This is a genomic window from Cupriavidus sp. UME77 (assembly GCF_014170355.1).
GTDB lineage: Bacteria > Pseudomonadota > Gammaproteobacteria > Burkholderiales > Burkholderiaceae > Cupriavidus > Cupriavidus basilensis.
On record NZ_LZZU01000030.1, the window covers coordinates 1 to 54,291 of the forward strand.

Here is a 54,291-nt window from a genome sequence, read left to right on the forward strand (position 1 = left end):
GCCCCACCCCCCCAAAAACCTTACTGCAAATTAGCAATATAACTAGCAAGATTCTGAATATCCGCATCCGACAGCCCGCGCGCCACGCTAGTCATGCTCCCCGCATCATTAGTCCGCTTGCGCGAGCGAAAGTCTTCAAGCTGCTTGACGATATACGCATACTGCTGCCCTGCCACGCGGGGAATTTCATTCTGCCCGGTAAAGCCGCCGAGATGGCACATGGTGCAGAGCACTTCCTCTGCCTTTTTCCTGCCGGCTTCCACTTTTTGCCCGTCGGCCTTGAACTGCGAGGCGATGGGTTTCTGCGCGGCAAAATATTCGCCCAGGTCAAGCATGTCCTCGCGCGATAGCGGCGCCGCCATCGGCGTCATCATCGGGTCGCTGCGACGGCCCTCCTTGAAGTCCTTCAGTTCCAGGTAGATGTAGCGTGCAGTCTGGCCCGCCAGCACCGGATAGAGTGGATTGCTGGCGTTGCCCATCGGGCCATGGCAGGCGACGCACGATTCGGCCTTGCGCTTGCCGGCGTCGGGATCGGCGTGCGCGCTGCCGGCGACGGCTGCCAGCAGCAGGGCCGCCAGAAGCGCCGGCCTCGGCGGCGCTAACCGCCGGGGCCGGGCCGGATTGGACGGGATTCGCATGCCTACTGCCCTATTGCACCGCGAACACCAGCACGCTGTTGCCGCGCTTGAAGTCTAGTTGCGTGTTGCCGCCGGCCGCCACCGCGATGTACTGCTTGCCGCCGACCATGTAGGACACCGCCGGCGCATTCACGCCCGCGCCACACTGGTACTCCCACAGTTTCTTGCCGGTGGCGGCGTCGAAGGCGCGGAACAGGCCGTTGCCTTCACCATTGAAGACCAGCCCGCCGGCTGTCGCGAGCACGCCGCCGATCAGCGGCTGGTCGGTCTTGTAGTCCCACACTACTTTGCCGGTGTCGATGTTCACCGCGGAGAGCTTGCCCCACTGCGCCTCCGCCGGGATGGTCTTGAAGGCGCCGCCTAGCCAGAGCTTGCCGCCCGGGTAGGGGGAAGCTTCCACCTGGTACGTCATGGGCTGGTGCAGGTTGGCGGCGTAGGCCATCCGTGTCTTCGGGTTGAAGGCCATCGGCGACCACTCCACGCCGCCGTTGGCGCCTGGCAGCATGCGCGCGCCATTGGCCGTGGGCAGGGTCCACATGTCTTCCTGCGGAATCATGGCCTGCGAGAAGCGGATAAGCCGGCCGTCGCGGCGGTCATGCACATAGACGTGGCCGGTCTTGCCGCCGTGGATCACGCCGGGAATCATCTGGCCGTTCTTGTCGCGTACGTCGACCAGGATCGGCGGGCTGACGGCGTCGAGGTCCCAGACGTCATGGGCGATGTACTGCGAGTGCCATTTGTAGGCGCCGGTATCCAGGTCCACCGCGACCATCGAATCCGTATAGAGGTTGTCTCCGGGGCGGATGGCGCCATACAGGTCAGGCGAGGGATTGCCCACCACGAAGATCGCCATCTTGTTCTTGCGGTCGATCGCCGGCGGCATCCACACGCCGCCGCCGAGCGCCTTGTAGAAATCGCCGCCCTTGTCCGCGAGCTGCTTTTTCTCAGCCGCGATATCGCGCTTCATGTCGCGCCCGGTGGCGTCCTTGGTGGCCCACACGCCTTCATGGCCCTTTTCGGGGATGGTGTAGAAGGTCCACAGCAGCTTGCCGTCGGTGGCGCTATACGCCTTGAGGAAGCCACGGATGCCGTACTCGCCGCCATTGGTGCCGATCAGGATCTTGTCATCCACCACCACCGGCGCCATGGTTTCCGAGTAGCCCAGCTCGGGATCGGCGATCTGCGTTTCCCACAGCAGCTTGCCGGTCTTGGCGTCCAGCGCGACCAGCTTGGCGTCGAGCGTGCCCATGAAGAGACGGTCGCCGGAGACGGCCACGCCGCGGTTGTTCGGGCCGCAGCAGAAGGTCGTGATCGGCCCCATCTTGTGCTTGTAGTGCCAGAACTCCTTGCCGGTCACCGCATCGATGGCATAGACGTGGTTATAGGACGTGGTCAGGAACATCACGCCGTTGACCACGATCGGCGCGGTCTCCATGGACTCGAGCACGGCGGTCTGGAACAGGAACGCGGGTTTGAGCTTTGCCACATTCTTGGTGTTGATCTGGCTGCCCGGGTAGTAGCGCGTCTGCACGTAGGAGCCGTTCGAATGCACCCAGTCGTTAGCGTTGTTGCCGGCCGCGTCGAGCTGTGCCTGTGTCACCGGCGGGAGGGGCCGGGTCATGGCCGCGCCCGGAGTGGTGGCGCCGCCCTGGATTTCATCCGCGCCGAAGGCAGCGGGAATCAGCACGGCGGCCGCGGCGGCCAATGCAAGCAACAGCAAGGGGAGGGTAGCCCGGACATGGCTGCGGGATGAGAGCATGGGAAGCTCCTTTCTTGAATTTTTTCGTGCCCCGGCTTTCCCAGGGCGAAAGGGTGTGCTTGTCGCACACTGTGGCGGCCCGGGTCACAAGCAGTATAGGCAAGAGTGCCGGCAAAACAACCCGCATCGCGGCGCGTGCCGGATCGGTGTTCGCCGCGCCGCAGCATGCCCGCCGACGCTCCTTGAAATTGCGCGTCTTACCCTCCACACTTAGCACCAGATTTAGCCAGCGAAATTGTCGCGGCGAGACTGGCAACGTAGTTAACGGCAGCGGCGGGGGACGGACATGAACGGACGCACTGGATGGCGCGCGGGGCTTGCCGCTGTGTTGCTATGTGGCATGGGAACGCTGTGCCTGCCGGCCAGGGCCGACGACGACATCAGCCTCAATGCCCGCCTGCTTGCGGCCGCCCGGGCCGGCGACGCGGCGGCGGTGAGCGCATCGCTGCAGCAGGGCGCGGCGGTGAATGCGCGCAACCGCATCGGCGATACGGCGCTGCTCACCGCAGCCAAGCGTGGGCTGACCGAGATGGCGCGCACGCTGGTCGAGCATGGCGCCGACGTCAGCCAGGCCAACGTGCAGGGCGTGACGCCGCTGATGGCCGCGGCCTTCGGCGGCTTTGACGAGATCGTGGCCATGCTGCTGGCGCGCCATGCGGAGCTGGCCGCCACGGATCGCGTCGACAAGACTGCCATGATCTACGCGGCCGGCGAGGGCCATGCCGGCGTGGTGCGGCAACTGCTGGACGCCGGCGTGGACGTCAACACCCTCTACGCCAACGGGCTCACCGCGCTGATGTGGGCGGCGGGCTACGACAAGGTCGATACGGTGCGCCTGCTGCTGTCCAGAGGCGCCCGGCCCGAGCTGCGCGACAACCGCGGTCTGACCGCGCGGGAGATCGCCGATCAGGCCGGCGCGAAGACGGTGGCCGGCTTGCTGAGCGCGCAGCAATAAACACCGCGGACCGCGGATTGCGGCTGCAACGGCACACGCTGTTGCGGCGTCTCCCCCTCTCCCCCCGCTTGTTAGACCAAAGTCCCATATCTGCAGTCAGGCAACTGTCATACGCTCAACCTAGCGTCGAATCAGGCTGGGTGCTGCGCTGCCTGTGTGGGGAATTTCGCCATGAGCAAAGTCAAGCCGTTCGTCGCAGTGGTGGATGACGACGAATCGGTGCGCCGTGCCATCAAACGGCTCCTGCGCTCCGTCGGCTTGTCAGCGGACACGTTCAAGAGCGGGGACGAGTTTCTGGACATGTTCGACTCCATACCGGCATATCGTCCGGACTGCATCGTGCTGGATATCCAGATGCCGGGCCTGAACGGGCTTGAGGTGCAACGCCGGCTCGCGGGCAGCGGCATTCCCGTGATCTTCATCACGGCACACGACGAGATCGGCATTCGCGAGCAGGCCTTGGCCGCTGGCGCGGCGGCGTATCTGCGCAAGCCGTTCGACGACGAGATTCTCATCCGGGTCGTGCGTGCGGCCATCCATCCGCCTCCGTAGCGTGGCAGCCACCGCGTCGGCCTAGCGGCTATGGGACCAAGGTCCCATTGTTTTAGCCGGTCCCGGATATCAATATGAATCAGACCCCGGAAGAATGCTCGGCGGGCCTGCGCTTTACACAATGTCGTTAATTCTCATGCTTGGAGCACGCATCATGATCAAGACCCTTCGGCTCATCCTCGCGATCCCCCTGTTGCTGGCCGCGGTGGCCTGCTCGACCCAGCAGACTTCAACCGTAGGGAACAATCCACAGCTCGAAGCGAGTGCGCGCAGTGCACTGCAAAAGCTCAATGATACGACTCCAAAGACCAAGGATCTCCTGGCCCGGTCCAAGGGCGTTCTCGTGTTCCCCGATATCATGAAAGCGGGCTTTATCGTGGGCGCGCAAGGCGGCAACGGGGTGATGTTTGGCCCGGATGGCACGGTGCTGGGCTACTACAATGCGTCGGCGGTTTCGTATGGCTTGCAGGCAGGCGCCCAGACCTTTTCGGAGGCCATGTTCTTCATGACCGACTCGGCGCTCACCGATCTCAACGATCGTAACGGGTTGTCGGTCGGTGTCGGGCCGAGTGTGGTTGTCGTCGATGAGGGCGTTGGAAAATCCCTGACCACCACCACGCTGAGTTCGGACGTCTACGCCTTCATCTACGGGCAGCAGGGATTGATGGCCGGCCTGGGCGTGCAAGGCCAGAAGATCACCAAGCTCAGCCGCTGACCTGGCAGATGACCATGCAACGCGCGCAGCGAACCGCAATCGGCCTGATGGTGTGCGCGCTGGCGTCAGCCGCCGGCGCGCAGCAACCCATCATCTATCCCGCCAAGGGGCAGAGCCCGCAGAAGCAGAGCTCGGACACCGCCGCGTGCCAGCAGTGGGCCAAGCAGAGCACGGGGGTGGATCCGGTCGCCATCGCGCAGCAATCCGGCCAGCCTGCCGCGCCGCCACAGCAAGGCGGACGCGTGAGGGGCGCGGCCGGTGGCGCAGCGGCCGGCGCGGCGATTGGCGCGATAGCTGGCGATGCAGGCAAGGGCGCCGCGATCGGGGCGGTCACGGGCACGGCGGCCGGCGGGGTGCGCCAGCGCCGCAAGAACGAGGCCGCGGCCGAGCAGCAGCAGGCGGGGCAGCAACAGGTCTCCCAGGAAATGGCGACATTCAATCGGGCGGTGGGGGCGTGCATGACCGGACGGGGATACACCGTTCAGTAGAGAACGCAGAGAACGTAGAAAACGTAGCAGATGTAGAAGAAAGGCGCGGTCGGCTGGGGATCCAGACATGGCAACGAAACTGATTTCACCTCTGCGGATTGCAGCCGTCGGGCGCGTGCGCAGCCGCGCCTGGTTGCGGTTCGCGTTTGCCAGTGCAACATTGCTGCTGCTTGCCGCTTGCCACAAACCGGCGAACGAGTTGCCGCGCTCGACCACCGAGGTGACGGTCATGACCGTGTCGCAGCGCGACACCCCGGTCGACTTCGAATTCACCGCCCAGACGCAAAGCTCGCGCGAGGTCGAGATTCGCGCTCGCGTCGACGGCTTCCTGGACAAGCGCGTCTATACCGAGGGGCAACTGGTGCACGCCGGGCAGGTGCTCTTCGTGATGGACACCGCGCCGTTCGAAGCGGCGCTGCAGTCGGCCAAGGGCCAGCTTGCACAGCAGGAGGCCAGGCTCACCGTGACCAAGGCCAATCTTGCCCGCGTGATTCCGCTCGCCGCCCAGAACGCACTCAGCCAGAAGGATCTCGACAACGCAACGGGCAACGAGAAAGAGGCGGAGGCCGCCGTGATCGCGGCCAAGGGCCAGGTCCGGACCGCCGAGCTCAACCTGAGCTACACCACGATCAAGTCCCCGCTCACCGGCTTGTCGAGCTTTGCGCGGCAGCAGGACGGCAGTTACGTGACGGCGGCGGCAACGGGCTTGCTGACCTACATCTACCAGCTTGACCCCATGTGGGTGAACTTCAGCATCTCCGAGAATGAGTTGCTGACATACCGGGACCAGGTGGAGAAAGGCCAGTTGCGGTTTCCGGCGAATAACGATTTCGAGGTGGCTGTCGTGCTTGCCGACGGCAACGTGTTCCCGGGCCGCGGGCATATCAACTTCACCAACCCTGCGTTCAACACGCAGACCGGCACCTTCCTCGTGCGGGCCTCGTTCGCCAACCCGCAAGGCACCCTGCGCCCCGGACAGTTCGTGCGCGCGCGGGTCTCGGGCGCGGTGCGCCCGAATGCGGTCCTGGTGCCGCGCCGCGCGGTATTGCAGGGCTCGAAGAGCCACTTCGTCTGGACCGTCGACAAGGATGCGAAAGGCCATCAGCGGGTGGTCGAAGTCGGAGAGTGGCACGGCGATGACTGGTTTATCACCGAGGGCCTGAAGCCAGGAGAGCGGATCGTCGTCGACGGCGCCATTCGCGTGGTTGCCGATACGCCGCTGAAGATCACCCAGGCGCCGGCCAAGAGTGCCGCCGCCGCGCCGCCGCGCAGCGAAGCGCAGAGCCTTTCGCAGCGGCAGTCTGCCCCTGGCGCGACGAACTGACCGGGCAGGCCACATGAATATCTCCCACTTCTGCATCGACCGGCCGATCTTCGCGTCGGTCATCTCGATCGTGATCACGCTTGGCGGCGCGCTGGCCATGCTAAGCCTGCCCATCGCGCAGTATCCGGACATCACGCCACCGCAGATCACGATCTCGGCGACATACCCCGGCGCCACCGGCGACGTGGTTGCCAACAATGTCGCCGCGCCGATCGAGCAGCAGGTCAATGGCGCGGACAACATGATCTATATGAACTCATCGAGTTCATCGACCGGCAACTTCACGCTCAATGTCTTCTTCCAGATCGGCACCAACCCGGAGCTGGCGCAGGTCGACGTGCAGAACCGCGTGAACCTGGCGCTGCCGCAGCTGCCGTCGTCGGTGCAGGCGCAGGGCATCCAGGTGCAGAAGAAGTCATCGGCGTTCATGATGGTCATCGCCATCTATTCGCCGACAGATCGGTACGATTCGACCTACATCGCCAACTACGCCAATATCTACGTGCTCGATGCGCTTAAGCGCGTGCCCGGCGCGAACCAGTCCAGCATCTTCGGCAACCCCGACTACGCCATGCGCATCTGGCTCAAGCCTGACCGCATGGCGCAGCTCGGCATCACGGCCTCCGACGTGCAGAAGGCCGTTGCCAACCAGAACCAGCAGTTCGCGGTCGGCAGCATCGGCCAGTCGCCAACCGGCGCGGCGGTCGAGCAATCCTTTGCCGTTACCACCACCGGCCGCCTGAGCGATCCGGCCGAGTTCGAGAACATCATCCTGCGCGCGGCAAACGGCGAGGCGGCGATCGTGCGCCTCAAGGATATCGGCCGTGCCGAACTCGGCCGCAAGGACTACTCGATCCGCAGCAAGTTCCAGGGCAAACCGGCAACGGTCATCGCCGTCTACCAGCAGCCGGGCGCCAATGCGCTCGACGTGTCCAACCAGGTGCGCAAGACGCTGGCGGAGATGAAGAAATCGTTTCCCGAAGGCCTTGAATACAGCATCGCGATGGACACGACCGAGTTCACTCGCGCGTCGATCTCGGACGTCATCCATACGTTCTTCGAAGCCCTCGTGCTGGTCGTGATCGTGGTCTTTGTCTTCCTGCAGAGCCTGCGTGCCACGTTGATCCCGGTGCTGGCGGTGCCGGTGTCGATCGTCGGCACGTTCATGGGCATGCTCTTGCTCGGATTCTCGATCAACATGCTGACGCTGTTCGGCATGGTGCTGGCCATCGGCATTGTGGTGGACGATGCCATTGTCGTGATCGAGAACGTCGAGCGAAACATGAACGTCCACAAGCTGAGCCCGAAGGATGCCGCCAAACGGGCCATGGACGAGGTCTCGGGGCCGGTGGTGGCGATCGTGCTGGTCATGTGCGCGGTGTTCGTGCCGGTGGCCTTCCTTGGCGGCATCACCGGGCAGTTGTACAAGCAGTTCGCTATCACCATTGCGATCTCGGTGGTGTTCTCCGGGCTGGTCGCGCTGACGTTGTCGCCGGCTCTGGCGGCATTGTTGCTCAAGCCCGGGCACCATGAAAAGAAGGGTTTCTTCAAGTGGTTCGAAAATGCGTTCGCGCGGATGACCGCCGGCTATACGCGCATGGTGAAGCTGATCATCAAGCGCTTCGTGGTGGCGCTGCTGCTGTTCGCCGGCATGATCGTGCTTGCGGTGTTCATGATGCGCTCGATCCCGACCTCGTTCCTGCCGCCGGAGGACCAGGGGTATCTGCTCGGCGCGGTAATCATGCCGGACGCGGCGAGCCTGGATCGCACCGGCGCGGTCTCCCAGCATGTGACCGACTACTTCATGAAGCAGCCGGCGGTGAGCAGCGTCACGATAGTCGACGGTTTCAGCTTGCTGGATAGCCAGAACAAGAACAACGCGGGGGCATTCTTTATCGGCTTCAAGAGTTTCGACGAGCGCTACAAATTTGCCAACATCAAGACGCAGAACGCCCGTGCCGTGCTGATCGGCGCGTACGAGAACCTGTCCCAGGTCAAGGAGGGGATCATCCTGCCGGTCAATCCGCCATCGATCCCGGGGCTCGGCACGACTGGTGGCACCGAGATGTGGATCCAGAGCAAGGGGGATGCCAGCATTCCCCAACTCGCAGGCGTGGTGAACGACTTCATGGCCAAGGCGCAGCAGCGGCCCGAGCTCGCGCGCGTGACCTCGACCTTCAACGCGGCGTCCCAGCAACTGCTGGTCAACGTGGACCGGGACAAGGCGGAGACCCTGGGCGTGCCGATCGAGGAGGTGTACAGCGCCATGCAGACCATGTTCGGCTCGCTGTACGTGTCGCAGTTCAACCGCTCGAGCCGGCTGTGGCAGGTCATCCTGCAAGCCGAGCCCTCGTACCGGCTCAAGCCCGGGGATCTCGACCAGATCTTCGTGCGCAGCAAGACCAACAGCATGGTCCCGCTCAAGGCCGTGGTGAGCACCAAGTTCGTCACCGGTCCGGACCTGGTGACGCGCTTCAATAACTTCCCGGCGGTCAAGATTACCGCTAACGCCGCGCCGGGCTACAGCTCCGGACAGGTCCTGTCCACGCTGGAATCGGTGGCTGACGAGGTGATGCCGGCCGACTACGGCGTGGGATGGAGCGGCGAAGCCTACGAAGCCAGGCAGGCTGGCAGTACGTCGGGGCTGGTGTTCGTGTTCGGCCTGATCATGGTGTTCCTGATCCTTGCCGCGCAATACGAGAAGTGGAGCTTGCCGGTCGGTGTGCTGATGGCGGTGCCGTTCGCACTGTTTGGCGCGTTGCTGGCCATCTTGCTGCGCGGCCTCGAGAACGATGTCTACTTCCAGATCGGCCTGACGATGCTGGTCGCGCTGGCCGCCAAGAACGCCATCCTGATCTTCGAGTTCGCGGTACTCAACCGCGAGGGGGGGGCGTCGGTCTACGACTCCGCCGTCACGGCGGCGGCTGAGCGGCTGCGCCCGATCGTGATGACCTCGCTGGCCTTCATCCTCGGCTGCGTGCCGCTGGCCATTGCGCTCGGCGCGTCGGCCAACAGCCGGCACTCGATCGGCACCGGCGTCATTGGCGGCATGCTTGGCGCGACGGCGATCGCGGTGTTCTTCATCCCGATGTTCTACTACGCGCTCGAGTCGATGTCGGAGCGCTCCGGCGGGGGCAAGAAGACCCCGGGCCCGGAGGGCGGTGCGCCCGGCGCGCCGCCGTCGGGCCCCACCGGCGTGGGCCCGGGGGCTCCGGCGGCTACGCCGTCCGCCAGGCACGAGGGCGACTGACATGCGGACTTCTGCGCTCTCGCTCATCGCCTTGCTGACGCTCGGCGGCTGCCTGCTCGGACCCAACTACCAGCGGCCGGCCGTCGACGCGCCGCCGGCCTTCCGTTTTTCCGACGCGCAGGCCAAGGATGTCGTCAATACGACGTGGTGGGTACAGTTCCAGGATCCCGTGCTCAACGACCTGATCACGATCGCGCTGGCCGAGAACAAGGACGTGAAGATCGCGGCGGCGCGCGTGGACCAGTTCCTCGGGCAGTTCCAGAGCACCCGCTCGCAGTTGTTCCCGCAGGTTGCCGCGGGCGCCAACGCCCAGCGCGAGCGCGTGCCCAACGGCACGGCGCTATTGCCGCCCGGGGTCGGGCCGGTCATCAACCAGTACCAGGCGACACTCTCGGCGTCGTGGGAGCTCGATGTCTTCGGCAAGGTGCGCCGCCAGACGGAATCCGCGCGCGCAAGCTTGCTGGCGAGCGAGGAGGGCCGGCGCGCGACCATCCTGACGCTGGTGGCTTCCGTTGCGTCGTCGTATGTGAACCTGCTGTCGCTGGACCGGCAAATGGAAATTGCCAAGGCAACCGTGGCCAGCCGGGCAGACTCCGTGCACGTCTTCCAGCTGCGCTATAGCGGCGGCGAGGTGTCGCAGATGGAGCTGGCGCAGAGCCAGTCGGAGTACGAGTCCTCGCTGGCGACCATTCCGCAGATCGAGCTCCAGATCGCGCAGCAGGAGGACGCGCTGTCGATCCTGCTGGGGCAGAATCCCCAGCCGATCCTGCGCGGCCGCGGACTGGACGACCTGGCCTTGCCCATGGTGCCGGCTGGCTTGCCATCCGAATTGCTCACGCGCCGCCCGGACCTGCGCCAGGCCGAGCAAGACCTGATCGCCGCCAACGCACTGATCGGCGCGGCGCGTGCGCTCTACTTCCCGTCGATCTCGCTGACCGGCGTGTTCGGCACGGCAAGCGGCCAGTTCTCGTCGCTCTTCACCGGCCCGGCCCGGCTGTGGTCATACGCCGGCGCGGTGACGGTGCCGATCTTCACCGCGGGTAATATCAGCGGGCAGGTCAGGCAGGCCGAGGCGCAGCAGCAGCAGGCGCTGTTCGCCTACCAGAAGGCGATTCAGGTCGCGTTCCAGGAGGTCGAGGACGCGCTGGTGTCGCTGCAGAAGACGCGCGAGAAGCTCGTCGTGCAGGGCCGCCAGGTCGAAGCGCTGCGGACCTACGCGCGGCTCGCGCGGCTGCGCTACGAGGGCGGATACACCAGCTACATCGAAGTGCTGGACGCCGAGCGCAGCCTGTTCAACGCGCAGCTCAGCTATGCGCAGGCGCAGGGAACGGTCTTTGCGTCCAGCGTTGCGCTCTACAAGGCGATGGGGGGCGGCTGGGTGGTCGACGCCGAGCGCATGACCGCGGTAGCTTACGGCGATGGCGGCGCGCCCTTGCCGCCAGGGGAGCCCGCCGCCAGATCCGCCCAGCCGCAGCCATGACGACCGCTCGCCTGATCGCCTGCCACGAGTGTGACCTGCTGCAGCGCGAAGCGGCGCTGCCGGCCGGCGGCGTTGCGCGCTGCCGGCGCTGTGGCGCGGAGCTCTACCGGAGCCGGCCGCAGAGCCTGGATCGCGCGCTGGCGTTCACGGTTGCGGCCATGGTGATGTTCGGCGTGGCGAATGCGTACCCGGTGGTGGGGTTGTCGGTGAACGGCGACCTTGTCCAGAGCACGCTGTTTGGCGCGGTCCGGATACTGTATCTCGACGGCATGTGGCCGCTGGCCGGCCTGGTGTTCGTCACCACGCTCATGATGCCGGCGCTGAGAATGGTGGCGATGGCGTACCTGTTGCTGCCGCTGCGGCTGCAACGGCTCCCGCGCTGGCCCGACCAGGCGTTTCGCGTCCTGGATATCGCGGCGCCGTGGGGCATGACGGAAGTCCTGATCCTCGGCATGCTGGTCGCCCTCGTCAAGCTCTCGCATATCGCCACCGTGGTGCCCGGCGTCGCGCTTTGGGCGTTCGGGGGCGTGATGCTGCTGCTGGCCGCCGCCGGCTCCGCATTCGATGCGCGCGACCTGTGGGCCCGGATCGAAGCGGCGTCGCACGTGGGCGCACAGACCAGCGTGACCACGGCATCGGCCACCACGGCGGCCAGGGCGGGCCTGCTCGTGTGCCATGGTTGCGGGATGTTGTCCCGGCCCGCGCCGCATGCCCACGAAGGCAGCTGCCCGCGCTGCGGTGCGCACCTGCACTTTCGCAAGCCGGACAGCATCGCGCGCACCTGGGCGTTCCTGGTCGCCGCGATGATCCTGTATATCCCGGCCAATATGCTGCCTGTCATGGACACCAGCTCGCTGTTCGGCGCGCAGGAGGACACGATCCTGAGCGGCGTGGTCTATCTCTGGACCTCGGACGCCAAGCTGTTGGCCGCCATCGTGTTCATTGCCAGCATCGCGGTGCCGATGCTCAAGATCATCGCGCTGCTGTTTCTCGTCATCTCGGCCCAGTTCCACTCGGCGTGGCTGCGTGAAAGAAAGACGCGCATCTATCGCCTGGTGGAGCTGGTAGGGCGCTGGTCGATGCTGGACATCTACGTCATCACGCTCCTGGTGGCACTTGTGCAGTTCAGCGCGCTGGCGACGATCAAGGCCGGCCCGGCCGCGGTGGCGTTCGGCGCGGTCGTCGTGCTGACGATGTTCGCCGCGATGTCGTTCGATCCGCGCTTGATCTGGGACGCTACGGAGAAAGCCACGGAGAAAGATCATGGTTGAGCCGCCCGAACGGCGCGACGAGCCGGGCTCGCCTGATTTTCCCGAGGCCGTGGTCAAGCAGCGTTCGCGCTGGCGCCTGCAACTGGTCTGGCTGGTGCCGCTGATCGCGGTGCTGATCGGCGGCTGGCTTGCGGTGCAGGCGGTCCTGCAAAAAGGCCCGACCATCACCATCAGCTTCAAGACCGGCGAGGGGATCGAGGCGGGCAAGACCAAGATCAAGTACAAGGACGTGGACATCGGCGTGGTCAGGAGCGTCGTGCTGTCCAAGGACCATGGCGGCGTGATTGCGAGCGCCGAGCTGGCCAAGGACGCCACCCCCTTGCTGGTCGACGATACCCGCTTCTGGGTGGTGCGCCCGCGCGTGTCCGGCGGCACCGTATCCGGGCTCGGCACGCTGCTGTCCGGCTCGTTCATCGGCACGGATGTCGGCACGCAGGCCAAGGAGCGGCGCGACTTCGTCGGCCTTGAGACCCCTCCCGCCGTCGCCAAGGACGTCCCCGGACGGGAGTTCGTGCTCAAGAGCGAGGACATGGGCTCGCTCGATGTAGGAACGCCCGTCTTCTTCAGGCGCTTGCAGGTCGGGCAGATTACGGCGTACACCCTCGACGCGGATGGCAACGGGGTCACGCTGCGCGTCTTCATCAACGCACCCTACGACAAGTATGTGCGGGCCGATACGCGCTTCTGGCATGCGAGCGGGATCGATGTGTCGCTCGACACGAATGGCTTCAAGGTCAATACGCAATCGATGGTTGCGGTCCTCGTCGGCGGCGTTGCGTTTCAATCGCCTGCGGATTCAGCGGGCAGCGAGCCGGCCAAGGCCAACGCTGAATTCGATCTGTTCCACGACCGTGCGGAGGCCATGAAGCGCCATGACAGGATTGCCGACACCTACGTGCTGAATTTCAAGGAGTCGGTGCGAGGGTTGACGGTCGGTGCGCCTGTCGATTTTCGCGGCATCGTGGTGGGTGAGGTCACGGCAATCTATACGCGTTTCGATCGGGAGAAGAAGGAGTTCAGCATTCCGGTCGAGATACGAATCTATCCGGAGCGCTTCACGTCCCGCTACGAATCGGGCAGAAAAGGGGGGGGCAGGCTGACGGACGAGCCGCACAAGCTGGCCCAGTTTCTGGTCGAGCATGGTTTCCGAGGCCAGTTGAGAACCGGCAACCTGCTGACCGGGCAACTCTACGTCGCCTTGGATTTCTTCCCTGCGGCCCCCAAGGCCAATCTGGACTGGGACGCAAAGCCACCCGAATTCCCGACCGTGCCCGGTGGCCTGCAATCGCTGCAAGACTCGGTGACGGCTTTGGTTGCCAAGCTCAACAAGGTGCCGTTCGAGGGCATTGGCAATGATCTGCGCAAGTCCCTGCAGCAAGCGGATGGGCTGCTCAAGACACTCAACACCGACTTGGCGCCGGAGGCGCGCGCCGCCATGGTCTCCGCGCGCGCGGCACTCGATTCGGCCAACAACGCGCTTGCGCCGGACTCCACGCTGACGCAAAGCACGGCGGAGACGATGCGCGAGCTGTCGCGCGCGGCGGCATCGCTCAGGGCGCTTGCGGACTACCTCGAAAGCCATCCCGAGGCGTTGCTTCGCGGCAAGACGGAGGACAAAAAGTGATGCGCCCCATTCGTTCGATGGCCGCGGTGCTCGGGTTGGCAGTGCTTGGCGGTTGCGCAAGTTCGCCCCAGCCGACTTTCTATACGTTGACCTCCGTGCGGGCGCAGGAACGCACGGACGCCGACGTGCCGGCGGCCATCGCGATCGGGCCGGTGGCGGTGCCGGAGATGGTCGACCGCCCGCAACTGGTGCTGCGCGTTAGTGCGACCCAGGTCAGGCTCGACGAGTTCGCCCGTTGGGCAGAGCCGCTGAAGCGGCAGATCCCCGCCGTGCTCGCCGCGGACCTGGCCCAGTTCTTCCCGGGGGCGCTCGTGTCCGGTTATCCGCAGTGGGCCGACCCGGGGACGGCATACCTGGTGTCAGTCGACGTCCAGAAGTTCGACTCGGCCCCCGGCGATGCGGCCGTCGTCTCGGTAGTGTGGTCCGTAAGGGCGCCAAAGCAGGGCGCCCTGGTGAGCGGGCGCAGCGACGTGCGGGAGCCCGCCGGCGCCGCGGGGTACGACGCCCTCGTCGACGCGCACAGCCGGGCGCTGGCGGCGGTCAGCCGCGACATCGCTGGCGCGATACGTACGGCACGCACGGCACGTCAACAGTGACAACGCAGCGCGGCTGGGGTGGATGCCTGAGCTTGAGCCTGCGTCGCCGTATCGCGGCAACAGGGGGGCAGACATGAACCACCTCGTCATCGCCTTGATCGTCTTCGCCTGTGTCTTTGGCAGTTCGCTGCTTGGCATGTGGACGCGCGCCATGCTGCCTGAACACCACCTCAGCGATCAGTCCATCAGCGTGGTCAAGATGGCGACAGGCCTGATCGCCACGATGGCGGCGTTGGTGCTCGGGCTGCTGGTGTCGTCGGCCAAAGGCACGTTCGACACCGTGAGCAGCGAGCTTGTGCAGAATTCCGCCAGCGTCATCCAGCTCGATCGGGTACTGGCCAAATATGGCCCGGACGCGCAGGAGGTTCGCGTCTTGCTCAAGCATGTCTATGCGGAAAAGATCCAGATACTCGACTCCGGGGACGAGGCGCAGCTGGCAAAGCTCGGCAATGCCGAATCTGTCAGCCAACTGGAAGCCTTTCAGCGCAAGCTGGAGTCACTTGCGCCGCGCGACGACGAGCACGTTCAACTGAAGGCGAAGGCGGTGCAAATTGTCGATAGCGTGTTCGCGGCGCGCTGGCTCGCGTTGCTGCAGACAAAATCCTCGATACCGATCTCCCTGCTGATCGTGCTGGTGCTGTGGCTGTCCATCGTATTCGGCACGTTCGGGCTGTTCGCCGAGCGCAACGGGACCATTGTTGCCGCGTTGATGATGTGCGCCTTATCGACTTCCGGGGCGATCTTCCTGATCGAGGAAATGAGCACGCCGCTCTATGGGCTGGTCAGCGTGTCGCTTGCACCCATGCACGACGCGTTCGCCCATCTTGGGCAGTAGCGCGGGAGGCGCCGCGCTCGGCGTGATGCTGACCTACTCTTGAGCAGAGGACGCGCTGGCGCGAGGCGTTTGCGCCGGCCATAACAAGGAGTCGTCATGAAGATGCTAGCCATGTTGGCATGTGTGATGCTTTGCGCGAACGCGTATGCCGAATGCACCACCAACGCGCGCGGGGCCGTGGTTTGCAACAACGGAGAGTCGGCTGCCGGGTATAACCGGAACACGGGCAACGGCTTTACGTCGGAGAAGAACCAGAATGGCGTGACAACGACGCAGACCACCAAGGGCGGAGAGGCCAAGACCAAGGATGGCAAGGGGGTCTATACGAGCCCGAGCGGAAAGACCTGCGCCAAGACGGCCCGCCATCAGGGCTGCAATTGAGGCGCGGCGGCGGGCATCAGGCTCGCCCAGGCTATGTCATGGTGCCGTGACGGTGGGTGCGCCCGGCCCCGGGTGAAGGAGCGGATGGGGGATGCCGGCCTTGTCGGTGATGCGCACCAGCTCGGCCAGCGAGTGCGCCTCCATCTTTCTCATCACGCGGGCGCGGTGGACCTTGATGGTCTTTTCCGCCGTGCCCAGCTCACAGGCCATCTGCTTGTTCAGGCGGCCTTCGACGACCAGCGTAAGCACTTCGCGCTCGCGCGGTGTGAGGCGGTCAATGCGGCTGCAGATCGCTTCGATCTCGATGCGGCTCGCGCGTGCTTGCGACGCACGTCCCAGCGCGGCTTCGATCGCGCTTAGCAGCTCGCTGTCACTGACCGGCTTGACCAGGAAGTCCGTCGCGCCCGCTTTCATGGCGCGCACGCTGGCGGGGATATCGCCATGTCCGGTAATGAAGACGATCGGCAGCGGCCTGCCTGTTCCATTGAGCTCACGTTGCAATTCCAATCCGTTAAGATCAGGGAGTTGCAAGTCGAGCACCAGGCAGGCGTTGCACTCTGCGGGCGAGCCGCTGTCGAGGAACTCGCGCGCAGAGCCGAATCCCTCAACAAGGTAGCCTGCGGCGCGGATCAGGCGCATCAGCGCCCGGCGTACCGCGTCGTCGTCATCCACCACGAGGACGGTTGGTGTGAGGTTGCTCATGGGTGTTCCCCCGAATGTGCGGGCTCTGTGTTCGCTGCGACCGGCAACGTGAAATAGAAAGTGGCACCTTGGTCGCTATTGTTCTCCGCCCAAATGCGTCCGCCGTGCATTTCCACGATGGAGCGGCTGATGGACAGCCCGAGGCCAAGCCCTTCGCGCTTTGAGGTGAAGAATGGCTTGAAGATCTGGTCGAGGTTGTCCGCGCTCAGGCCGGGGCCCCGGTCCCGCACCGCCACGCGCACCATGCCGGCGCCTTCGCGCGTGGCGTCAACCATGACCACGCGGTCCCGCGCCGGGCGGGACTCGACTGCGTGGAAGGCGTTGAGCAACAGATTCAGCACGACCTGCTGCACCTGGACGCTATCGCCCTGGGCGGACGGCAGCGTGGGCTCGGTGTGCTGGACCACGCGGATGCCGCGTACGATCGCATCGCTGTGCACCAGGAGCGCCACGTCGCCGATGACGCGCTCAAGACTGAGGGGCGCGGCTTCGAGGTCGCCCTTCTTGACCAGCCTGCGAATCCGGCGGATCACTTCGCTCGCGCGGTGGTTGTCCTCGACGATATCCTGCAAGATTTCACGCACTTCGGCCAGGTTGACAGGCTGCGTCGACATGAAGCGTTGGGCGGCCTGCGCGTTGCTCAAGATGGCCGTCAGCGGCTGATTCAACTCGTGCGCGAGTGAGCTCGCCAGCTCACCCAGCGTGGAGACACGCGTCAGATGGGCAAGCTCCTGCCGGTTACGCTGTAGCTCGTAGCGCTCGGTGCGGTCGATGATGACGGTCAGCATGAGCGGCGCCCCGTCGAACGAAGCGTCCTTGGCGGTGATTTCCGCCGGGAACTCGGTGCCGTCCTTGCGTCGCGCGAACTGGTCATGCGTGCCGCCTGCCGGCCTGCACAAGCGCACGGCCCTGGTGTCGCCCTGCAATCCTGGTACGAGCGCGTCGGCAGACGCGCCGATCAGTTCATCCTGGCGATAGCCGAAGAGCGCTTCCGCGCCAGCATTGGCCAAGAGGATCTGGCCGCGCGGATCGGTCATCAGAATGGCAAACGGCAACAAGGCCAGCATGCCGCGCACGCTTTCATCATGCTGCAATGCCCGTGCGGGACCGCGGAACCCGCCAGGTGCATCGCCGCGGGGATCCAGGGGCCCATCCCGTGGCTCCGGGCGCATGGCGGTGCGCTGGACGCGCCCAGGGGAGAGCATGGCAAGGCGTGCGCTGATGGGGCGCCAGCCCTGACGCCAGGACTGGCGAAATCTCGGACCCTTGGCGGGGAGTGGCTGCGCTGCGGGCGAATCCTCTGCCGGGTAGTCCCACGTTGCACCGGTGGACCGCGCGCGCCGGAGTTGCAGCAACAGCAGCAGCAACAGCAGTGCGATGAACGCTGCCTCGAGGAGGGCGGCAGTGTGGATGAGGGTCATGGCGCCGTGCTCCCTGTCAATGGTTCGCACGCAGGCATGCGAACCCGGCGCCGTCGGCAAGCCGGCGAGCGATTGAGCCATTCAGCGTGCATGCGGTGGCATTGGGCAGCTGCGCCATGGCAGCGAGGTGCTCGCCACCGCATACCTGCGCTGGGCTGATCAGCGGACCCGTCTTAAATGCTTCCTCGCGCCCCCGCGCCCAGGTGGGTGAAGCGTCACTGGCAGGGCAGGCGGCTCCACGATCATGTGGCATGGAGCAAAAAAAGTGTAGGCGCTGGCGTTGCTTTGTAAAAGACATAAGTCGCGATTGTGGAACTTACCATGCGCGGATTCGCACAAGCAGGGCAGCCTTGCCGGCGGCGCGATCCTGCGATGGAGATGGGACCAAGGTCCCATTGCCGGTGGTCTGTGCGCGGGCTATTCCTTTAGTTGAGCGGCGTCGAGCAGCGCTGGGCGGCGCCGCGCGGCTGCAGGCCGCAAGTTCGCATAACGGATTCGCACAAGTGGTCCTACATGATCCGACGTGGTCCGGTGTGGTCCGAAGCCAATAGGGATAGATTCCCCGGGGAGCCGTCATGGCGCAGCCACGCAAAGCGACACCTTCCAATGCGGCGGCGCATGGGGCAAAGTTCGACCATACGGTGCTCGTCCTGCAAGGCGGGGGCGCACTGGGCGCCTACCAGGCGGGCATCTACGCCGGCCTTGCGCACGCCGGCATCGCGCCGGACTGGATCGCGGGGGTATCCATCGGGGCGATCAACGCCGCGCTGATCGCCGGCAATCCACCGGAGCGCCGCGTGGAACGCCTGGGCGAGTTCTGGGACCGCATATCCGCGCATACGCCTTTTATGCCGCCGGCCTACCTGGAGCATCTGCGCCCGATGATGAATGCCTTCAGCGCGGCATCCGCGGTCACGTTCGGCGTTCCGGGCTTCTTTTCGCCACGGGTGCCGCCGCCCTTCCTGTCGCCTGACGGCAGCATCGAGGCGTTGAGCTTCTACGATACGCGGCCGCTCAGGGACACGCTTGAGCAGCTGGTGGACTTCGACCTGGTCAACCGGAAGGACGTCCGGCTCTCGCTGGGCGCGGTCAATGTGCGCTCCGGGAACTCGGTGTATTTCGACAACACGCAGATGCGCCTCGGCCCGGAGCACGTGATGGCCAGCGGCGCGCTGCCGCCGGGATTCCCGCCGGTGGAGGTGGGCGGGGAGCTGTACTGGGATGGCGGGATCGTCTCGAACACGCCGCTTTGGTACGTCGTCGATGAGGGCTACCGGATGAATGCGCTGGTCCTGCAGGTCGACGTATTCAGCGGCGCGGGCGAGATGCCGCAGAACCTGCGCGAGGCCCAGGAGCGGGTCAAGGACATCCAGTATGCAAGCAAGACGCGTTTCAACTCGACCCGGATCCGGGAGATCGAAGAACTTCGCGGTGCGCTGCACCGCGTCATCGCCAAGCTGCCGGCGGCGCTCAAGTCCGACCCGGATGTGCGCCAGCTCACCGCGATCAGCACGCGCGGCGCCGTGGCGCTGCTGCACTTCATCAACCGGCACAACACGCATTCCGCCAACTTCAAGGACTACGAGTTCTCGCGGGCTACCGTGACCGATCTGTGGAACGGCGGCCTGGAAGACGCACGCCGCGCCGTTGCCAGCCCGAAATGGCAGGAAGCGATGGCGCTGCCGAGCGGGATCGGCATTTACGACATGACTATCCGTTGACATCCGTTGACGCGCAAAAAACTGGAGCCCACGCCATGACCGAAGCTGACATAAAGGCGCACGCGTTCGCGATGCCGCTCACGAGTCCGGCATTCCCGTGCGGCCCCTATCGCTTTGTCAATCGCGAGTTCCTGATCATCACCTACCGCACCGACCCCGACGCACTGGCAGCCGTCATACCCGCGCCGCTGGAGATGACCGAGCCGATCGTCAAGTTCGAGTTCATCCGCATGCCCGATTCAACCGGCTTCGGAGACTACACGGAAAGTGGCCAGGTCATTCCGGTGCGATTCAAGGGCGAGCACGGCGGCTACGTGCACGCCATGTTTCTCGACGATGGCTCGCCGATAGCAGCGGGCCGCGAAATCTGGGGCTTTCCCAAGAAACTGGCCTCGCCGCAGCTACGCATCGAGAAGGACACGATTGGCGGCGTGTTGCGCTACGGGCCGGTCCCGATTGCCGTGGCGACGATGGGCTACAAGCACAAGACGCTTGCCCACGACAAGATCCTGGCATCGCTATGCGCGCCCAACTTCCTGCTCAAGATCATTCCGCACGTGGACGGGACGGCGCGCATCTGCGAACTGGTGCGCTACTTCTGCGAAGACATCACCGTGAAAGGCGCCTGGGAGGGGCCGGCCGGACTCGAGCTGTTTCATCACGCGCTCGCGCCGGTCGCGGCGCTGCCGGTGCTCGAGGTGATTTCGGGCGTGCATATCCTGACCGACCTGACGCTGGGCCTGGGGACGGTTGTCCATGACTATCTGGCTGCGTGAGCCGTTCGCGCGCATGGGACCATGGTCCCATATCGGCGCCCCCCGCGGGTCGCATAGTCTATGGATAGGTGGGTCATCCTGGCCGTGCGGCGCTTTGCCCGGCGGACGACCCGCATCGACATGACTGAGCGAGGAATCACATGACCAGGCAGCTATGTTGGTTTGCGGTGGTGCCAGCGCTGCTGTTCGCGGGCGCCGCCAGGGCGCAATACCCGATCGTGAACGAGGTCGCCGACAAGATCGTGCAGAAGTACGAGCGCGCGTCCTGCGAGCAGCTATGGCAGGAGAAAGCGCAGAAACAGGGGCAGCCGAAGTCGGAGCGGGAGCAGCGCGCCGTGCAGATGCTGCACGAAGATCCGCAGATGCGCAGCGCGTTCATCAATCGGGTGGCAGCGCCCGTCGTCAACAAGATGTTCGAGTGCGGCATGATCCCGTGACGCGCGCGGCGTGCTGCACTGAGCTAAGTGACTCACCGAGACCGCGATGACTGACGCGAAATGGCTGTTGCGCGTAGCTGGCGTTGCGCTGGGCTTGCTGCTGTCCGCCAGCGGCATCGCCCAGCAGCCCCAGCCAGCGCAGAAGACACCCAAAGCCACTGCCAGATCCGCGGATAAGGCTGGGGCGCTGACCTTCCAGGCCGGCATCGAGCCACGCGCGGTCGACATCCTCAAGGCGGCGAGCGCGCGCCTGGCCGCCGCCAGGACGATGGCGTTCACGGCGGTCGTCTCCTATGAGAGCCCGAGCCGCCTCGGCCCTCCGCTGGTTTACTCCACCAAGTCGCAGGTCACGCTGCAGCGCCCGGATAAGCTCAAGGTTGTCACGCCAGGCGACGGGCCGCCCTCGGAGTTCTACTACGACGGCAAGACCATGATGGCACTCGCGCCGGCGGAGAACCTGGTCGCCATCGCCGACGCGCCGCCGACCATCGACGCCGCGCTGCAGAAGGCCTACGATACCGCGGCGATCTACTTCCCGTTCACCGATGTGATCGTCACGGATCCCTACAAGGATATCGCCGCCGGGCTGAAGACCGCTTTCTATATCGGTCAATCGGACATTGTCGGCAATACCACGACGGACATGGTGGCCTATGTCACCGGCGATGTGTTCGTGCAGGCCTGGATCGGTACGCAGGACAAGCTGCCGCGCCGCATCTACGCCGTCTACCTCAATGACCGCACCCGGCTGCGCCATGTGCTGGAACTCTCCAACTGGGAGCTGGATGTCACCGTTCCCGCTACCGCTTTTGTTTCGGCCAGCGCATCCAGCGCGGCACGCATTGCGTTTGAGCCGCCGGAGGCAACAGGCGGGCCAGCCATGAAGCCACCGCCAAAGTACGCACCTATCAAGCCGGCCAAGCCGGCCAAGCCAGCCACGCCTGCCAAGAGTCAATGAGGAGACGCATCATGCGCAAAGCCGTCACCCATCTGCTCGGGCTGCTGCTCCCGGCGCTGTGCGCCGGTCCGGCGGGCGCGTGGTCGCACGCCAACTATAGTGGCGGCAGCACTTCGCATATGGCCGGTTCGAACTCCACGACCCGGAGCAACGCCTGGGGCGGCAGCGAAACGCACACCTATGGGCAGGGCACGACCGCGACCGGCCGCTACGGAAGCACGGCCACGCATGCCGAAGGCTCGGGGCAGACGAGCGCTACCAGCCGCTACGGCGGGACCGCGACCCACACCTACGGGCAGGGTACTACCGCCACCGGCGCGTACGGCGGCACGGCGACGCACGGCACCGGTTCCGGCTATACGACCTACAAGAGTGCCTCGGGCGCGACGGCTTACCACAGCCCGTACTACGGCGCGACGTACCCCGCATACCATCCGCCGGTGGTGGTGAACAACTACGGCTCCAGCTGCTACAACTGCGGCGGCTGGTCCACCGCCGGGGCCGTCGCGGCGGGCGCGGTGGTGGGCGTGGCGGCCGGCGCGGCCGTGGCTTCGGCCAATACGGCTGCCGCAACCTCCAATGCCTACAATGCGGGTGTGGCTGCCGGGGCGACAGCGGCCGCCGCCCCTGTCGGCACGACGTTTGCGATGGGTGCGATCTACCCGGCGCTGCCTGCGGGCTGCATCAAGCCCAGCGTGCAGGGCGGCACCTACTATCTGTGTGGGAACACGTGGTTCAAGCCCTCCTATGGCGCGAACGGCGTCTACTACCGCGTGGTGCCAACGCCCGCCTGAGTACTCCGAATATCCCGATATCCACGCGGCACAGTCAACACCATCACCGCCGTCAGCGCACTCAGCGCATCCAACGCGATAGCACGATGACATAGATCGCCGACGCGGTGAGCTGGGCCACGGTGATCGGCAGTCCATAGCGCATGAAGGTGGCGAACGTGACCGGCTTGCCGTGGCGCGCGCAGATGCCGGCCGACACGATGTTGGCCGATGCGCCGATGAGGGTGGCGTTGCCCCCGAGCGTTGCGCCGAACATCATGCCGACGAACACCGGTATCGTGGCTGCTGGCCACTGGGTGAACAGCGCGCCAAGCGCGGCGTCGGGCACGACCTCCGCCGCCACCAGGTAGCCCTTGATCATCAGGATCGACGCGGCCGCCACCGGGACGTTTGCCAGCAGGCTTGAGAGCAGGCCGATGACGGCAATCATCACCAGGGCAACGAGCGTCAGTTGGGTGCCGAACGTCGCGTACAGCCTCAGCGCCATGACCTGCAGCAGGCCGGTCTTGGTCACGGCCTGCACCAGGCAGAAGATGCACCCCAGGAACAACAGCGTTTTCCAGTCGACGTCCCGCAGCACGTCGTCGGTTGGCTCGAAGCGCGCTTCATACCCGACCAGCAGCGCCAGGGCGCTGGCGATCAGCGCGACCATGGGCGGCACGAGCCGGGTGGGCAGGTGCTCGCCGAAGATGAACAGCGCCACCATCGTCAAGAGGACGGCGAGCGAGAGCCCCGCATAGACGGGGCGCTCGAGCTGCTTGTGTGGCTGGCGCTGCGGCAAGGCACGACGCATCCGCCACAGGTCCGGCATCAGCAGCGGCAGCAGCGGGACGATGACGAGCAGGGCGACCACGCCGCCCAGGCTGACGTGGCGCAGGTACTCGCCAAATGTCATGCCGATCGCGCTGCCGACGAGGAAGGTCGCCGGGTCGCCGACCAGCGTGAGCAGGCCGGCGGAATTGCTCACGATGGCGGTCAGCACCATCGGCCCGACAAAGTCCACCTCCAGGGCGATGGCCACGCGGATGATGATGGGGGCGAGCAGGATCACCGTGGTCGCGTTCGGCAAGAAGGCGCACAAGGGCGCAACCATCGCGATCAGCAACAACAGGAAACGCTTGCCGCTGCCGCCCGTGGCGCTCAGGTACAGGTCGCCGAGGCGGTCGAACAGGCCTGTGGTGGACAGGATGCGGGCTACCACCATGCCACCAAACAGCAAGCTGATGGGGCCGCCGGAGGTGCGGGTGGCGCTCAGCAGATCCTGTTCTGTGAGGATCCCCATCGCGATCAGCACGCACACGCCGATCAGGGCCGCGACCGTCATGTCCATCAGGTTCAAGGCGATGACCAGGATCACGGCCCCGAAGACGCCAAGGACGATATAGATCTGCAGATCACTCATGCGGCGACCTCCGCGGCCCGTTGCATCGATAGTACCTTTCCCACCATCGCATCGATCGCATCGATCGCACCTGGCGTCTCTAGCGCATGGGCGGCGCGTACATCAGGCCGCCCTGCGTCCATGGCCGGTTGGGGCCGCGCTCCAGCTTGAGCGGGCTTTGCGCGCCAAGATTGCGCTCGAACATCTCGCCGTAGTTGCCTACGCTTTGCACCGCGCGCGTGGCCCAGCCCGGCGCGACGCCGAGCGCCTTGCTCGCGTCGTCGCCGGGATCGAGGGCGGCGGCCAGCAACGGATCGCGCATGCGCTCGGGCACGTTGGATTGCGTGATCCCGCTTTCTTCGGCGGCAATGAGCGAGAAAAGTACCCAGCGGACCAGGGTCAGCCACTGCTGGTCGTCGTTGCGCACGACCGGCCCGAGCGGCTCCTTGGAGATCCGCTCGGGCAGGATGACGTAGGCTTGCGATCCCCCCCGGCCCCGCAGGCGTACGGCCGCGAGGTGCGAGGCATCCGCGGTATAGGCGAGGCAGCGTCCTGCAAGGAAGGCGTCGGCCACTTCGGCTGCGGAGTCCACGGCGAGCGGGCGCATGCTCAACCGCTTCGCCGCGGAATAGGCGGCCAGATGCTCCGCGCTCGAGGTTCCTTTCTCGACGCAGACGGTGGCGCGGTCAAGCGCGGCAATCGACTTCGGCGCGCCCTGCTGCGGCACCATGAAGGCTTGGCCATCGTAAAAGAGGATGCCGGCGAACTGCACGCCCAGCGTGCTCTCACGCGCGAGGGTCCACGTGGTGTTGCGGCTGATCAGGTCCACCACGTCGGTGCGCAGGGCCGGAAACCTGGCTGAAGCCTTCAGCGCTACGAAGGTGACCTTGTCGGCCCGGCCCAGCGCCGCCGCCGCTACGGCGCGGCAGAAATCGACGTCAAGGCCAGACCAGTGGCCCGCCGCGTCCTTCGCCGAAAACCCCGCAATGCCCTCGCTGACACCGCAGCGCAGTGTGCCGCGCGACCTGGCCTGCGCCAGCGTATCGCCGTCAGCGGCATGGGCTGGCAAGCTGGTGGCAGCGAGCAACGGCAGCGTTCCCAGCCACAGTCGTTTGACGATGCGCCGGACGATGTGCCGAAGGTGGATCATGCTTGCCCCCAAGCCAGGCGCGACAGCGCGCCGCGGCTGCCGACAGATTCACTCTGGCAGCGATCCCCCGGGGCGTCAATTGGCCTTTCGTCGTACGGGCGAGGGAGATTGGTGGGGCACCACGTCTGGCCAATATGCAATATAGGAGACTTGCAATGAGGAGCCTGAGGATCACCGACATGCCTGCTGTTGAAGAACTCGAAGAGGAAAGCGATCGGCGCGGGTCTGAGCGCTTTTTCTGTTTTGCGTGGGCCAAAAGGGCGGCTACGTTATAAGGAGTCGCCGCAGCATTCGTCAACCGTCACCCTACGCTCGTCTGATCTGCGGTGAGGTCCGCCATGCCGGCGGCGCAGAGCCATCCACCACGGATGGCGGCAAACGACACGCAGCACCGCCTGGCCCTGGCCAAGGAGACTCCAATGATGAAGGCAATCGGACACTGTTCTCGCCTCGGCGCGCTGCTGGCCGTGCTGGCTCTGCCGTCCTTTGCAAATGCGCAGACAGCCCAGACCACCCTGGGCAGCGAGAAATTCGGCACGGTTCATTTTCCGACCTCGTGCAACCCGGCGGCCCAGCGGCAGTTCGAGCACGCGCTGGCAATGCTGCACTCCTTTTACTATCCAAATACCGTTTCCGCATTCAAATCCGTACTTGAGGACGATCCACAATGTGCCATTGCCTATTGGGGCATTGCGATGAGCCAACGTCCCAATCCATTGCTGACACCCTTCGACGAGACCAGCCTGAAAAATGGGCTGGAAGCGTCGCAAAGGGGCATGGCGCTTGGTCCGAAGACGGAACGGGAAGCCGACTGGCTGCGCGCGATTGAGCTGTTCTACAAGGACTACCGCACGGTCAGCCAGCAGCAGCGCACGCTGGCGTACGAGCAAGCGATGGCGAAGCTCTCCGCCAAATATCCACGAGACACCGAGGCCGCCATTTTCTATGCGCTCGCCCTCAACGAAGCCGCATCGCACAGTGACAAAACTTACGCCAGGCAGCTCAAGGCAGGCGCCATTCTGGAGAGGATCTATCGCGCGCAACCGGACCATCCAGGGGTTGCCCACTATCTGATTCACAGCTACGACTGTTCAGCGCTTGCGCAGCGCGGCCTACCCTTCGCCGAGAAGTATGCGTCGATTGCTCCCGACGCACCCCACGCGCTCCACATGCCTTCGCATACCTATTCAATGCTGGGGATGTGGCCGGAGTCCGTCAAATCGAACGAGGCCGCCCTAACTGTCATGGTCGGGGATGCCGCCAAGGCCTGGCCCGGGGCGACGCATCCAAACGCCCCGCACTCGTGGGACTTCATGGAGTACGCATACCTGCAAATGGGGATGGATCAGCGCGCTTCCAGCGTGCGGGACCAGGCGCAAGCAGCACGGAAGTTTCCCTTTGAGCGGCCCGCTCTATACACGGCGCTTGCCGCCATCCCAGCGCGCTACGCGCTGGAGCGCGGTGCATGGAAGGAGGCGGCGGCACTGCAACCGCGAGGCAGCAGCTATGCGCAGGCCGAGGCGATCACGTATTTCACGCGGGCACTTGGCGCCGCACGCAGCGGCGATCCGCAAGCCGCGCAGGCCGACATCGAGAAGCTGCGCGAACTCCGCGCGAACCTCGAGACGTCAAGGCAAGCCTACTGGGTCGAGCAGGGCGATGCGCAAATCCTCGCTGCAAGCGCTTGGGTCGAGCTGGATATGGGCAGGAATGAGCAGGCCGTGAGCCATATGCGGCAGGCGGCCAAGCTCGAAGACGCGAGCGAGAAGGATGTGGCCATGGAAAACCGTCTGTATCCGATGCGCGAGCTCCTGGGCGATATGCTGCTGGGACTGAACCAGCCTGGCGCTGCATTGCAGGAATATGAGACTTCCCTGAAGTCCACCCCGAACCGGCTGCGAGGACTGTATGGCGCGGCAAAGTCGGCGCAGATGCTGCACGACGATGCGAAGGCGGCCAACTACTTCAAAAGGCTGGTCTTGCTGACGGCCAACGCCGATGCCACCAGGGCAGAGATCCAGGAGGCCAGAGGCTATCGCGACAATGCGAAACCGTAAGGATCGTATTTTCAAGGCGCATCGAGCGTCCCCGGGCTCTTCGGGTAGGTGACAACACCCCAGCTCAGCGCCACGCCGGCCACTTCGCGCAGCGGCTGGTAGGTCCGCGCGTCCACCACATAGACGGCGTTCGAGCGGCCGCAGGCGATCAGCAGCCGCGCGTCGTCGGGGGTGAAGCTGAAGTGCCAGCAGCGTTTGCCGGTGGCGATGTTGGCGATGTTCTCATAGCTGTCGGCATCGAATACCTGGATGGTGTCCGCCCGCGACGCGGCCACGAACAGGCGTTTTCCGGCGCGGTCGAAGGCGGCCCCGTAGGGGCCGCTGCGCGTCGGCACCGTGCGCAGGATATGGTAGTCGGCCGCATCGAGCGCCAGGAACGCGTTGGCTGACTCGAGCGTGACGATATAGCGCTGTCCGTCGGGGCTCACCTTGATGCCGCGCGGCCGCGATCCGGGCGGCGTCTTGATCAGGTTGAGGCGGCGGCCGCTGGCGCGCTCGTAGACCGACACCGTATCGTCGCCCTCATTGGTGACCAGCAGCAGGCGCGCGTCCGGCGAGAATTCGATGCCTTCGGTCTCCAGGCCGCTGGGGATCGCGCGCGTGACCCGCCAGTCCTTGAGGTCGATCACGGCGATCTGCGCCGGGGCCGGTGCGTCGTCGCCAGCCTTGCCCGGCTCGCCGGGCTCATAGGTGACGAAAGCCTGCCCGCCGGACACGCGCACGAATTCCGGGTTCTTGCCGATCGGGATGCGCTTGGCCAGTTGGCCATCGCGTGTGTCGATGACGGTAAGGTCGCTGGTTCCCTTGTTGGCGGCCAGCAGATATCGTCCATCCGTACTGATGGCGATGCCGCGCGGGCCCTTGCCGCCGGTGTCGAGGGTGCTTGTGATTTCGAGCCGGTCGAGGTCGATCACCGCGATGCCGCCACTCTCGCTCGACACATAGGCCTTGGCCGCCTGAGCGCCTCGCGGCGCCGGGCCTGGCGCGCAAGCGGCGCAGGCCAGCGCGGCGCATAGCGCCAGCATGATCCGGCCAGATTGGCCATTGCCCTGTCTCGTCGCCATGCACCCCTCCCGCTTGCGTTGCTTGTCGTTGTTCCCGGCCCGATCCCGTCCGGCTGTCTTCCATTCTTGGTGACGGCGCGGCAACTGCCAAGGATTTCCCGCATGCCTGCCGCCACTAGCGCCCGCCCCATTCATAGCGCACGCCCACCAGGAAGAGCCGCGGCGCGCCCGGTGCGACAAAGCGCTCGATCGGCACGGCCGCGCCGGGCTGCAGCGGGTTGCCGCCGGGAAACACGTTGAGGCCCGCCTGCCCATAGGTTTCATAACGGCGGTCGAACACATTGTCGACGCGCGCGTAGAGCTGCCAGCGCGCATCGACCTGCCAGCTCGCCCGCAGGTTGAACAGCACGAAGCCGGCGGTGCGCGCCAGGCGCGGATCCTGCGCGCTCAGCGCGCCGTCCTCATTGCCGGCCACCGGGCGCGACGACGATACGACCATGGCGCCGCCGAGCGTGACCGACTCGGTGGCACGCCAGTCACCGCTGAGCTTGAAGCTGTGCAGCGGCACGCCCGCCATGCGCGTGCCGGGGCGCACGTTGACGGGCGCCGCGAACGGCGTCTGGATCTGGCCGTCCGCCTGGTAGGTGGCTTGCAGGTAGCTGTAGCTGGCGCGCAGCATCACCGGGCCCAGGCGCTGGCGCAGCCCCAGCTCCAGCCCCTGGCTGCGGGTCTTGGGGAAGTTGGTGAAGTAGCCGAGCGGGCTGACCGGCGAGCGCTGGAACAGGATGTCGTCGCGGTTGTCGCTGCGGTACAGCGCGAGCGTGAGCTCGGTGGCATCAGCGGCCTTCCAGCGCCCGCCGAACTCCACTGTGCGCGATACCACCTGGCGCAGGTACGGATCCGCCTGCAGGCCGGTGGGCAACTGGCAGGCGTTGGCCGGATCCGCGCAGCCCAGCTCGATGGCGGTCGGCATGCGCGTGCCTTGCGAGGCCGAGGCAAAGACCGTGAGGCCGCTGCGCAACTGGTGCGAAAGCCCAAGCGAAGGATTGAGCTTCGAGAACGTGAAGCGTTCGTCGGATGCATTCGGCAACGCCAGCACCGTGTGCGTGCTCGATGTGTTCCAGCGCGCGCTCGCGGTGAGGTAGCTGTGCGGCAGCAGCTTGACGGTATCGGAGGCATACAGGCTGACGGTGCTGGTGCGTCCATCGAGCGAGGCGTTGGTGCCGGGCGTGGCGCCGGGGTCCGCCACCGCCACGCGATCGTCGCTGAAGCTGGCGGGCTGCGTGTCCTGGCGATACGATGCGCGGCTTAGCGCAAAGGCGGCGCCCAGCACCGCGTTGTGGACGTCGCCCGCATGGGACCACTGCCCGGACAGCCCGTAGTCATGCGTGTTGACGGTCGAGGTGTTGAGCACCGCGCTGGCCGGCGCGGCGCCTGGCTCGCAACCCGCGTTGCCGGCATTGCCCTGGCAGCCAAGCAAGGTGTCGAGGTAGTCGTCGCTGACATCCCCGGTGCTGGCCTTTGCGTGCCCCAGGCGAGCATAAGCCGTCAGCGCGATCTGGTCCTCGGCGTTGAGCTGGTGCGTGCCGTTGAGCGTGACCTGCAGCGAGCGCGTGCGGGTGAGGTCGGGCGCGGTGTAGATGGCATTGCGCTGGCCGCCGTAGATGCTGTCTGGCAGCAGGCCATTGCCGGACAGGCTGCTGCTGCTGCCCGCCGCGCTCACGCTCCATTGCGTATCGGTGGTCGAGCGGCCGACCTTGGCGAACAGGTTGCCCAGGCTGCTGCCGGACAGCTGGCGCCAGCCGTCCTCGCGAAAGCCCGTGCCCGCCACGAAGGCGTGCCAGCCATCGCCAAGCATCTTTCCCCCGCTCACGTCGAGCCGCGCGCGGCCGTGGCTGCCGAGGCTCAGGTCGGCCTCCACGCCGGGATGCGTCTCGCCGGACTTGGTGGTCAGCGCCAGCGCGCCGCCAAGCGCGTTGAGGCCGTAGAGCGGGTTGCTGCCGGGCACCAGCGTGATGGTGCTGATAGCAGCCTCGGGGATCGCCGTCCAGTCGACCACATCGCCCAGCGCGCCATTCTGGCGCACGCCGTCCAGGTAGAGCGCGATGCCCTGCGCCGCGCCCAGGGTGGAGGACAGGCGGTAGCCGCGATAGAGAATGTCCTTCTGGAACGGGTTGCCCTGTACGTCGTTGATCACCACGCTGTCCATGGTCTCGCCGAGGAACGAGGTCAGGTTGCCGGACTTGGCGCGCTCCATGTCGGCGTCCGTCGCGGTTTGCACATTGCCGGGAAACGCCTCGCGCGGGATGGAGAACGACGGCAGCGGCGCAGGCGCGACCACGGTGACCTCGCGCAGGTTGTGGACCTCGTCGCCAGGCGCGGCCTGCGGCGCCTGGGCGGCCACGCCCGCCGGCGCTCCCGCAGCCAGCGCCGCCAGGGCCACCCGCGCCACCCGTGCGCATGCGGCTGTCCTACGCGGCGCGGCGGGCGCGAGCCTTGAGCGGCGCACACAGGGGAGGGCGGGGGCCATTACCGTCTCCGTGGGGCAAGGACGCAAGGGCGGGGGGATCGCGGGTGATGCAAGTGCTACTTACTGTAGTGCACGGGGTGGCAAGCGCCAAATCGATCACGCGGCGGCAGCGGTGCGGCGGCGCGCGCTGCATTTTTCGCCTAGAGTTTGAAGGCGTGCCAAGCGCACGGCACCCGCTTGCTGTGTTGCAGCACCACGATGTTTGATGTTTATCGGATCGAGGAGTCCGCCATGCCGTTTCCAGAGCGCATCGAAACCATCGACCGGCAGCGCCGCCTGCTCAGCGGCAGCGTGAGCCTGGCCTTGCTGGCGATGTGGCTGGGGATCTCGCCCTCGCGCTCGCGCGCGCAGGCTAGCCGGGAAGGCACCCCCGTGCCCATCGGCGTGATCGGCTCGGGCCGCATCGGCGGCACGTTGGGCGGGCTGTGGGTGAAGGCAGGCCATCCCGTCCTGTTCTCCTCGCGCCACCCGGATGAACTCAAGCCGCTGGTCGAAAAACTTGGCCCGCTTGCCCGTGCGGGCACGGTGGCCGAGGCGCTGGCGTTTTCCAATGTGATTTTTCTCGCCGTCCCTTACAAGGCGTTGCCTGAGATATCGGCCGAGTATGGCAAGGCCTTTGCCGGCAAGGTGGTGGTGGATGCGACCAACGCCGTGCTTGCGCGCGATGGCGCTGTCGCCGAAGAGGCGATGCGCAAGGGCATCGGCATTACCACCGCAAAGTACCTGCGCGGCGCGCGTATCGTGCGCGCCTTCAATTTCATGGGCGCCACCAACTTCGCCAATCAGAACCACCGGGCTGAGGGCCTGATCGCGGTGCCGATCGCCGCCGACGATCCCAAGGCCCTGCGCATCGGGGAGCAACTGGTGCGCGATGCCGGCTTCGAGCCGGTGGTGGTCGGCCGGCTTGCCACGGCCGACAGCTTCGCCCCGGGCGGGCCGCTGTTCCATCAGATCGGCTCGGCCGACGCCATGCGCGCGCGCATGGCGGAGCAGGGCGGCAATATGGTGCAGACGCCTAAATGAAGCGAAGCGGTTCTGGCCAGGTGCGCGGCCACGGACAATACAAGTGGATCGGCCAAGGCCGCGCAGCGACGCCAGAATCTGTTTGAGTGGCCTCTTAGCCGTGCCAGGTGCCCTTCATCCAGACCCAGCCGCCGCCCTCGAAACGCCAGACCCAGTGTCCGGGCACCCAGTAGGCGTGTGCTGCAGGGGCAACCGTGATCTGTTCCACGATCACGGGCGGCATCACCGGCACCGGCTGCTGGACCCAGCGGCCGTGCACCCAGAACCAGTCGTTGCCCTCCCACTTCCAGTGGCCCGGCACCCAGTTCCAGCCGTAGGCGGGCGCGGGGCCGCGGTCTTCGTGCACCGGCGGCGGCATGTTGCGCACCATCTGGTGGGGCGGGGGAGGCGCCGGCTGCCGCACTACCACGCGTTCGGTCACGCAGCCGGCGAGGCTGCCAAGCACCGCCAGCGAGGCGAGCGCCGGCAGGGCGGCGCGGAGCAGGCGGCGGCGTGCGGGCGCATGGGGTTTGCTGGTTGCCATTTGTCTTTGTCCTGTTGGTTCTGATCTGCGCTCGGGCGTTGTCTAAGGGACGGTCCCAGGGTCGGGATGCACAATGACCTTGGGACCGATACCTTGCTTAACGAGGCAAGCGCCGCTGCGCGGGACAAGCGCGCGGAAAGACTTTGTAATTGAGTATTACGCGCCCCAAAAGACAAACCGCAGCCAGGGCGGCTGCGGCAGGTGGCCGGGGGATGGGGGGTTATGCCGGCACTGGCGCGTTGGCGCTGGTCTGCCGGCCACGGAAGTCCGTCCAGCAGAGTGCCTTGAAGTCGTACAGCTTGCAGCGGCGCGCGGTATCGAAATACCAGCGCCAGGTGAAGTTCTGGATGATGATGCGGCCCGGCAGCGCATGCTCCAGCAGCGCCTGGGCGCGCTTGAGGCGGTATAGCGGCACGCTCATGTCCACGTGGTGCGCGGTGTGCTCCATGATGTGGTGCAGCGCCGCGCCGATGCCATAGCGAAAGCGCAGGTGCACCGTGGTGGAGACGAAGGGCTGGGCGCGCGCCCACATGGCCTTGGTGTCGTACCAGGCCACGCTGGTGTGGGTGTGGTGCACGTAGAGCACGAAGCCCACGGTGAAATTCCAGACCAGGAACGGCAGCACGAAGCCCAGCCCGACCAGCATCGCCACCGACTGCCCGGTGGCGATGGCCAGCCACGCCAGCGCGCCGATCCAGGCCACGCCGAAGACGGCCACCAGCGTGCAGTCCCACATGAAGACGGCGCGGCGCGTGGGCATCTGGCGGCGGCTGGGGAAGAACATCTTGAACCACCAGATCTCGACCAGGTAGTACAGGCCCGCGCCAAAGCCGGTGCGGTAGACCCGCTCCAGCGCGCGGCGCCAGCGCGGCAGGGCCTGGAATTCCTCGAGCGAATAAGGCTGCCAGACGAAGTCGAAGCCCTTGAGGTTGGAGTAACCGTGGTGGACCACGTTATGGCCTACTTCCCACAGGCTGTAAGGCGTGAGCGACGGCAGGAAGGTCAGCCGGCCCAGCCATTTGTTCAGGCCGCGCCGGGGCGTCAGGCTCTGGTGGCAGGCATCGTGGCCGATGATGAACAGGCGGGCGATGATCAGCCCCGTTGCCACGCTGGCGGCCAGCTTGGCGAGCCAGTGGGAGAACAGCACCACCCCGGCCAGCGCGGCCAGGAACAGCGCGGTGTCCAGCGCGAACAGCGCCAGCGCGCGCGGCGTGCTGCGTGCGCCAAGCGGGATCAGCCAGCCGCGGATGATCTTGCGCGAGGGCAGGGGGACGTCAGGGGAAATCGGCTCCGGAAAGGAAGCTTGCTGCGTGGCAATCATGCAAAAACCTTCAGTTGTCGAACGCGGGATCGGGCTGGGCCCGAGACTGGCGATGCGCGGCCACGGGACAGGCCGATGGTGTGACAGCTTAGAAGGATTGCGTGACAGGGGTGTTGATCCGGGTCAAGCCAGCAGGGCCGGACCCGGTGTCACACAGCGGAAAGTGACGGCTAGTGCGCGGCGACGGCCGGTGCGCTCGCCGGCTCGCCCATCACATACACCTCGCCGATGACGCGATCGTCACCCAGCATGGCGAAGGCGAACAACTGCTCTTCCAGCGTTTCCGAGCGCTCGCTGCGCCGCGCGATCAGCGGCGTGGCCTGCGGGTCAAGCACGATGAAGTCGGCCTCGCAGCCGGGTGTGAAGCTGCCCACGCGCTCGCTCCAGCCCAGTGCATCGGCGGCGGCGCGGGTGGCCAGGTAGAACATGCGCAGCGCGGTGAGGTGGTAGCCGCCCATGCGCGCCACCTTGTGGGCAGCGTTCATGGTGCGCAGCATCGAGAACGAGGTGCCCCCGCCCACGTCGGTGGCGAGCGTCACGTTGAGGCGGTGCGCATCCGACTGGTGGAAGTCATAGAAGCCGCTGCCCAGGAACAGGTTGGAGGTGGGGCAGTGCGCCACCGCCGCGCCGCTGTCGGCCAGCCGCTTGCGGTCGTCCTGGTCGAGGTAGATGGCGTGGCCGTACAGCGCGCCCGGGCGCAGCAGGCCGTAGTGATCATAGATGTCCAGATAGCTGCGGGCTTGCGGGAACAGCTCGGCCACCCATTTCACTTCGTCGCGGTTCTCCGCCACGTGGGTCTGGATGAACGCGTCCGGGTAAGCCTTGGCCAACTCGCCGCAGGCTTGCAGCTGCGCTTCGCTGGAGGTGGGCGCGAAGCGCGGCGTAATGGCGTACGACAGGCGGTTCTTGCCGTGCCAGCGCGAGATCAGGTCGGCCGAATCGCGCGCGCCGGACTCGGCGGTATCGCGCAGGAATTCGGGGCAGTTGCGGTCCATCATCACCTTGCCGGTGACCAGGCGCAGGTTGCGGCGGTCGGCTTCGGCAAACAGCGCATCGGCCGATGCCGTATGCACGGTGCTCCAGGCCACGGCGCTGGTCGTGCCATTGCGCAACAGCTCGTCGGCGAAAAAGCCGGCCACGGCCGCCGCGTACTCCGGCTCGGCAAAGCGGCGCTCCTCGGGGAAGGTATAGGTCTCCAGCCAGTGCAGCAGGCCGGGCGAGGGCGAAGCGATGATGTCGGTCTGCGGGTAGTGCACGTGCGTGTCGATAAAGCCCGGCACGATCAGCTTGCCGCGGCGGTCGATCACTTCGGCACCGGCCGGGATCTGGTCGGCCAGGTCGGCATGGCTGCCAACCGCGGCGACATGCCCGGCGGTGACGATCAGCACCCCGTCTTCCCAATACTGATACGCGTCGTCATGAAACTGGGGGTCGCGCAGGAAGTGCAGCACGCGGCCACGGATGGCGCGGGTGATGGACTGGGTGGGGGGCGTGGTCGTCATATCGATGTCTCGTCATGCACCGGCGCGCGCATGGCGCGCCGGCATCTTGGGGTGAGCCGCGCTTCAGGCCGTGGAGGCTGCGGCGGGCAGGGGGGATTGCCAGAAGTGGTCGACTTCGGCGAGGAAGGCAGTCTTTTGCGAGGCGGGCAGGAACGAGGCCTCGAAACTGTTGCGCGCCAGCTTGTGGCCATCGGCCGCGGTCAGCGGCAAGGCCTCGAAAGTGGCTTCCCAGTTCGCGTTCATATAGCCGCCGAAATAGGCGGGGTCGTCCGAGTGCAGCGTGACCAGCACGCCAGCTTCCAGCAGGCGGTGCAGGGAGTGGTCGCGCAGGTCCGGGTAGACCTTGAGCTTCTGGTTGGACAGCGGGCATACCGTGAGCGCCACGCGCTCGCGGGCCAGCCGCTCGACCAGTGCCGGGTCGTCGATGGCGCGCACGCCGTGGTCGATGCGCTCCACCTTGAGGATGTCGAGCGCGTCGGTCACGTATTGCGCCGGGCCTTCCTCGCCGGCATGCGCCACCAGGTGCAGGCCGAGCTCGCGGGCGCGGGCAAACACGCGGGCGAACTTCTCCGGCGGGTTGCCCTGCTCCGAGGAATCCAGCCCGATGCCGACAAAGCGGTCGCGGTAGGGCAGCGCGGCTTCCAGCGTGGCGAAAGCGTCTTCCTCGGAGAGGTGGCGCAGGAAGCAGAGGATCAGGCTGCTGGAGAAGTCGTACTGCGTGCGGGCCTGGGCGAGCGCGTCGGAAATGCCGTCGATCACCACATTGATCGGCACGCCGCGCCCGGTATGGGTCTGCGGGTCGAAGAAGATCTCGGCGTGGCGCACGTTGTCGGCGACGGCACGCTGCACGTAGGCCATCGTCATGTCGAAGAAATCGTCCTCGGTCAGCAGCACGCTGGCGCCAGCGTAATAGATATCGAGGAAGGATTGCAGGTCGGTGAAGGCGTAGGCCTTGCGCAGGGCTTCCACGCTGGCGTATGGCAACTTGACCTTGTTGTGCTGGGCCAGCCGGAAGATCAGCTCAGGCTCGAGCGTGCCTTCAATGTGGACGTGCAGTTCCGCCTTGGGCGTCTGGCGGATACGGTCAGCGAGCGCGGCATCGAGCGTCATGGGGTTCCTTTTGCGGTCTTGGTTTGCGTCGAGCTCGTCGCTTTGCCGCTGCGGCTGGCGACGAGCGCGCCCAGATGGGCGAGGCGCTGGTCGCGAACCTGCAGCAACTGGGCGACGATGGCAACCGCAATCATAGCCGGAGCCTTGTCCGTGATGCCGCAGACGCCCATCGGGCACGTCATTTCCGCGAAGCGGGAAGGGTCAATCCCGTGCTCCGCCATGCGGTGCTCGAAGCGCGCGCGCTTGGTCTTGGAACCGATCAGGCCGAAGTAGGCGAAGTCGTCGCGCCGCAGGATGCGCTCGCACAGCGTCTGGTCCAGCGCGTGGCTGTGCGTCATCACCAGGAAGTAGCTGCCGGCGGGCGCGTGGTCGACCACCGCCTCGGGGATGTCGCTGGCTTCCGGGGTGACGTTGTCGGGCAGGCCGGCGGGGAACAAGGTATCGCGCTCATCCACCCAGTGCACCTGGCACGGCAGGTTGGCCAGCACCTTGACCAGCGCATGGCCCACGTGGCCGGCGCCGAACAGCACCACGTGCAGCTCGTCCGGCACCAGGGTGTCGGTCCAGCCGCCGTCCGCCTGCAAGGCCACCGAGGGCAGCAGCGCCGGCGCCGCGGCGTGTTGCACCGCACCGGTGCGCGGCACCGTGCGCATCAGCGCGCGTCCGGTGCCGAACGCGGCCTGCACCGCGTCCAGCCACGGCAGATCGGCCTCGCCCAACACCTCGAAGGCGAGCAGCACCACGCCGCCGCAGCATTGCCCCAGCGCCGGGCCCAGCGGGATGCGCACGAGCTGCCGCATCGCGTCGCGCTCGGCCAGCATGGTGCGGGCGATCTCCATGCCGCGCCACTCGAGATGGCCGCCGCCGATGGTGCCAACCAGCTCGTTGGCGGTCACCAGCATGCGCACGCCCGCCTCGCGCGGTGCGGAGCCTTTGACCTCGGCGATGGTGACCATCACCACCGGCACGCCGGCGCGCACCCAGCGGGTGGCGTCGGCGAAGCGGAAGGGTTTGAGGGGCGCGTCCTGCATGGTGATGCCTTTTTTGGTTGATGCTCTGGGTGAAGCTTGTGACTTCGGCTTGTGACTTCGGCTTGTGACTTCGGCTTGTTACTTCGTTAGGGTCTTCAGCGAAGATGGCCTGTGGGAGCCGGCGGTTTCTGCCAGCCGCTGTCTCCTACTGCGCCACCCGCACCGCGTCCACCGCATCCAGGATTGCCTCGCTGGTCGCGGGCGCCACCAGCGGCGGGTTCACCTTGTAATCCCCCACGCTGGCCACCGCGTCGCGGATCGCGAAGAACACCGAGAACGGCAGCAGCAGCGGCGGCTCGCCCACGGCCTTGGAACGATGGATGCTGTCTTGCGCATTGTCGTTCTCGAACAGCCGCACGTAGAAGTCTTCCGGGCAGTCGTTGACGGTCGGGATCTTGTAGGTGGAGGGCGCATGCGTCATCAGCTTGCCGTCCTTGTTCCACCACAGTTCCTCGGTGGTCAGCCAGCCCATGCCCTGGATAAACCCACCCTCCACCTGGCCGATGTCGATGGCCGGGTTGAGCGAGCGGCCGGCGTCGTGCAGCACGTCGGCGCGCAGCAGGCGCCATTCGCCGGTGAGCGTGTCCACCAGCACTTCCGAGCACGCCGCGCCATAGGCGAAGTAATAGAACGGCCGCCCTTGCAGCTTGGACTGGTCCCAGTACAGCTTGGGCGTGGTGTAGAAGCCATCGGACCACAGTTGCACCCGTGCCACGTAGGCTTGCCGTGCCAGGTCGCTGAAGTCCAGGCGGAGTTCGCCCGCGACCACCAGGTCGTCGCCGAACTGCACGCTGTTGGCGTCCACGCCGGCCTGGCGCGCGGCAAACGCCGCCAGCCGCTCGCGGATCTGCCGCGCGGCGTCCTGCGCGGCCTTGCCGTTCAGGTCGGTGCCGGTGGAGGCAGCCGTGGCCGAGGTGTTGGCCACCTTGCTGGTATCGGTCGCGGTCACGCGCACGCGTTCGAGCCGGATGCCAAGCTCATGCGCCACCACCATCGCTACCTTGGTGTTCAGGCCCTGGCCCATCTCGGTGCCGCCGTGGTTCACCAGCACCGAGCCGTCGTTGTATACGTGCACCAGCGCGCCGGCCTGGTTGAAGTGGGCCACGTTGAAGGAAATGCCGAACTTCACCGGGGTGATGGCGATGCCCTTCTTCAGCACCGGGCTGGTGGCGTTGAACGCGCGCGTGGCCTCGCGGCGCGCGCGGTAGGCGCTGGTCGCTTCGAGTTCGTCGAGCAGTTCGTGGATGACGTTGTCTTCCACGGTCTGGCCGTATGGCGTGACGTTGCGCTCGGTCTTGCCGTACAGGTTGGCGCGGCGCACGTCGAGCGCATCGCGGCCCACGGTGCGAGCCACGTTGTCGAGGATGTACTCCATGGCAAAGGCGCCCTGCGGGCCGCCGAAGCCGCGAAAGGCGGTGTTGCTCTGCGTGTTGGTCTTGCCGCAGTAACCGTCGATCTGCACGTTCGGCAGCCAGTAGGCGTTGTCGAAGTGGCAGATGGCACGGGTCATCACCGGGCCGGACAGGTCGGCCGAGAAGCCGGCGCGCGAAACCATTTCCACCGACACGCCCTCGAGGCGGCCGTCGGCATCGTGGCCGACTTCGTAGTCGAAGACGAAGTCGTGGCGCTTGCCGGTGATCATCATGTCGTCATCGCGGTCCGGACGCAGCTTGACCGGGCACAGCAGCTTCCAGGCAGCCAGCGCGGCGCAGCAGGCGAACATGGCCGATTGCGATTCCTTGCCGCCGAAGCCGCCGCCCATGCGGCGGCACTCCACCAGCACCTGGTGCGCGTGCCAGCCCAGCATATGCGCCACCGCATGCTGCATTTCGGTGGGATGCTGGGTCGAGCACCATACGTGCATGCCGTCGTTTTCCTTGGGCGCGGCGTAGGCGATCTGGCCTTCGAGGTAGAACTGCTCCTGGCCGCCCAGGCGGATGTTGCCCTTGTCCCGATGCACGGCGCCGGCGATATGGCTGGCCGGCTCGCCGCGCGTGAGGTGCATCGGCGGCAGCACATAGCTGCCGGCCTGGTGCGCGGCCTCGGGCGACAGCACTGGCGCCAGGTCTTCATACTCGATCGCACCCAGGCGCGCGGCGCGGCGAGCGGCATCGTGCGAGGTGGCCACCACCACGAAGATCGGCTGGCCGATGAACTGGACCAGGCCGTTGGCCAGGATCGGGTCGTCGTGGATGATCGGGCCGCATTCGTTGGCAGCGGGAATGTCCTCGGCGGTCAGCACCGCCACCACGCCCGGCGCGGCGCGCACCTTGTCGAGCGAGATCGACCTGACGCGGGCATGGGCGCGCGTGCTCATGCCGAGCGCGGCATGCAGCGTGCCTGCCAGTTCGGGGATGTCGTCGGTGTAGGTGGCAGTGCCTGCCACATGCAGGTGGGCCGATTCGTGCGGGCGCGAGACGCCCACTTGCGGCGTCGAAATGGCGGTCCTGGCTTCGCTCGCGGCGTCGAGCAGGAAGGGTTCGGTTTGCTTGTTCATGCCGATCTCTCCTTACGCGTTGGCGGTAGCGGTGGCCGCGCCCGCACCGATGGCGCGGACATTGACGGCGGCGGCGGGCAGTGCGTCGGCGCGCGTTTCCAGCCAGAAGCGGTACAGCAGGTTGGCGGCGCCGCGGTTGCGGTACGCGGCGGTGGCGCGCATATCGGACAACGGCGTGAAGTCCTGCGCCAGCGCGCTCATGGCGGCGCGGGCGGTGGCTTCGGTCCAGGGCTGGCCGATCAGCGCGGCTTCTGTCAGTGCCCCGCGCTTGGGCGTGGCAGCCATGCCGCCGAAGGCCACGCGCGCATGGTGGATCACGCCGCTCTCCAGCGTCAGCGCAAAGGCCGCGCAGACAGCGGAAATGTCTTCGTCAAAGCGTTTTGACAGCTTGTAGGTACGGAAGTGCTCCGGCCCGGCCAGCGGCACGCGCAGCGCCGCGACGAACTCGCCTTCTGCCATGGCGGTCTTCTGGTAAGCCAGGTAGAGGTCTTCCAGCGCAAGGGTGCGGCGCACGTCGCCGCGTTGCAGCACCACTTCGGTGCCAAGCGCGATCAGCGCGGGCATGGAGTCGCCGATCGGCGAGCCGTTGGCGATATTGCCGCCCAGCGTGCCGGCATTGCGGATCGGCAGGGAAGCGAAACGCTTCCACAATTCCTCCAGCTCGGGATGGACGTCGTTCAGCGCGGCGTAGGCGCGCTCCAGCGAGACTGCCGCGCCGATTTCCAGGGCACCATCGATTTCGCGGACGCCGTTCAGGTCAGCCACCTGGCCCACGTACAGCAGGTTGCCCAGTTCGCGGAACTGTTTGGTCACCCACAGCCCCACGTCGGTGCTGCCGGCCAGGATGCGCACGCCGGGCTCGGCGGCCTTGATGGCGGCAAAGGCCGAGGCGGTGCGGGGCGCGTAGAAGTGCTGGCCTTCGGCGCTGTAGTGGAAGGTGTCGTCGCGCTGCAGGGCGCGCAGCGTGTCGGCGATCTGGCGCGGGTCCAGCTTGCCGGCCTGCGGCGCCGGCAGCGCCATCATGCGCTGGCCGGCTTCGATGATGGGGCGGTAGCCGGTGCAGCGGCACAGGTTGCCGGTCAGGGCATCGCAGATGGCCTCGCGCGCCGGGGCGCGGCCGGTGCCGGCGTCCTCGGACTTTTGCTGGTACAGCGCCCACAGCGACATCACAAAGCCGGGGGTGCAGAAACCGCACTGGGAGCCATGGCACTCCACCATCGCCTGCTGCACCGGGTGCAGCGCGCCGTCGGCCTGGCGCAGGTCTTCCACGGTGATCAGCGCGCGGCCGTCCAGCGTGGGCAGGAACTGGATGCAGGCATTGACCGCCTTGAACTCGACCTGGCCGTTTTCGCCCAGCTCGCCCAGCACCACGGTGCATGCCCCGCAATCGCCTTCAGCGCAGCCCTCCTTGGTGCCCGTGCAGCGCGCGTCCTCGCGCAGGTACTGCAGCACGGTGCGGGTAACGGGGGCGTCTGCGACCTCCGTGACCTTGCCCCGGTGGTAAAAGCGGATGGTTTGCGTCTCCATGGTGTCTTCTCTCTTTGTGGATGGGGCCAAACATAGCACTGACGCCGATGATGCAATATTCGGCCCAGGTGATATGCCCCATCAAGCGGGGAGAGCGTTCTGGCGGCCGGCGAGGGCGGCAGCCACCGGATTTGACCAATGACGGGGTGCGTGACATACACTATGCGCCGTTCCCATTCCCCACGCCACCGGCCGCAAAGCGCGCCAGGCGCCCCCTCGCCATGCACGGACGCGACCATCTCGACACCTATTTGCTGCGGGTGCTGCACACCCTGCTCACCGAGCAGAGCGTGACCCGCACCGCGGTCCGCCTTGGCCAGTCGCAGCCTGCCATCAGCAATACGCTCAAGCGGCTAAGGGAAATCACGGGGGATGCCATCCTGGTGCGCGGCAAGAGCGGCATGGTGCCGACCGAGCGCGGCCGCGAGCTGCTGCAACTGGCCGAACAGAGCCTGGCGGCCATGGACCGCATCGCCCGGCCGCCCCAGCATTTCGACCCGGCCACCACTACCCGTACCTTCCACCTGGGCGCGCCGGACTACCTGGACGCCTTCTTCCTGCCCAACATCGTCGAGCGCGTGCGCCGGCTGGCGCCCAACGCCAAGCTGTTCGTGCACCCGATGACGTCATCGAGCGACTTCCTCGACAGCCTGGAACAAGGGCAGCTCGACATCGTGGTTGGCAACTGGCTGTCGCCACCGGAACATCTGCATATTTCGCCGCTGTTCGACGATGAGGTGGTGTGCATGCTGGGGGCGCAGCATCCGCTGGCGCGCAAGGGGCTGACCCTCAAGCACTACCTGGAGATGCCGCACCTGGCGCCGGCGCCCTATGCCTCGATGCAGCGCAGCATGATCGACCAGGCGCTGGCCGAGCAGGGGTACAAACGCAATATCCAGGTCACGTTGCCGTATTTCGGGCTGGTGCCGTATGTGTTGATGAAGACCGATATGGTGTTCACCACGGGGCGGCAGTTTGCCGCGCATTACGCGCAGTACCTGCCGCTGAAGATGGTGCCGTCGCCGGTGGCGTTTCCGCGGATGCGGTTTTATCAGCTGTGGCATGAGCGGTGTCATGCTGCGCCGGATGTGATGTGGATGCGGAGGATGATTGCGGAGGTGGCGGGGGAGTTACCGGTGTTGCCGCAGTTGGTGAGGGAGGGGTAAGGGGGTGTTTGTGCGCAAGGGCAGAACCGATGGCTCTTGTCGATGCTTTGGATTTGATTGATACGGCGTTGGTTTTTGCACCCAAAAGCCATACGACATCCCCCTGCGGGGGCTGCCGGTCACTTTTCTTTGACCGGCAAAGAAAACTAACGAAAAGAAAGCCGCCCTGCCGGGGGCAGAGCAATAAGGCTTATGTGGGGCGGTGGTTGCGTCGTACGGCCCGGAGTGTTGGCTGGCGTGTCCAACCGGCTTGGAGGTCATCGCTACGGCATGACCCAATGGTCACGGGGTGGTGCCCCTGATCGCTTTGCTCGGTGCGCGTTCGGGCATCTGCCGTTCGCGGTGCGCAGCGCCGCGATCCTGCCTGCCTTGGTGGTTTCGTGGTTTTGTCTCTGGCGGCGAGCGCCCGGCTATTTGATGCCCTGCCGTACCGGCGCGAGCGGTGCCTTACTCTCAACTCCCCTGGTTTCGTGGTGGGCACCGTGGCCCGTGCGCGAGGGCCGCGCTCACACACACGTTCGGACATCACCGCGCTCGTCCTCCGAGACAAAACCACGAAACCAGCCACACCCGAAACGGCGCAGCACTTCGCCCCGCGAACGGCAGATGTGGGAATGGTCACCGCAAGCGAGGTCAGGGGCTGCACGACGTAACCCATAGGTCATGCAGAAATGATGTCCTTGTGGCCGGTAGGATTCGCCAGCCAACACTCCGGGCCGTACGACGCAACCATAGAGGCAAAAACAGCCTTATTGCTCTGCTCCCGGCAGGGCGGCTTTCTTTTCGTTAGTTTTCTTTGCCGGTCAAAGAAAAGTGACCGGCAGCCCCCGCAGGGGGATGTCGTATGGCCCTTGGGTGCAAATGCCATCGCCGATGAAACAAACAGCGACCAACCCCGTAAGGGAGATGTCGTACGGCTTTGGGGCCCAAAAACCAACGCCGTATCAATCAAATCCAAAGTTCGAACAAGAGCCAACGGTTCTCCCCCCGCGCATAACCCCCCCTTCACTTCCCCCTATAACTAGGAAAAAACAACTCCTCCCCCTCCACCTTGTAAGCAGCAATGCTGTCCTGCCCATCCCTGGAAGTAATCCACTCCACCAACTTCATCGCATCCGCGTAATTGGTACCAGGATGCTTGGCCGGATTCACGGCAATCACGCCATACGGATTGAACATCCTGGGATCGCCCTCCAGCAGGATCGCCAATCCGGTCTTGGCACGATACGCGCCATAAGTGGCCCGATCAGATAACGTGTAGCCCGGCATCTGCGCTGCCATGGTCAGCACCTCGCCCATCCCCAGTCCGGCATTCACATACCACGGCTGCCCCTTCGGCTCGATCCCCGCCTGCTTCCAGTAGTCCTTCTCCATCACGTCGGTCCCGGAGTTATCCCCGCGCGAGATGAACTTGGTGCCGCCGGCGGCGATTTTCCTGAAGCCGGCCAGCACGTCCTTGCTGCCTTTCAGCCTGGCCGGGTCGCTGGCCGGGCCAACCACGATGAAGTCGTTGTACATGACGTCGCGGCGATTGACGCCGTAGCCTGCCGCCATGAATTCGTCTTCCATCTTGCGGGCGTGCACCAGCAGCACATCGACGTCGCCCATCTCGCCCATCTTCATCGCCTTGCCCGAGCCTACGGCGATCACTTTGACGGTGACGCCGCTCTTTTGCTCGAACCTGGGCAGCAGGAATTTCAGCAGGCCGGAGTTCTCCGTGCTGGTGGTCGTGGCCAGCTTGAGCTCGCCGGCGAAGGCGCTGGTGGCGGTGGTGGCGCCAGCCACGCCAACCAGGCAGACCAGTCCGATAGCGCACACGGCGCGGTTCGAAATATGGCGTAAAAGGCCTTGCTTGCCGACCGCTTGCATGGATTCTCCTTGTCTTATGTTTTCAGAAACACAATTGCCACAAACTCATGAGATCGGTGAGAATGCAGCAAAATAAGTGGAAATCAGCGCATTGCATTCTCGGTGAACCACATCTCTAAAGTAAATATGAAAAGCGTTTCATATGACATTTCGCTTTGACCTGTTCCCGGTAGTCGCCGCGGACGACAATCCTCGCTCCAACGGCAAGGTGTTCCAGCTGCTCAAGGCCGTGCGCGAGACGGGCTCCCTGCATCGCGCGGCGCGCGAGATCGGGTTGTCGTACCGGCACGCCTGGGGCGTGATGCGGTCTTGGGAGGAGATGCTTGGGCGCAGCATGCTCGATATGGAGCGCGGCCGCGGGGCGTCGCTGACGCTGTTCGGCGAGCGCTTGCTGCGTGCGGAGGGGCGCTTGCGCGATTCGATCGACCCGGTCATGCAGAAGGCCATGGTCGATTTCCTGGCGGACCTGGACGACGCGGCCCAGCCGCAGACCCGCATCCGTTTCTCCGGCAGCCATGATCCGGCCATGGAGGTCCTGGCGGGGGCGCTGCACGATGCGCCGGGCAGCCTGCAGCTCGACACCGTGTTCTGCGGCAGCGTGGAGGGCCTGATCTGCCTGCAGGAGCGGCAGTCCGAGCTGGCCGGCTTCTACGTCTCGCCGATCCAGAAGGCTGGCTCCGTGGCTCACGTGACGCTGCGCAAATGGCTGCGCCCGACCGCCGTGCGCTTGATCCGGCTGGCCTGGCGCGAGCAGGGCCTGATCGTCGCGCGCGAGCTCGCGCGCGAGATCCACGACCTGCGTGACCTGGCCCGTACCCGCGCCCGCTTTGTCAACCGCCAGCGCAGTTCTGGCACGCGCATGCTGTTCGACCAGTTGCTGGCCACCGAGGGACTCTTCCCGGACCAGATCGTCGGCTATGAAACCCCCGAGTTCAGCAACGAGAGGGTGGCGCAAGCGGTGCACGACGGCCATGCCGAGGTGGGGTTCGGCCTGCGCATGAATGCCGAAGCCCATGGGCTGGCCTTTGTGCCGCTGACGCGCGAGGCCTACTACCTGGCGCTGCGCAAGAACGACCAGATCACGCCCTGGGCGCATGGCTTGCTTTCGCATTTGGACGACCCGGCTTTCCGGCGCCGCATCGAGGCGCTCCCCGGCTATGCCATGGCGGAGCCTGATGGCATCCTGACGCCGCAGGAGGCACTCCCCTGGTACGGCCCCGACGGCAAGGAAGGCGGCTGACGCCGTGCGCCGGGGAGGGTGGGAGCCCGGCCGTTTGAGCGCGCGCGTATTACACTGGTTGCATAGGCGGGGCTGCATGCCCGCCAGACAGTGCCAGCAAGGAGCGCCATGCTAGAAACGGCCGCGTTGGCCGCGGGCTTGTCCTGGACCAGCGGATTCCGCCTTTACCTGGCCGTGTTCACGGCTGGCGCACTGGGCCGCCTGGGCTGGCTGCACCTGCCGCCCGGCCTGCAGGCGCTGGAATCGTGGTGGGTGATCGCGCTGGCCGCGCTGCTGGCCCTGGCCGAATTCGTGGCCGACAAGGTGCCGGGCTTCGATTCCTTCTGGGACAGCATCCAGACCTTTATCCGCATTCCCGCCGGCGCGATCCTGGCCGCCGCCGCCTTCGGGCAGCTCGATCCGCAATGGATGGTCGCCGCCGGGCTGGTCGGGGGCACGCTGGCCGGCACTGCCCATGCCGCCAAGGCCGGCACTCGCGCCCTGATCAACGTCTCGCCGGAACCGTTTTCGAATTGGGCTGCCTCACTGAGCGAGGACGTTGCCGCCAGCAGCGGGCTGCTGCTGGCTTTTTTCCTGCCCGTGGTGTTCCTGGTGGTGCTGGCCGTGCTGCTGCTGGTGGCGGCGTGGCTGCTGCCCAAGCTGTGGCGCGGCTTGCGCCATTTGCGCGACGCGTTGGCCAAGCGTGCTCCGGCAGCCTCGCCGGCGGGGCGTCAGCCCCGGCGCTGAGTGGCGGGTTCGACCCTCGCTTTGCCCAATCCGGCCATAATCTGGCCCTGGTCCGGCGGATGCGCGCCGGGATCCTCCCGCTGGTGTCCTGCCGTCGCGCCAATCCTGGCCTGCGGCCAGCCCGGCTGGCCGCCACCATGCATGTGCACGGACAAGAGATTAGAGATAAGAGATCAATGTCTTCAGAACCCGCCTCCCAGCACGTTCCCGCAGCCGCCACCGCAGCCGCAGCCACCGCAGCAACCACTACCGTCGCGGCATCGTCCGGCGCCCGCCCGACGCGCTTCTCGCCCTGGCGCCAGGCGTTGCACATGGCGCGGCGCGATTGGCGCGCCGGCGAGCTGAGCCTGTTGCTGTTCGCGCTGGTGCTGGCCGTGGCGGCGCTCAGCAGCGTGGGCTTTCTGGCCGACCGCATGCGCCTGGGGCTGGAGCGCGACGCGCGCCAGATGATCGCCTCCGATGTGCTGATCGTGTCCGACCAGCCGTTCGATGCCGTCTTCGCCAGCCACGCCGCGCAAGCGGGCCTGGCCACCACGCAGACGGTCACCTTCCCGAGCATGGCGAGCGCGCACGCGCCGGGCAAGGCCGCCACAACGCAAGGGCAAGGGGCGGCTAGCGGGGCTCGGGCCGATGCCCCTTCGCAACTGGCTGCGCTCAAGGCGGTCGGCCCCGGCTATCCGCTGCGCGGGCAGCTCAAGGTGGCGGCCGGGCCAGGGTCGCCGGAAGCCGCCGCCACCGGCATCCCCGCCGAGGGCACCGTCTGGGTGGACGAGGCCTTGCTGGACTCGCTCGGCGTCGCCATGGGCGACACCATCCAGCTGGGCAGCCGCGCCTTTCGCATCGACCGCATCCTCACGCAGGAACTGGATCGCGGCGCCGGCTTCATGAACTTCGCGCCGCGCGTGATGCTGCCGCTGTCTGACCTGGCCGCCACCGGGCTGGTGGGCTGGGGCAGCCGGGTCTCCTACCGCCTGCTGGTGGCCGGCCCCGATGCCGCCGCGCAGGCCTACCAGAAGTGGGCCGAGGCCGAGATCGACAAGCTTGCGCTGCGCAACACCCGGGTCGAGTCGCTGGAGTCCGGCCAGCCGCAGATGCGCGCCACGCTGGACCGCGCCGAGCGTTTCCTGTCGCTGGTGGCGGTGCTGTCGTCGATGATTGCCGCGGTGGCCATTGCCATGTCGGCGCGCCGCTATATGCAGCGCCACACCGATGCCTGCGCTGTCTACAAGTGCATGGGCCTGTCGCGCCGCGAGATCCTGCTGGCGTTCGGGCTGGAGTTCCTGCTGCTGGGCGTGGGCGGCGCGGTGGCTGGCGTGGCGCTCGGCTACCTGGCGCACTACGGCCTGCTGCTCTCGCTGGGTAACCTGCTGACCGTGACGCTGCCGCAGCCGTCCGTCTTGCCGGCCGTGGTTGGGGTGCTGGCGGGCGTGGTCCTGCTGGCGGGTTTTGCCTTGCCGCCGCTGCTGGCGCTGACCCAGGTGCCGCCGCTGCGCGTGCTGCGGCGTGACGTCGGCGCGCCGCCGGTCTCGACCTGGATCGCCTACGGACTCGGCCTGGGCGCTTTCGTGGCGCTGCTGCTGGTGGCCGCGCGTGATCTCAAGCTGGGGCTGACCACCGCGGGCGGCTTTGTCGGCGCCGGCGTTGTGTTCGCGCTGCTGGCCCTGGGCCTGCTAAGCCTGCTGTCACGGCTGATGCGTGGCCGGCGCCTGGCGCGCGGCAGCGTGGGCTGGCGCTTTGCGCTGGCGGTGCTGGAGCGCCGCCGCGGCGTGACGGTGCTGCAGACGGTGGCGCTGGCGGTGGGCCTGATGGCGCTGCTGCTGCTCGGCATGACCCGCAACGACCTGATCGCCTCCTGGCGCAACGCCACGCCGGCGGACGCGCCCAACCGCTTCGTCATCAATATCCAGCCGGACCAGCGCGCGCCGCTTGCCAGCATGCTGCAGCACGCCGGCATCGCCGACCTGCTGTACCCGATGGTGCGCGGCCGCCTCACGCATATCGCCGGGCAGCAGGTGCGCGCCGAGCGCTTTGCCGATGGCCGCGCCCGCAACCTGGTCGAGCGCGAGTTCAACCTGTCCTATACCGACGCGCTGCCGGCCGGCAACCGCGTGGTGGCGGGCAACTGGCTCGGCGCCGGGAAGGGCGGGGCCGGGGCCTCGGTGGAGGAGGGCATCGCCAAGACGCTGGGGATCCGGCTCGGGGATACCTTGCGCTTCGATGTGGCGGGGCAGTCGGTGGAGGCGCCGGTCACCTCGCTGCGCAAGCTGGACTGGGGCTCGATGCGGGTCAACTTCTTCGTCATCCTGCCGCCCTCCGCCATGCAAGGCTTGCCGCAGACCTATATCACCGCTTTCCACCTGCCGCCCGCGCAAGCCGCGCTGGGCAACCGCATGGTGGCGGCCTTCCCGAACATCACGGTGGTCAACACCGACATGATCCTGCGCCAGATCCAGGACGTGCTCGACCAGGTCATCGCCGCCGTCGAGTTCCTGTTTGTGTTCACGCTCGCGGCCGGCGTCACCGTGCTCTATGCGGCGTTGTCCGGCGCGCGCGACGAGCGCAAGCGCGATGCCGGGCTGCTCAAGGCGCTGGGCGCGTCCGCCGCGGTGGTGCGGCAGACCCAGTATGCGGAGTTCCTGGTGGTGGGCGGGCTGGCGGGGCTGCTGGCCAGCCTGGGCGCGATCGCGGTGGGCTGGGGCTTGTCGCAGTTCGTGTTCGATTTCCCCTACCGCTTCAATGGCTGGATCGTGCCGGCCGGTGTGCTTTCTGGCATGCTGTGCGCTTTCGCGGGCGGCTGGCTGGGCTTGCGCGAGGTGCTGCGGCAGCCCGCGCTGGCCACGCTGCGTGATGCGTGATACCCGATGCGTGATACCTGAAGCCTGAACCACTGCAGCCTGAACCATCCTTGAGTGTTTATGAGTACCGATTCCAAGCCTGAAAATGCGGCATCCACGGCATCCGATGCCGCCCCCGAAGTCACCGCCTATGAACTGATCGGCGGCGAGGCGCGCGTGCGCGAACTGGTCGACCGTTTCTACGACCTGATGGATCTGGAGGACGAGTTCAAGGGCCTGCGCGCGCTGCATCCCGCCTCGCTCGACGGCTCGCGCGACAAGCTGTTCTGGTTCCTGTGCGGCTGGCTGGGCGGCCCCAACCACTTTATCGAGCGCTTTGGCCACCCGCGCCTGCGCGCGCGCCACATGCCGTTCGAGATCGGTACCAGCGAGCGCGACCAGTGGATGCGCTGCATGGCGCTCGCCATGCAGGACGTCGGCCTGCCCGAGGACCTGCAACTGCGCCTGATGCAGGCCTTTTTCGGCACCGCCGACTGGATGCGCAATGTGCCGCGTTGATGGCCAAGGCCACCCGACCCGCCATGGATCCCGGCACCATGGCTGACACGCATCCCAACGCCGCCACGGACCTGCCTGCCGACGCCCGGCGCGTACTCGATTTCTGGTTCGGCGTGCCTGGCTCGCCGGCATGGAACACCACACGCTCGGTGTGGTTCACCAAGTCCGCCGATTTCGACGCCACGGTCCGCGCTGACTTCCTGCCGCTGTGGGAAGCCACGCACGCGGGCGCGAATGCGGGCTGGGCGCAAAGCCCCGAATCCGCTTGCGCACGCATCGTGCTGCTCGACCAGGTGCCGCGCAACGTCTTTCGCGACGACCCGCGCAGCTTTGCCTCCGATGCGCAGGCGCTGGCAACAGCCCGGCAGATGGTGGCGAGCGGCGCCGACCGTCTGCTGCCCACGGCATTGCACCGCATGTTCTGCTACATGCCGTTCGAGCATTCCGAAGCGCTTGCCGACCAGAACACGGCCGTGCAGCTGATGACGGCGCTGCGCGACCAAAGCCAGGGTCAGGTGGACGTGGTGGACTGGGCGCTCAAGCACCGCGCGGTGATCGAGCGTTTCGGGCGCTTCCCGCATCGCAACGCCATGCTGGGACGCAGGGATACGGCGCAGGAGAGCGCCTTCCTGCAGGAACCCGGCTCGTCGTTCTGAGCGGGCCCTGCGTAGCGCAGCCGCTATCGCGGCGTGGTGGCGGTGTGGTGGCGGGGCTGGGGCGCAAGCCGATGTGGCTGGCCCTCGGTATCTCGGTATCCGGGCCTCGGGCCTCGGGCCGCGGCGAGCACCATCAGGTCTGCTCGCGCTTCTCCTGCCACTTGTCCACCAGCAAGCGCGGCGCGTTGGCGAGCTTGTCGAGGATGCCTTCGGGCGTAGGCGCCACATGCAGCAGGTCGTTGTGGACCTGCTTCAGGAAGCCCTCGTCCACGGCGTGCTGCATGAAGCCCAGCATGCTGTCGTAGAAGCCTTCCACATTGAGCAGTCCCACCGGCTTGGCGTGATAGCCCAGTTGCAGCCAGGTGAAGGTCTCGAACAGTTCCTCGAAGGTGCCGACGCCGCCCGGCATGGCGATGAAGGCATCGGCCCGGTCGGCCATCATCTGCTTGCGCTCGTGCATGTTGCGCACCACGTGCAGCTCGGTCAGGCCGCGATGGCCGACTTCCTTTTGCATCAGCGCATCGGGAATGATGCCGATGGCGGTGCCGCCGTTGGCCAGCACGGCGTCGGCCACGGTGCCCATCAGCCCGACCTTGCCTCCGCCGTACACCAGCGCAAGGCCGCGCTCGGCCAGGGTCTTGCCCATGGCGCGCGCCGCGGCGGCGTACTCGGGGCGATTGCCGGGGCTGGAGCCGCAATAGATGCAAACGGACTTCACTTTTTTTCCTTTTCAGTTTGCGCCGCCTTGGCGGCGGCGTATTCCTGGGCCTGCTTGTCGAACGCCTGGCGGGCCTTGCCGCGCAGGTAAGGGGCCAGGATCGAGAAGATATGGTAGCTGGCGCCGTGCAGGTAGCCGCGGATCAGCTCGGGGTCGTTGTACTGGCGCGGATGCTGCACGAACTGGAACGACAGCCAGTAGGTGGCGATCACCACGATATTGGTGCAGATGGCCTCGACCTGCTCCGGCGTGGCCTCCATCTCGCCGTCTTCCTGGAACTGCCGGCAGATCTCCATCGCAAAGCGCTTCTTCTGCTCGACGATGCGCTTGAAATTGGTTTCAAGCATGCGGTTGCGCGCCAGCAGGTCATTGATGTCGCGGTACAGGAAGCGGTAGTTCCACAGGAACTCCGCCATGTACTGCAGGTAGCCCCAGCTTTCGTCCAGCGTGGCCTTGTGATCGTCGGGCAACTTCAGGCGGCGCTCCATCTCCTGCTCGAACAGCACGAAGATGGAGTTGATGATGTCGTCCTTGTTGCGGAAGTGATAGTAGAGATTGCCGGGGCTGATCTCCATGGCTTCCGCAATGGTGGTGGTGGTGACGTTGGGCTCGCCCACCTCGTTGAACAGGCGGAGCGAGACGTCCAGGATGCGGTCCCGGGTGCGGCGGGGACCGGCTTGCTGTTTGGGTTCCATAGGCGACCGGGCGAGCGGCAATTCGGTAAGTTGAAGGCGATTATAAGCAATCGCCGTTTGCCGCAACCCCACGACGGCGCAAGCGCCTTTGGCGCCGTGCGCGCGCCCGCTGTGCCGGGCCTGCGCCGGGCCCGTGCCGCCAGCCCCTCAGGCCGCCAGCGCGCGCAGCCAGTCCATCACGATCGGCCCCGCAATGGCCAGCCAGGTGCCGCCGCATAGCACCAGCGCCAGCATGACCGCCGCGCTGCCGAAGTCCTTGGCGCGCTTGGACAGGCTGTGGCGTTCCAGCGAGATCCGGTCGACCGCGGCTTCCACGCTGGAGTTGAGCAATTCCACGATCAGCACCAGCAGCAGGGTGCCCAGCAGCAGGATGCGCTCGACGATGCCGACCGGCAGCAGCAAGGCGCAGGGCGTCAGGATCACCACCAGTGTCAGCTCCTGGCGAAACGCGCTTTCTTCCAGCACCGCGTAGCGCAGGCCGGACACCGAGTTGATGCCGGCATGCCAGGCCCGCGCCAGGCCGCGGTTGCCCTTGTGGGGGTTCTGCTCAATCGTGTAGTCGCTGTTCGGCGAGTCCGGGGGCGGGGCCGGTGCTGACGTGACGGTCTGTGGCGCCGGCGGGCGGTGCGGTTCGGACGGTGGGCGATGCGGAGTCGGCATGTTCGGAAGAGGGGCGGGCAGTGGTGCCGGTCGTGCCGTTGGGGGTCGCGCGTACGGCCGGCAGGGGCTGCAGGTGAGTCAGGAACTGCTCGGAGGCGGCGCGCCACGAGAACCGTTCGGCATGGGCGCGAGCGGTGGCGCGGTCAATGCGCAGCGCTTCCAGGCAAGCTTCACGCAAGTCTTCGTGCATCACGCCGGCGTCGCTGTGGCCGAGCACATCGATCGGCCCGGTTACCGGATAGGCCGCCACCGGCAGCCCGCTGGCCAGGGCTTCGAGCAGCACCAGCCCGAACGTATCGGTGCGGCTGGGGAATACGAAGACGTCGGCCGAAGCATACACCTTGGCCAGCTCCGGCTGGGTCAGTACGCCCAGGTAGTTGGCTGCCGGATAGCGCGCGCGCAGCGACGCCAGCGCCGGGCCGTCGCCCACCACCCACTTGGAGCCGGGCAGGTCCAGCGCGAGGAAGGCCTCCACGTTTTTTTCCACTGCGACGCGCCCTACGTAGAGAAAGATCGGGTGCGCCGTGTTGAGCACGTTGGCCTGCTGGGTGGTGAAGACATCAAGGTCGACGCCGCGGGTCCACAGCACGCCATGGGTGATGCCAAACTGATGCAGGTCGTGCAGCACCACCGGCGTCGGCGCCATCACGGCGCGCGCCGGGCCGTGGAACCAGTGCAGGAAGCGGTAGGTCCAGGCAAGCGGAATGCCGAAGCGTGCCTGCACGTACTCCGGAAAACGCGTGTGGTAGGCGGTGGTGAACGGCAACTGCTCGCGGATCGCATAGCGGCGCGCAGCCAGCCCGAGCGGGCCTTCCGTGGCGATATGCAGCGCGTCCGGCGCGAAGGCGCGGATGCGCGCGCGGACCTTGGCGCCGGCGAACAGGGACAGCGCGATCTCCGGATAGGTCGGGCAGGGAATGGTGGTGAATTCCTGCGGCGTGATCAGCTCCACCGTGTGCCCCATCGCGATCAGCTCGCGGCGGGTGGACTTGAGCGTGCGCACCACGCCATTGACCTGCGGCTCCCAGGCATCGGTGACGATCAGGATCTTCATAGCTGCTCCTTGCGGCCAGGCCGCGTGGGTGGCCGGCCTCGGCGAGGCCACGGCCATACCGTGGTACGGATGGCGGCGTGTGGGGCGGGTGCCGCGCTCAAGTCTGGTCAGGCCGTGGCGACGGCGCGGCGCCCAGCCGTGGCCGGCGCATCGAGCAAGGTGGTCCAGTAGACGATCTGCAATTCGCCGTCCTGCGTCTCCACCAGGGCGGAGAGGCTCTCCACCCAGTCGCCGTCGTTGCAGTAGAGCTGGCCGTCGACCTCGCGGATCTCGGCCTTGTGGATATGGCCGCAGATCACGCCATCGCAGCCGCGCCGGCGCGCCTCATCCACCATCGCCTGCTCGAACGAATTGATGTAGTTGACCGCGTTCTTGACCTGGTGCTTCAGGTATTGCGACAGCGACCAGTACGGAAAGCCCAGGCGCGCGCGGACGCGGTTGAAGTGGCGGTTGACGGCCAGGATCAGCGTGTAGAGCGAGTCGCCCAGGTAAGCCAGCCAGCGCGCGTGCTGCACCACGCCGTCGAACAGGTCGCCGTGCACCACCCACAGGCGCTTGCCCGCGGCGGTGACGTGGACCGCATCTTCGCGCACCGTGATATCGCCGAAGGCGAGGCCATCGAACTGGCGCGCCACCTCATCGTGGTTGCCCGGCACGTAGATCACCTCGGTGCCCTTGCGCGCCTTGCGCAGCAGCTTCTGCACCACATCGTTGTGGCTCTGCGGCCAGTACCAGCCGCGGCGCAGCTGCCAGCCATCGATGATGTCGCCGACCAGGTAGAGCTGGTCCGATTCATTGTGCTTGAGGAAGTCGAGCAGGTA

The 54,291-nt window shown here is 66.2% G+C and carries 46 protein-coding genes; 25 read left to right on the forward strand and 21 right to left on the reverse strand.

Translation table 11 applies throughout. The annotated features are described in order from the left end of the window. Window positions 1-20: 20 nt before the first annotated feature. Complete coding sequence (locus A9975_RS11360; RefSeq protein WP_183032772.1) at window positions 21-638, reverse strand: cytochrome c; 618 nt, start codon at window positions 636-638, stop codon at window positions 21-23. Window positions 639-648: 10 nt separating this feature from the next. After that, window positions 649-2,397 carry a PQQ-binding-like beta-propeller repeat protein gene (locus tag A9975_RS11365; RefSeq protein ID WP_183032773.1) on the reverse strand — a complete coding sequence of 583 codons (1,749 nt, stop codon included), beginning with the start codon at window positions 2,395-2,397 and terminating at the stop codon, window positions 649-651. 286 nt (window positions 2,398-2,683) lie between these two features. Between A9975_RS11365 and A9975_RS11370 the strand changes: the two genes are divergently transcribed. The 12 genes from A9975_RS11370 to A9975_RS11425 all read left to right on the forward strand — a co-directional run bounded on the left by A9975_RS11370 (window position 2,684) and on the right by A9975_RS11425 (window position 15,868). Further along, window positions 2,684-3,352, forward strand: coding sequence for an ankyrin repeat domain-containing protein (locus A9975_RS11370; RefSeq protein ID WP_183032774.1), 669 nt, complete (start codon window positions 2,684-2,686; stop codon window positions 3,350-3,352). Between the two features lie 171 nt (window positions 3,353-3,523). Beyond that, window positions 3,524-3,904 carry a response regulator transcription factor gene (locus tag A9975_RS11375; RefSeq protein ID WP_174426545.1) on the forward strand — a complete coding sequence of 127 codons (381 nt, stop codon included), beginning with the start codon at window positions 3,524-3,526 and terminating at the stop codon, window positions 3,902-3,904. A gap of 154 nt (window positions 3,905-4,058) precedes the next feature. Continuing rightward, window positions 4,059-4,619, forward strand: coding sequence for a YSC84-related protein (locus A9975_RS11380; RefSeq protein ID WP_183032775.1), 561 nt, complete (start codon window positions 4,059-4,061; stop codon window positions 4,617-4,619). Between the two features lie 14 nt (window positions 4,620-4,633). After that, a complete protein-coding gene (locus A9975_RS11385; RefSeq protein WP_183032809.1) occupies window positions 4,634-5,107 on the forward strand; it encodes a YMGG-like glycine zipper-containing protein in 474 nt (157 codons plus the stop codon). Window positions 5,108-5,174: 67 nt separating this feature from the next. Next, window positions 5,175-6,431: an efflux RND transporter periplasmic adaptor subunit gene (locus tag A9975_RS11390; protein ID WP_183032776.1), complete on the forward strand. Its 1,257-nt coding sequence runs from the start codon at window positions 5,175-5,177 to the stop codon at window positions 6,429-6,431. A gap of 13 nt (window positions 6,432-6,444) precedes the next feature. Next, window positions 6,445-9,681: an efflux RND transporter permease subunit gene (locus A9975_RS11395; protein ID WP_183032777.1), complete on the forward strand. Its 3,237-nt coding sequence runs from the start codon at window positions 6,445-6,447 to the stop codon at window positions 9,679-9,681. 1 nt (window position 9,682) lies between these two features. Next, window positions 9,683-11,161: an efflux transporter outer membrane subunit gene (locus A9975_RS11400; protein WP_183032778.1), complete on the forward strand. Its 1,479-nt coding sequence runs from the start codon at window positions 9,683-9,685 to the stop codon at window positions 11,159-11,161. Next, on the forward strand, window positions 11,158-12,432 hold the full coding sequence (locus tag A9975_RS11405) for a paraquat-inducible protein A (RefSeq protein WP_183032779.1): 1,275 nt from the start codon (window positions 11,158-11,160) through the stop codon (window positions 12,430-12,432). Before A9975_RS11400 ends, A9975_RS11405 begins: the two co-directional genes overlap by 4 nt. After that, window positions 12,425-14,056, forward strand: coding sequence for an intermembrane transport protein PqiB (locus A9975_RS11410; RefSeq protein ID WP_183032780.1), 1,632 nt, complete (start codon window positions 12,425-12,427; stop codon window positions 14,054-14,056). The genes A9975_RS11405 and A9975_RS11410 overlap by 8 nt, the downstream gene beginning before the upstream one ends. Further along, entirely contained in the window at window positions 14,056-14,652 is a 597-nt protein-coding gene (locus A9975_RS11415; protein ID WP_183032781.1) for a membrane integrity-associated transporter subunit PqiC, read from the forward strand. The genes A9975_RS11410 and A9975_RS11415 overlap by 1 nt, the downstream gene beginning before the upstream one ends. A gap of 22 nt (window positions 14,653-14,674) precedes the next feature. Continuing rightward, window positions 14,675-15,487, forward strand: coding sequence for a hypothetical protein (locus A9975_RS11420; protein WP_370564394.1), 813 nt, complete (start codon window positions 14,675-14,677; stop codon window positions 15,485-15,487). Between the two features lie 96 nt (window positions 15,488-15,583). Then, the gene (locus A9975_RS11425) at window positions 15,584-15,868 is read left to right on the forward strand and encodes a hypothetical protein (RefSeq protein WP_183032782.1); all 285 of its coding nucleotides are present in this window, start codon (window positions 15,584-15,586) and stop codon (window positions 15,866-15,868) included. 36 nt (window positions 15,869-15,904) lie between these two features. Here A9975_RS11425 and A9975_RS11430 read toward each other — a convergent pair whose 3' ends face one another. Both A9975_RS11430 and A9975_RS11435 read right to left on the reverse strand, forming a co-directional pair. After that, window positions 15,905-16,570: a response regulator transcription factor gene (locus tag A9975_RS11430; RefSeq protein WP_183032783.1), complete on the reverse strand. Its 666-nt coding sequence runs from the start codon at window positions 16,568-16,570 to the stop codon at window positions 15,905-15,907. Continuing rightward, window positions 16,567-17,991, reverse strand: a complete 1,425-nt coding sequence (locus tag A9975_RS11435; RefSeq protein ID WP_255503164.1) for a nitrogen regulation protein NR(II) — start codon at window positions 17,989-17,991, stop codon at window positions 16,567-16,569. Before A9975_RS11435 ends, A9975_RS11430 begins: the two co-directional genes overlap by 4 nt. Before the next feature lie 575 nt (window positions 17,992-18,566). Here A9975_RS11435 and A9975_RS11440 point away from each other — a divergent pair. The 5 genes from A9975_RS11440 to A9975_RS11460 all read left to right on the forward strand — a co-directional run bounded on the left by A9975_RS11440 (window position 18,567) and on the right by A9975_RS11460 (window position 22,677). Beyond that, window positions 18,567-19,712, forward strand: a complete 1,146-nt coding sequence (locus A9975_RS11440) for a patatin-like phospholipase family protein (protein ID WP_183032784.1) — start codon at window positions 18,567-18,569, stop codon at window positions 19,710-19,712. A 35-nt stretch (window positions 19,713-19,747) separates the two neighbouring features. Then, window positions 19,748-20,488, forward strand: a complete 741-nt coding sequence (locus A9975_RS11445) for an acetoacetate decarboxylase (protein WP_150983707.1) — start codon at window positions 19,748-19,750, stop codon at window positions 20,486-20,488. A 140-nt stretch (window positions 20,489-20,628) separates the two neighbouring features. After that, entirely contained in the window at window positions 20,629-20,925 is a 297-nt protein-coding gene (locus A9975_RS11450) for a hypothetical protein (protein ID WP_183032785.1), read from the forward strand. Between the two features lie 46 nt (window positions 20,926-20,971). Further along, window positions 20,972-21,883 (forward strand): DUF2092 domain-containing protein, encoded by a 912-nt coding sequence (locus tag A9975_RS11455; protein WP_183032786.1) that lies wholly within the window; start codon window positions 20,972-20,974, stop codon window positions 21,881-21,883. 11 nt (window positions 21,884-21,894) lie between these two features. Beyond that, complete coding sequence (locus A9975_RS11460) at window positions 21,895-22,677, forward strand: hypothetical protein (protein WP_183032787.1); 783 nt, start codon at window positions 21,895-21,897, stop codon at window positions 22,675-22,677. A 61-nt stretch (window positions 22,678-22,738) separates the two neighbouring features. Here A9975_RS11460 and A9975_RS11465 read toward each other — a convergent pair whose 3' ends face one another. Both A9975_RS11465 and A9975_RS11470 read right to left on the reverse strand, forming a co-directional pair. Further along, window positions 22,739-24,079 (reverse strand): SLC13 family permease, encoded by a 1,341-nt coding sequence (locus A9975_RS11465; RefSeq protein WP_183032788.1) that lies wholly within the window; start codon window positions 24,077-24,079, stop codon window positions 22,739-22,741. A gap of 79 nt (window positions 24,080-24,158) precedes the next feature. Then, window positions 24,159-25,208 (reverse strand): amino acid ABC transporter substrate-binding protein, encoded by a 1,050-nt coding sequence (locus A9975_RS11470; protein WP_183032789.1) that lies wholly within the window; start codon window positions 25,206-25,208, stop codon window positions 24,159-24,161. A gap of 419 nt (window positions 25,209-25,627) precedes the next feature. Between A9975_RS11470 and A9975_RS11475 the strand changes: the two genes are divergently transcribed. Further along, window positions 25,628-27,265, forward strand: a complete 1,638-nt coding sequence (locus A9975_RS11475) for a hypothetical protein (protein WP_255503165.1) — start codon at window positions 25,628-25,630, stop codon at window positions 27,263-27,265. An 11-nt stretch (window positions 27,266-27,276) separates the two neighbouring features. Here A9975_RS11475 and A9975_RS11480 read toward each other — a convergent pair whose 3' ends face one another. Together A9975_RS11480 and A9975_RS11485 are read right to left on the reverse strand one after the other, a co-directional pair. Continuing rightward, a complete protein-coding gene (locus A9975_RS11480; protein ID WP_255503166.1) occupies window positions 27,277-28,329 on the reverse strand; it encodes a beta-propeller fold lactonase family protein in 1,053 nt (350 codons plus the stop codon). Between the two features lie 115 nt (window positions 28,330-28,444). After that, entirely contained in the window at window positions 28,445-30,799 is a 2,355-nt protein-coding gene (locus A9975_RS11485) for a TonB-dependent receptor (RefSeq protein WP_183032790.1), read from the reverse strand. A 231-nt stretch (window positions 30,800-31,030) separates the two neighbouring features. Between A9975_RS11485 and A9975_RS11490 the strand changes: the two genes are divergently transcribed. Further along, window positions 31,031-31,822 (forward strand): NADPH-dependent F420 reductase, encoded by a 792-nt coding sequence (locus A9975_RS11490; protein WP_183032791.1) that lies wholly within the window; start codon window positions 31,031-31,033, stop codon window positions 31,820-31,822. Window positions 31,823-31,916: 94 nt separating this feature from the next. On the opposite strand, the gene A9975_RS11495 is transcribed toward A9975_RS11490, so the two are convergent. The 7 genes from A9975_RS11495 to xdhA form a co-directional block, all read right to left on the reverse strand. After that, window positions 31,917-32,345 carry a YXWGXW repeat-containing protein gene (locus A9975_RS11495; RefSeq protein ID WP_183032792.1) on the reverse strand — a complete coding sequence of 143 codons (429 nt, stop codon included), beginning with the start codon at window positions 32,343-32,345 and terminating at the stop codon, window positions 31,917-31,919. Window positions 32,346-32,565: 220 nt separating this feature from the next. Beyond that, window positions 32,566-33,666 (reverse strand): fatty acid desaturase, encoded by a 1,101-nt coding sequence (locus tag A9975_RS11500; protein WP_183032793.1) that lies wholly within the window; start codon window positions 33,664-33,666, stop codon window positions 32,566-32,568. Window positions 33,667-33,836: 170 nt separating this feature from the next. Further along, window positions 33,837-35,168 carry a guanine deaminase gene (guaD, locus tag A9975_RS11505; protein WP_183032794.1) on the reverse strand — a complete coding sequence of 444 codons (1,332 nt, stop codon included), beginning with the start codon at window positions 35,166-35,168 and terminating at the stop codon, window positions 33,837-33,839. Window positions 35,169-35,231: 63 nt separating this feature from the next. Continuing rightward, window positions 35,232-36,278 (reverse strand): adenosine deaminase, encoded by a 1,047-nt coding sequence (locus tag A9975_RS11510; protein ID WP_183032795.1) that lies wholly within the window; start codon window positions 36,276-36,278, stop codon window positions 35,232-35,234. Beyond that, a complete protein-coding gene (gene xdhC, locus A9975_RS11515) occupies window positions 36,275-37,309 on the reverse strand; it encodes a xanthine dehydrogenase accessory protein XdhC (protein WP_183032796.1) in 1,035 nt (344 codons plus the stop codon). Before xdhC ends, A9975_RS11510 begins: the two co-directional genes overlap by 4 nt. Window positions 37,310-37,454: 145 nt before the next feature. Further along, entirely contained in the window at window positions 37,455-39,806 is a 2,352-nt protein-coding gene (gene xdhB / locus A9975_RS11520; protein ID WP_183032797.1) for a xanthine dehydrogenase molybdopterin binding subunit, read from the reverse strand. Window positions 39,807-39,818: 12 nt separating this feature from the next. Then, complete coding sequence (xdhA, locus tag A9975_RS11525; RefSeq protein WP_183032798.1) at window positions 39,819-41,333, reverse strand: xanthine dehydrogenase small subunit; 1,515 nt, start codon at window positions 41,331-41,333, stop codon at window positions 39,819-39,821. A 221-nt stretch (window positions 41,334-41,554) separates the two neighbouring features. Between xdhA and A9975_RS11530 the strand changes: the two genes are divergently transcribed. Beyond that, window positions 41,555-42,499: a LysR substrate-binding domain-containing protein gene (locus tag A9975_RS11530; protein ID WP_183032799.1), complete on the forward strand. Its 945-nt coding sequence runs from the start codon at window positions 41,555-41,557 to the stop codon at window positions 42,497-42,499. A 1,005-nt stretch (window positions 42,500-43,504) separates the two neighbouring features. On the opposite strand, the gene A9975_RS11535 is transcribed toward A9975_RS11530, so the two are convergent. Further along, window positions 43,505-44,368, reverse strand: coding sequence for a substrate-binding domain-containing protein (locus tag A9975_RS11535; RefSeq protein WP_183032800.1), 864 nt, complete (start codon window positions 44,366-44,368; stop codon window positions 43,505-43,507). Between the two features lie 142 nt (window positions 44,369-44,510). On the opposite strand from A9975_RS11535, the gene A9975_RS11540 reads away from it, so the two are divergent. From A9975_RS11540 to A9975_RS11560, 5 genes are all read left to right on the forward strand, one after another. After that, a complete protein-coding gene (locus A9975_RS11540; protein ID WP_183032801.1) occupies window positions 44,511-45,608 on the forward strand; it encodes a substrate-binding domain-containing protein in 1,098 nt (365 codons plus the stop codon). Window positions 45,609-45,716: 108 nt separating this feature from the next. Next, a complete protein-coding gene (locus A9975_RS11545) occupies window positions 45,717-46,334 on the forward strand; it encodes a DUF4126 domain-containing protein (RefSeq protein ID WP_183032802.1) in 618 nt (205 codons plus the stop codon). A gap of 176 nt (window positions 46,335-46,510) precedes the next feature. Continuing rightward, window positions 46,511-49,189, forward strand: a complete 2,679-nt coding sequence (locus A9975_RS11550) for an FtsX-like permease family protein (protein ID WP_183032803.1) — start codon at window positions 46,511-46,513, stop codon at window positions 49,187-49,189. Window positions 49,190-49,249: 60 nt separating this feature from the next. After that, window positions 49,250-49,687, forward strand: coding sequence for a group II truncated hemoglobin (locus tag A9975_RS11555; RefSeq protein WP_255503167.1), 438 nt, complete (start codon window positions 49,250-49,252; stop codon window positions 49,685-49,687). 38 nt (window positions 49,688-49,725) lie between these two features. Then, window positions 49,726-50,343, forward strand: a complete 618-nt coding sequence (locus A9975_RS11560; protein WP_183032804.1) for a DUF924 family protein — start codon at window positions 49,726-49,728, stop codon at window positions 50,341-50,343. Window positions 50,344-50,476: 133 nt separating this feature from the next. Here the strand turns inward: A9975_RS11560 and A9975_RS11565 are convergent, their stop codons facing one another. The 5 genes from A9975_RS11565 to A9975_RS11585 all read right to left on the reverse strand — a co-directional run. Then, entirely contained in the window at window positions 50,477-51,061 is a 585-nt protein-coding gene (locus tag A9975_RS11565; protein WP_150983726.1) for a TIGR00730 family Rossman fold protein, read from the reverse strand. Next, entirely contained in the window at window positions 51,058-51,756 is a 699-nt protein-coding gene (locus tag A9975_RS11570) for a TetR/AcrR family transcriptional regulator (RefSeq protein ID WP_183032805.1), read from the reverse strand. Before A9975_RS11570 ends, A9975_RS11565 begins: the two co-directional genes overlap by 4 nt. A gap of 147 nt (window positions 51,757-51,903) precedes the next feature. After that, the gene (locus A9975_RS11575) at window positions 51,904-52,416 is read right to left on the reverse strand and encodes a diacylglycerol kinase (protein WP_183032806.1); all 513 of its coding nucleotides are present in this window, start codon (window positions 52,414-52,416) and stop codon (window positions 51,904-51,906) included. After that, a complete protein-coding gene (locus tag A9975_RS11580; protein WP_183032807.1) occupies window positions 52,304-53,470 on the reverse strand; it encodes a glycosyltransferase family 1 protein in 1,167 nt (388 codons plus the stop codon). Before A9975_RS11580 ends, A9975_RS11575 begins: the two co-directional genes overlap by 113 nt. 107 nt (window positions 53,471-53,577) lie before the next feature. Then, the coding region (locus tag A9975_RS11585; protein WP_183032808.1) for a UDP-2,3-diacylglucosamine diphosphatase at window positions 53,578-54,291 on the reverse strand (714 nt) is incomplete at its 5' end.

Coding starts and splice junctions, on each gene's coding strand:
- A9975_RS11360 (WP_183032772.1), bottom strand. CDS start 638: ATGCGAATCCCGTCCAATCCGGCCCGGCCCCGGCGGTTAGCGCCGCCG.
- A9975_RS11365 (WP_183032773.1), bottom strand. CDS start 2,397: ATGCTCTCATCCCGCAGCCATGTCCGGGCTACCCTCCCCTTGCTGTTG.
- A9975_RS11370 (WP_183032774.1), top strand. CDS start 2,684: ATGAACGGACGCACTGGATGGCGCGCGGGGCTTGCCGCTGTGTTGCTA.
- A9975_RS11375 (WP_174426545.1), top strand. CDS start 3,524: ATGAGCAAAGTCAAGCCGTTCGTCGCAGTGGTGGATGACGACGAATCG.
- A9975_RS11380 (WP_183032775.1), top strand. CDS start 4,059: ATGATCAAGACCCTTCGGCTCATCCTCGCGATCCCCCTGTTGCTGGCC.
- A9975_RS11385 (WP_183032809.1), top strand. CDS start 4,634: ATGCAACGCGCGCAGCGAACCGCAATCGGCCTGATGGTGTGCGCGCTG.
- A9975_RS11390 (WP_183032776.1), top strand. CDS start 5,175: ATGGCAACGAAACTGATTTCACCTCTGCGGATTGCAGCCGTCGGGCGC.
- A9975_RS11395 (WP_183032777.1), top strand. CDS start 6,445: ATGAATATCTCCCACTTCTGCATCGACCGGCCGATCTTCGCGTCGGTC.
- A9975_RS11400 (WP_183032778.1), top strand. CDS start 9,683: ATGCGGACTTCTGCGCTCTCGCTCATCGCCTTGCTGACGCTCGGCGGC.
- A9975_RS11405 (WP_183032779.1), top strand. CDS start 11,158: ATGACGACCGCTCGCCTGATCGCCTGCCACGAGTGTGACCTGCTGCAG.
- A9975_RS11410 (WP_183032780.1), top strand. CDS start 12,425: ATGGTTGAGCCGCCCGAACGGCGCGACGAGCCGGGCTCGCCTGATTTT.
- A9975_RS11415 (WP_183032781.1), top strand. CDS start 14,056: ATGCGCCCCATTCGTTCGATGGCCGCGGTGCTCGGGTTGGCAGTGCTT.
- A9975_RS11420 (WP_370564394.1), top strand. CDS start 14,675: ATGCCTGAGCTTGAGCCTGCGTCGCCGTATCGCGGCAACAGGGGGGCA.
- A9975_RS11425 (WP_183032782.1), top strand. CDS start 15,584: ATGAAGATGCTAGCCATGTTGGCATGTGTGATGCTTTGCGCGAACGCG.
- A9975_RS11430 (WP_183032783.1), bottom strand. CDS start 16,570: ATGAGCAACCTCACACCAACCGTCCTCGTGGTGGATGACGACGACGCG.
- A9975_RS11435 (WP_255503164.1), bottom strand. CDS start 17,991: ATGACCCTCATCCACACTGCCGCCCTCCTCGAGGCAGCGTTCATCGCA.
- A9975_RS11440 (WP_183032784.1), top strand. CDS start 18,567: ATGGCGCAGCCACGCAAAGCGACACCTTCCAATGCGGCGGCGCATGGG.
- A9975_RS11445 (WP_150983707.1), top strand. CDS start 19,748: ATGACCGAAGCTGACATAAAGGCGCACGCGTTCGCGATGCCGCTCACG.
- A9975_RS11450 (WP_183032785.1), top strand. CDS start 20,629: ATGACCAGGCAGCTATGTTGGTTTGCGGTGGTGCCAGCGCTGCTGTTC.
- A9975_RS11455 (WP_183032786.1), top strand. CDS start 20,972: ATGACTGACGCGAAATGGCTGTTGCGCGTAGCTGGCGTTGCGCTGGGC.
- A9975_RS11460 (WP_183032787.1), top strand. CDS start 21,895: ATGCGCAAAGCCGTCACCCATCTGCTCGGGCTGCTGCTCCCGGCGCTG.
- A9975_RS11465 (WP_183032788.1), bottom strand. CDS start 24,079: ATGAGTGATCTGCAGATCTATATCGTCCTTGGCGTCTTCGGGGCCGTG.
- A9975_RS11470 (WP_183032789.1), bottom strand. CDS start 25,208: ATGATCCACCTTCGGCACATCGTCCGGCGCATCGTCAAACGACTGTGG.
- A9975_RS11475 (WP_255503165.1), top strand. CDS start 25,628: ATGATGAAGGCAATCGGACACTGTTCTCGCCTCGGCGCGCTGCTGGCC.
- A9975_RS11480 (WP_255503166.1), bottom strand. CDS start 28,329: ATGGCGACGAGACAGGGCAATGGCCAATCTGGCCGGATCATGCTGGCG.
- A9975_RS11485 (WP_183032790.1), bottom strand. CDS start 30,799: ATGGCCCCCGCCCTCCCCTGTGTGCGCCGCTCAAGGCTCGCGCCCGCC.
- A9975_RS11490 (WP_183032791.1), top strand. CDS start 31,031: ATGCCGTTTCCAGAGCGCATCGAAACCATCGACCGGCAGCGCCGCCTG.
- A9975_RS11495 (WP_183032792.1), bottom strand. CDS start 32,345: ATGGCAACCAGCAAACCCCATGCGCCCGCACGCCGCCGCCTGCTCCGC.
- A9975_RS11500 (WP_183032793.1), bottom strand. CDS start 33,666: ATGATTGCCACGCAGCAAGCTTCCTTTCCGGAGCCGATTTCCCCTGAC.
- guaD (WP_183032794.1), bottom strand. CDS start 35,168: ATGACGACCACGCCCCCCACCCAGTCCATCACCCGCGCCATCCGTGGC.
- A9975_RS11510 (WP_183032795.1), bottom strand. CDS start 36,278: ATGACGCTCGATGCCGCGCTCGCTGACCGTATCCGCCAGACGCCCAAG.
- xdhC (WP_183032796.1), bottom strand. CDS start 37,309: ATGCAGGACGCGCCCCTCAAACCCTTCCGCTTCGCCGACGCCACCCGC.
- xdhB (WP_183032797.1), bottom strand. CDS start 39,806: ATGAACAAGCAAACCGAACCCTTCCTGCTCGACGCCGCGAGCGAAGCC.
- xdhA (WP_183032798.1), bottom strand. CDS start 41,333: ATGGAGACGCAAACCATCCGCTTTTACCACCGGGGCAAGGTCACGGAG.
- A9975_RS11530 (WP_183032799.1), top strand. CDS start 41,555: ATGCACGGACGCGACCATCTCGACACCTATTTGCTGCGGGTGCTGCAC.
- A9975_RS11535 (WP_183032800.1), bottom strand. CDS start 44,368: ATGCAAGCGGTCGGCAAGCAAGGCCTTTTACGCCATATTTCGAACCGC.
- A9975_RS11540 (WP_183032801.1), top strand. CDS start 44,511: ATGACATTTCGCTTTGACCTGTTCCCGGTAGTCGCCGCGGACGACAAT.
- A9975_RS11545 (WP_183032802.1), top strand. CDS start 45,717: ATGCTAGAAACGGCCGCGTTGGCCGCGGGCTTGTCCTGGACCAGCGGA.
- A9975_RS11550 (WP_183032803.1), top strand. CDS start 46,511: ATGTCTTCAGAACCCGCCTCCCAGCACGTTCCCGCAGCCGCCACCGCA.
- A9975_RS11555 (WP_255503167.1), top strand. CDS start 49,250: ATGAGTACCGATTCCAAGCCTGAAAATGCGGCATCCACGGCATCCGAT.
- A9975_RS11560 (WP_183032804.1), top strand. CDS start 49,726: ATGGCTGACACGCATCCCAACGCCGCCACGGACCTGCCTGCCGACGCC.
- A9975_RS11570 (WP_183032805.1), bottom strand. CDS start 51,756: ATGGAACCCAAACAGCAAGCCGGTCCCCGCCGCACCCGGGACCGCATC.
- A9975_RS11575 (WP_183032806.1), bottom strand. CDS start 52,416: ATGCCGACTCCGCATCGCCCACCGTCCGAACCGCACCGCCCGCCGGCG.
- A9975_RS11580 (WP_183032807.1), bottom strand. CDS start 53,470: ATGAAGATCCTGATCGTCACCGATGCCTGGGAGCCGCAGGTCAATGGC.